General features: G+C 42.1%; 58 protein-coding genes and 1 riboswitch (2 of these 59 only partly in view). Of the genes, 18 read left to right on the forward strand and 40 right to left on the reverse strand.

The features are described from left to right. The 6 genes from DEHRE_RS09425 to DEHRE_RS09450 form a co-directional block, all read right to left on the reverse strand. A protein-coding gene (locus DEHRE_RS09425; protein WP_038603274.1) for a polysaccharide biosynthesis C-terminal domain-containing protein crosses the window boundary here: on the reverse strand, positions 1-154 show its beginning. It extends 959 nt beyond the left edge of the window; 154 of the gene's 1113 nt are visible here — the first part of the coding sequence; its start codon is at positions 152-154; its stop codon lies off the left edge, out of view. 6 nt (positions 155-160) lie between these two features. After that, a complete protein-coding gene (locus tag DEHRE_RS09430) occupies positions 161-1174 on the reverse strand; it encodes an SDR family NAD(P)-dependent oxidoreductase (protein ID WP_038603276.1) in 1014 nt (337 codons plus the stop codon). Then, entirely contained in the window at positions 1167-2381 is a 1215-nt protein-coding gene (locus tag DEHRE_RS09435; protein WP_025205874.1) for a glycosyltransferase family 4 protein, read from the reverse strand. The genes DEHRE_RS09430 and DEHRE_RS09435 overlap by 8 nt, the downstream gene beginning before the upstream one ends. Positions 2382-2426: 45 nt before the next feature. Continuing rightward, the gene (locus DEHRE_RS09440) at positions 2427-3824 is read right to left on the reverse strand and encodes a sugar transferase (RefSeq protein WP_025205875.1); all 1398 of its coding nucleotides are present in this window, start codon (positions 3822-3824) and stop codon (positions 2427-2429) included. 420 nt (positions 3825-4244) lie between these two features. After that, on the reverse strand, positions 4245-4427 hold the full coding sequence (locus tag DEHRE_RS09445) for a hypothetical protein (protein ID WP_025205876.1): 183 nt from the start codon (positions 4425-4427) through the stop codon (positions 4245-4247). A 393-nt stretch (positions 4428-4820) separates the two neighbouring features. After that, positions 4821-5915 carry a hypothetical protein gene (locus DEHRE_RS09450; protein ID WP_025205877.1) on the reverse strand — a complete coding sequence of 365 codons (1095 nt, stop codon included), beginning with the start codon at positions 5913-5915 and terminating at the stop codon, positions 4821-4823. 339 nt (positions 5916-6254) lie between these two features. On the opposite strand from DEHRE_RS09450, the gene DEHRE_RS14820 reads away from it, so the two are divergent. Together DEHRE_RS14820 and DEHRE_RS09455 are read left to right on the forward strand one after the other, a co-directional pair. Further along, the gene (locus tag DEHRE_RS14820) at positions 6255-6422 is read left to right on the forward strand and encodes a hypothetical protein (protein WP_158407246.1); all 168 of its coding nucleotides are present in this window, start codon (positions 6255-6257) and stop codon (positions 6420-6422) included. 82 nt (positions 6423-6504) lie between these two features. Further along, positions 6505-7371, forward strand: a complete 867-nt coding sequence (locus DEHRE_RS09455; RefSeq protein ID WP_025205878.1) for a hypothetical protein — start codon at positions 6505-6507, stop codon at positions 7369-7371. Here DEHRE_RS09455 and DEHRE_RS09460 read toward each other — a convergent pair. The 5 genes from DEHRE_RS09460 to DEHRE_RS09475 all read right to left on the reverse strand — a co-directional run bounded on the left by DEHRE_RS09460 (position 7343) and on the right by DEHRE_RS09475 (position 10392). Continuing rightward, positions 7343-7852: a S24/S26 family peptidase gene (locus DEHRE_RS09460; RefSeq protein ID WP_025205879.1), complete on the reverse strand. Its 510-nt coding sequence runs from the start codon at positions 7850-7852 to the stop codon at positions 7343-7345. The genes DEHRE_RS09455 and DEHRE_RS09460 overlap by 29 nt on opposite strands. Next, positions 7834-8697, reverse strand: coding sequence for a hypothetical protein (locus DEHRE_RS09465; RefSeq protein WP_242836928.1), 864 nt, complete (start codon positions 8695-8697; stop codon positions 7834-7836). Before DEHRE_RS09465 ends, DEHRE_RS09460 begins: the two co-directional genes overlap by 19 nt. A 54-nt stretch (positions 8698-8751) precedes the next feature. Continuing rightward, positions 8752-8928, reverse strand: coding sequence for a hypothetical protein (locus DEHRE_RS14825; RefSeq protein ID WP_158407247.1), 177 nt, complete (start codon positions 8926-8928; stop codon positions 8752-8754). 67 nt (positions 8929-8995) lie between these two features. Continuing rightward, on the reverse strand, positions 8996-10123 hold the full coding sequence (locus tag DEHRE_RS09470; protein ID WP_025205881.1) for a radical SAM protein: 1128 nt from the start codon (positions 10121-10123) through the stop codon (positions 8996-8998). Positions 10124-10125: 2 nt separating this feature from the next. Then, positions 10126-10392, reverse strand: a complete 267-nt coding sequence (locus DEHRE_RS09475; protein WP_015045202.1) for a PqqD family protein — start codon at positions 10390-10392, stop codon at positions 10126-10128. 177 nt (positions 10393-10569) lie between these two features. Between DEHRE_RS09475 and DEHRE_RS09480 the strand changes: the two genes are divergently transcribed. Continuing rightward, positions 10570-11661 carry a DUF4352 domain-containing protein gene (locus DEHRE_RS09480; RefSeq protein ID WP_025205882.1) on the forward strand — a complete coding sequence of 364 codons (1092 nt, stop codon included), beginning with the start codon at positions 10570-10572 and terminating at the stop codon, positions 11659-11661. Between the two features lie 207 nt (positions 11662-11868). On the opposite strand, the gene DEHRE_RS09485 is transcribed toward DEHRE_RS09480, so the two are convergent. Then, positions 11869-13290 (reverse strand): hypothetical protein, encoded by a 1422-nt coding sequence (locus tag DEHRE_RS09485; protein WP_025205883.1) that lies wholly within the window; start codon positions 13288-13290, stop codon positions 11869-11871. Positions 13291-13292: 2 nt separating this feature from the next. Continuing rightward, complete coding sequence (locus DEHRE_RS14135) at positions 13293-13856, reverse strand: hypothetical protein (protein ID WP_025205884.1); 564 nt, start codon at positions 13854-13856, stop codon at positions 13293-13295. Between the two features lie 194 nt (positions 13857-14050). On the opposite strand from DEHRE_RS14135, the gene DEHRE_RS14830 reads away from it, so the two are divergent. Further along, on the forward strand, positions 14051-14416 hold the full coding sequence (locus DEHRE_RS14830; RefSeq protein WP_015045206.1) for a hypothetical protein: 366 nt from the start codon (positions 14051-14053) through the stop codon (positions 14414-14416). Positions 14417-14516: 100 nt separating this feature from the next. On the opposite strand, the gene DEHRE_RS09500 is transcribed toward DEHRE_RS14830, so the two are convergent. From DEHRE_RS09500 to DEHRE_RS09510, 3 genes are all read right to left on the reverse strand, one after another. Continuing rightward, a complete protein-coding gene (locus DEHRE_RS09500; protein WP_015045207.1) occupies positions 14517-14858 on the reverse strand; it encodes a HepT-like ribonuclease domain-containing protein in 342 nt (113 codons plus the stop codon). Then, complete coding sequence (locus DEHRE_RS09505; RefSeq protein ID WP_015045208.1) at positions 14848-15132, reverse strand: nucleotidyltransferase family protein; 285 nt, start codon at positions 15130-15132, stop codon at positions 14848-14850. Before DEHRE_RS09505 ends, DEHRE_RS09500 begins: the two co-directional genes overlap by 11 nt. 161 nt (positions 15133-15293) lie before the next feature. Beyond that, complete coding sequence (locus DEHRE_RS09510) at positions 15294-16163, reverse strand: DUF3102 domain-containing protein (RefSeq protein ID WP_144020306.1); 870 nt, start codon at positions 16161-16163, stop codon at positions 15294-15296. 280 nt (positions 16164-16443) lie between these two features. Here DEHRE_RS09510 and DEHRE_RS09515 point away from each other — a divergent pair, with 280 nt between their 5' ends. The 5 genes from DEHRE_RS09515 to DEHRE_RS09535 all read left to right on the forward strand — a co-directional run bounded on the left by DEHRE_RS09515 (position 16444) and on the right by DEHRE_RS09535 (position 20858). Beyond that, positions 16444-16674, forward strand: a complete 231-nt coding sequence (locus DEHRE_RS09515) for a DUF1659 domain-containing protein (RefSeq protein WP_015045210.1) — start codon at positions 16444-16446, stop codon at positions 16672-16674. Between the two features lie 35 nt (positions 16675-16709). Next, on the forward strand, positions 16710-16946 hold the full coding sequence (locus tag DEHRE_RS09520; protein ID WP_015045211.1) for a DUF2922 domain-containing protein: 237 nt from the start codon (positions 16710-16712) through the stop codon (positions 16944-16946). 386 nt (positions 16947-17332) lie between these two features. Next, positions 17333-18757 carry an HD-GYP domain-containing protein gene (locus DEHRE_RS09525; protein ID WP_025205885.1) on the forward strand — a complete coding sequence of 475 codons (1425 nt, stop codon included), beginning with the start codon at positions 17333-17335 and terminating at the stop codon, positions 18755-18757. A gap of 41 nt (positions 18758-18798) precedes the next feature. After that, positions 18799-19650, forward strand: a complete 852-nt coding sequence (locus tag DEHRE_RS09530; RefSeq protein ID WP_242836929.1) for a PIG-L deacetylase family protein — start codon at positions 18799-18801, stop codon at positions 19648-19650. Between the two features lie 101 nt (positions 19651-19751). Continuing rightward, positions 19752-20858 carry a heparan-alpha-glucosaminide N-acetyltransferase domain-containing protein gene (locus tag DEHRE_RS09535; RefSeq protein WP_025205886.1) on the forward strand — a complete coding sequence of 369 codons (1107 nt, stop codon included), beginning with the start codon at positions 19752-19754 and terminating at the stop codon, positions 20856-20858. A 50-nt stretch (positions 20859-20908) separates the two neighbouring features. On the opposite strand, the gene DEHRE_RS09540 is transcribed toward DEHRE_RS09535, so the two are convergent. Then, the gene (locus DEHRE_RS09540; RefSeq protein ID WP_025205887.1) at positions 20909-21754 is read right to left on the reverse strand and encodes a Gmad2 immunoglobulin-like domain-containing protein; all 846 of its coding nucleotides are present in this window, start codon (positions 21752-21754) and stop codon (positions 20909-20911) included. A gap of 213 nt (positions 21755-21967) precedes the next feature. Between DEHRE_RS09540 and DEHRE_RS09545 the strand changes: the two genes are divergently transcribed. The 4 genes from DEHRE_RS09545 to DEHRE_RS09560 all read left to right on the forward strand — a co-directional run bounded on the left by DEHRE_RS09545 (position 21968) and on the right by DEHRE_RS09560 (position 25450). Next, complete coding sequence (locus DEHRE_RS09545; RefSeq protein ID WP_025205888.1) at positions 21968-22267, forward strand: phasin family protein; 300 nt, start codon at positions 21968-21970, stop codon at positions 22265-22267. Next, complete coding sequence (locus DEHRE_RS09550) at positions 22254-23852, forward strand: ABC1 kinase family protein (RefSeq protein WP_025205889.1); 1599 nt, start codon at positions 22254-22256, stop codon at positions 23850-23852. The genes DEHRE_RS09545 and DEHRE_RS09550 overlap by 14 nt, the downstream gene beginning before the upstream one ends. Positions 23853-24226: 374 nt before the next feature. After that, positions 24227-24883 carry a SurA N-terminal domain-containing protein gene (locus DEHRE_RS09555; protein WP_025205890.1) on the forward strand — a complete coding sequence of 219 codons (657 nt, stop codon included), beginning with the start codon at positions 24227-24229 and terminating at the stop codon, positions 24881-24883. Between the two features lie 165 nt (positions 24884-25048). Continuing rightward, positions 25049-25450, forward strand: a complete 402-nt coding sequence (locus DEHRE_RS09560; protein WP_144284046.1) for a hypothetical protein — start codon at positions 25049-25051, stop codon at positions 25448-25450. A gap of 262 nt (positions 25451-25712) precedes the next feature. Here the strand turns inward: DEHRE_RS09560 and hgcB are convergent, their stop codons facing one another. From hgcB to DEHRE_RS09575, 3 genes are all read right to left on the reverse strand, one after another. After that, a complete protein-coding gene (hgcB, locus tag DEHRE_RS09565) occupies positions 25713-26012 on the reverse strand; it encodes a mercury methylation ferredoxin HgcB (protein WP_025205892.1) in 300 nt (99 codons plus the stop codon). A 15-nt stretch (positions 26013-26027) separates the two neighbouring features. Further along, the gene (hgcA, locus tag DEHRE_RS09570) at positions 26028-27119 is read right to left on the reverse strand and encodes a mercury methylation corrinoid protein HgcA (RefSeq protein WP_345787674.1); all 1092 of its coding nucleotides are present in this window, start codon (positions 27117-27119) and stop codon (positions 26028-26030) included. Positions 27120-27624: 505 nt separating this feature from the next. Continuing rightward, positions 27625-28962 (reverse strand): hemolysin family protein, encoded by a 1338-nt coding sequence (locus DEHRE_RS09575; RefSeq protein WP_038603282.1) that lies wholly within the window; start codon positions 28960-28962, stop codon positions 27625-27627. 270 nt (positions 28963-29232) lie between these two features. Between DEHRE_RS09575 and DEHRE_RS09580 the strand changes: the two genes are divergently transcribed. Then, entirely contained in the window at positions 29233-30726 is a 1494-nt protein-coding gene (locus tag DEHRE_RS09580) for a B12-binding domain-containing radical SAM protein (RefSeq protein WP_015045220.1), read from the forward strand. A gap of 27 nt (positions 30727-30753) precedes the next feature. On the opposite strand, the gene DEHRE_RS09585 is transcribed toward DEHRE_RS09580, so the two are convergent. The 4 genes from DEHRE_RS09585 to DEHRE_RS09600 form a co-directional block, all read right to left on the reverse strand. After that, entirely contained in the window at positions 30754-31812 is a 1059-nt protein-coding gene (locus tag DEHRE_RS09585) for a GGDEF domain-containing protein (protein ID WP_242836930.1), read from the reverse strand. Between the two features lie 106 nt (positions 31813-31918). Beyond that, complete coding sequence (locus DEHRE_RS09590) at positions 31919-34453, reverse strand: AMP-binding protein (RefSeq protein ID WP_038603284.1); 2535 nt, start codon at positions 34451-34453, stop codon at positions 31919-31921. A gap of 585 nt (positions 34454-35038) precedes the next feature. Further along, the gene (locus tag DEHRE_RS09595; RefSeq protein ID WP_015043167.1) at positions 35039-35314 is read right to left on the reverse strand and encodes a GlsB/YeaQ/YmgE family stress response membrane protein; all 276 of its coding nucleotides are present in this window, start codon (positions 35312-35314) and stop codon (positions 35039-35041) included. Between the two features lie 135 nt (positions 35315-35449). Beyond that, positions 35450-36379 carry a YegS/Rv2252/BmrU family lipid kinase gene (locus DEHRE_RS09600; protein ID WP_015045223.1) on the reverse strand — a complete coding sequence of 310 codons (930 nt, stop codon included), beginning with the start codon at positions 36377-36379 and terminating at the stop codon, positions 35450-35452. Between the two features lie 194 nt (positions 36380-36573). On the opposite strand from DEHRE_RS09600, the gene lgt reads away from it, so the two are divergent. From lgt to hpt, 3 genes are all read left to right on the forward strand, one after another. Further along, the gene (gene lgt / locus DEHRE_RS09605) at positions 36574-37344 is read left to right on the forward strand and encodes a prolipoprotein diacylglyceryl transferase (protein WP_025205897.1); all 771 of its coding nucleotides are present in this window, start codon (positions 36574-36576) and stop codon (positions 37342-37344) included. An 82-nt stretch (positions 37345-37426) separates the two neighbouring features. Next, entirely contained in the window at positions 37427-38365 is a 939-nt protein-coding gene (locus DEHRE_RS09610) for a cytidylate kinase family protein (protein ID WP_242827268.1), read from the forward strand. Next, on the forward strand, positions 38362-38895 hold the full coding sequence (gene hpt, locus DEHRE_RS09615) for a hypoxanthine phosphoribosyltransferase (RefSeq protein WP_025205898.1): 534 nt from the start codon (positions 38362-38364) through the stop codon (positions 38893-38895). Before DEHRE_RS09610 ends, hpt begins: the two co-directional genes overlap by 4 nt. A 472-nt stretch (positions 38896-39367) precedes the next feature. Here hpt and DEHRE_RS09620 read toward each other — a convergent pair whose 3' ends face one another. The 3 genes from DEHRE_RS09620 to fdhD form a co-directional block, all read right to left on the reverse strand. Continuing rightward, entirely contained in the window at positions 39368-40525 is a 1158-nt protein-coding gene (locus DEHRE_RS09620; RefSeq protein WP_025205899.1) for a GGDEF domain-containing protein, read from the reverse strand. 222 nt (positions 40526-40747) lie between these two features. Further along, positions 40748-42310 (reverse strand): hydroxylamine reductase, encoded by a 1563-nt coding sequence (hcp, locus tag DEHRE_RS09625; protein WP_025205900.1) that lies wholly within the window; start codon positions 42308-42310, stop codon positions 40748-40750. A 414-nt stretch (positions 42311-42724) separates the two neighbouring features. Next, positions 42725-43555, reverse strand: coding sequence for a formate dehydrogenase accessory sulfurtransferase FdhD (gene fdhD / locus DEHRE_RS09630; protein WP_015045231.1), 831 nt, complete (start codon positions 43553-43555; stop codon positions 42725-42727). A 341-nt stretch (positions 43556-43896) separates the two neighbouring features. Between fdhD and DEHRE_RS09635 the strand changes: the two genes are divergently transcribed. After that, entirely contained in the window at positions 43897-44274 is a 378-nt protein-coding gene (locus DEHRE_RS09635) for a hypothetical protein (protein WP_015045232.1), read from the forward strand. Positions 44275-44305: 31 nt separating this feature from the next. Here the strand turns inward: DEHRE_RS09635 and DEHRE_RS09640 are convergent, their stop codons facing one another. The 13 genes from DEHRE_RS09640 to DEHRE_RS09700 all read right to left on the reverse strand — a co-directional run. Continuing rightward, complete coding sequence (locus DEHRE_RS09640; RefSeq protein WP_025205902.1) at positions 44306-45763, reverse strand: amino acid permease; 1458 nt, start codon at positions 45761-45763, stop codon at positions 44306-44308. Between the two features lie 108 nt (positions 45764-45871). Further along, complete coding sequence (locus tag DEHRE_RS09645; protein WP_015045234.1) at positions 45872-47152, reverse strand: DUF2284 domain-containing protein; 1281 nt, start codon at positions 47150-47152, stop codon at positions 45872-45874. A 14-nt stretch (positions 47153-47166) separates the two neighbouring features. After that, complete coding sequence (gene lpdD / locus DEHRE_RS09650; RefSeq protein WP_015045235.1) at positions 47167-47532, reverse strand: prenylated flavin chaperone LpdD; 366 nt, start codon at positions 47530-47532, stop codon at positions 47167-47169. Beyond that, positions 47529-48089: a UbiX family flavin prenyltransferase gene (locus DEHRE_RS09655; RefSeq protein WP_025205903.1), complete on the reverse strand. Its 561-nt coding sequence runs from the start codon at positions 48087-48089 to the stop codon at positions 47529-47531. The genes lpdD and DEHRE_RS09655 overlap by 4 nt, the downstream gene beginning before the upstream one ends. An 84-nt stretch (positions 48090-48173) precedes the next feature. Beyond that, the gene (locus DEHRE_RS09660) at positions 48174-49922 is read right to left on the reverse strand and encodes a hydantoinase B/oxoprolinase family protein (protein ID WP_015045237.1); all 1749 of its coding nucleotides are present in this window, start codon (positions 49920-49922) and stop codon (positions 48174-48176) included. Continuing rightward, on the reverse strand, positions 49919-51994 hold the full coding sequence (locus DEHRE_RS09665; RefSeq protein WP_025205904.1) for a hydantoinase/oxoprolinase family protein: 2076 nt from the start codon (positions 51992-51994) through the stop codon (positions 49919-49921). The genes DEHRE_RS09660 and DEHRE_RS09665 overlap by 4 nt, the downstream gene beginning before the upstream one ends. A gap of 40 nt (positions 51995-52034) precedes the next feature. Continuing rightward, on the reverse strand, positions 52035-53402 hold the full coding sequence (locus DEHRE_RS09670) for a UbiD family decarboxylase (RefSeq protein ID WP_015045239.1): 1368 nt from the start codon (positions 53400-53402) through the stop codon (positions 52035-52037). Positions 53403-53447: 45 nt separating this feature from the next. Beyond that, on the reverse strand, positions 53448-53984 hold the full coding sequence (locus tag DEHRE_RS09675; RefSeq protein ID WP_015045240.1) for a hypothetical protein: 537 nt from the start codon (positions 53982-53984) through the stop codon (positions 53448-53450). A gap of 102 nt (positions 53985-54086) precedes the next feature. Beyond that, the gene (locus tag DEHRE_RS09680; RefSeq protein WP_015045241.1) at positions 54087-54812 is read right to left on the reverse strand and encodes an energy-coupling factor transporter transmembrane component T family protein; all 726 of its coding nucleotides are present in this window, start codon (positions 54810-54812) and stop codon (positions 54087-54089) included. Further along, positions 54799-56295, reverse strand: a complete 1497-nt coding sequence (locus tag DEHRE_RS09685; RefSeq protein ID WP_015045242.1) for an ABC transporter ATP-binding protein — start codon at positions 56293-56295, stop codon at positions 54799-54801. The genes DEHRE_RS09680 and DEHRE_RS09685 overlap by 14 nt, the downstream gene beginning before the upstream one ends. A gap of 155 nt (positions 56296-56450) precedes the next feature. Next, positions 56451-56897 carry an IS200/IS605 family transposase gene (gene tnpA, locus DEHRE_RS09690; protein WP_025205743.1) on the reverse strand — a complete coding sequence of 149 codons (447 nt, stop codon included), beginning with the start codon at positions 56895-56897 and terminating at the stop codon, positions 56451-56453. A 210-nt stretch (positions 56898-57107) separates the two neighbouring features. After that, positions 57108-57287: riboswitch (cobalamin riboswitch) on the reverse strand. 57 nt (positions 57288-57344) lie between these two features. Beyond that, positions 57345-57545 carry an FmdB family zinc ribbon protein gene (locus DEHRE_RS14435; RefSeq protein WP_025205905.1) on the reverse strand — a complete coding sequence of 67 codons (201 nt, stop codon included), beginning with the start codon at positions 57543-57545 and terminating at the stop codon, positions 57345-57347. 66 nt (positions 57546-57611) lie between these two features. After that, on the reverse strand, positions 57612-57671 hold the 3' end of the coding sequence (locus tag DEHRE_RS09700; RefSeq protein ID WP_015045244.1) for a Crp/Fnr family transcriptional regulator. 606 nt of this gene lie beyond the right edge of the window; only the last 60 of its 666 coding nucleotides appear in the window; its start codon lies off the right edge, out of view; its stop codon occupies positions 57612-57614.

Consider the following 57671-nt stretch of genomic DNA (forward strand, 5'->3'; position numbering starts at 1 on the left):
GAAAAACAAAATCAGCCCTTCGGCAAAAGTCCTTCAGCTCATTCACCGAATTGTCGATGTCATACTTTAATATCTCCATATTTGTATCAAGTGTGGCAATTAAATTTTTGCCGATAAAACCGTTAGCACCGGTAACCAAAACTGTTCTCTTCATTGCTTCCTACCGCTCCTTTAATTCACCTTGGATATAGTCGAGACTAAGTAACAGTTCCTTTACACCAGTGATATCCAGCCGCCGAGTATTGTGAGAGTTATACTCCTCAGTGGTGCTAAGTCTTTCATCTCCTGATTCAAAGTATTGATCATAATTTAAGGTTCGAGTATCTGCCGGGACTCTGTAGTATTCTCCCAAATCTTCAGTCTTCGCCATTTCTTCACGGGAGAGTAGCGTTTCATAAAGCTTTTCCCCATGCCTTGTTCCGATTATCTTAACCGCATTTTCCGCCTGAAAAATTTCCTTTATTCCCTGGACAAGGTCGGCAATCGTTGAAGCTGGGGCTTTCTGGATAAAAAGATCACCCTGTTTAGCATTTTTAAAAGCAAAAAGAACAAGTTCCACCGCATCATCAATTGACATCAAGTAACGGGTCATATAGGGATCGGTAACCGTCAATGTCTGCCCTGATTTTATCTGCTGTATAAAAAGAGGAATGACAGAGCCCCGCGAAGCCATGACATTTCCGTAACGTGTACCGCAAATAATCGTCTTGGTAGGATCAACAGTCCGTGATTTAGCTACCATGATTTTTTCCATCATTGCCTTAGAAATACCCATTGCATTGATCGGATAAACTGCTTTATCCGTTGACAAACAGATAACTTTTTTGACACCAAAGGCGACCGCGGCATTTAAAACATTTTCCGTTCCGACTACATTTGTCTTCACAGCTTCCATTGGAAAAAACTCACAGGAAGGTACCTGTTTGAGAGCCGCCGCATGGAAAATATAATCTACTCCATGCATTGCAGCCGCAACACTCTGATAATCCCTGACATCCCCGATAAAGAACTTGACTTTATCATTTTTAAGCTCTTTTCTCATGTCGTCCTGTTTCTTTTCATCACGGGAAAAAATTCGAATTTCTTCAATATCTGTGTTTAAAAATCTTTTTAATACGGCGTTTCCAAACGAACCTGTTCCGCCAGTAATTAATAATATTTTGCCTTTAAACATGATTGTTCTCTCCTATAAAATGTTCTAAAATTGTGTCTCTGACTTTGTCAACAGAAAAATGCTTCACCGCAAACTCATAACCTGCCATACCTACCTTGTCCCTTAACTCTTTATCCTCGCATAATAAACTAAAATTCCGGTTATAGGCTTCTAGCTCACCGGTAACAGAACAGAATCCTCCTCCAGCCTCTTCCATCATGTCCATCAGGTCATTTCCAGAATTTACAGAAGCTAATACGGGCAATTTGGAACACCAATAGCCCATCAGTTTACCCGGAATATTTTGCACAGTTAAATTTCTGTTCAAGTTAATTAATCCAATATCACATTGCCTTACAAGGTCAGGATAATATTGGGGATCAATAAAGTCTTTGAATATTACATTTCCATAATTTTTATATGCTTCTTTCAGTCCCCGGCTTTCACTGCCTGAACCAACAATCAAAAACACAGCATCTTTTCTCTCTCGGTTTACTTTTATTAATTCAAATAGAAAGCTCAGTTCCTGATATTTGCCAATATTCCCTGCATAAAGGCATATTATTTTATCACCCAAACCAAACTCACTGCGAAAATCTCTTGCAATCTGTTTCCGATATGGAGAAAAGTCTATCCAGTTGTATAATAATTCAACTTTTTCGTTGTTCAAGCCTTGCATTTGGCAGACAGACATTAAATCGCTTTGGGATTGAACTCCAATAAAGTCGGATACTTGATATAATTGTTTTTCCATTCTTTCAAAATAACTAAAAACAAGACCTTGTTTTATTGCCCCTACATCTTTGGCGCACTGTGGAAATACATCCCTCAAAACCAGATAGACTTTTGATCCATATCTCTTTTTCATCCTCTTAACTGTTCTCTCGAGTGTTATCGGTGGAGAATAAGAAATGATGATATCCGGCTTAACACTCCTTAAATACTTACAATAACCGAAATACAGTAAATAGGGCAATAATACTTCACTTAGTCCTCTACGAATCATTCCAACATCTTTCTTCTTAAAATTCTTAACTCTAAGTACTTTAACTCCATCTTCTTCCCTAATTGGTAAATCATTCTTCATCAAATGCACATTTGATTCTTTCAATGTTAAGACAAACACATCAATATCTTTTTTTTTGAAACTTTGAGCTAAATCTCTTAACAAAACTGCAGATGAATTTGCATTGGGTATATAAACATCGGTTATTATTAAGATGTTCATCAATGACTCCTTGATTATTGAATTTATACAATAGGTAAAAATTGCTTAATACGCAGACTCTCTCCGAATAACAAGCAATACTGTTTTAAAAAGTATTGATATATCCAGCCATATAGACCATTTATCAATATACTGGGTATCCAGCGCGACGATTTGTTCAAAATCTGTGATACTACTTCGGCCATTTATCTGCCAATTCCCAGTAATTCCAGGCTTTATACTTATTCGGCGCCAGTGCTCTGTATCATATTGAGCGACCTCATCCAAAGTCGGAGGTCTAGTCCCTACGAGACTCATGTCCCCCTTAAGAACATTAAAGAACTGTGGTAATTCATCCAAGCTCGTCTTGCGCAAAAATGCACCAACCTTGGTAATCCTGGGATCTTCTTTAATCTTAAAAAACAGTCCGTTTTGATATTCATTTTTATCCCGAAGCTCTTTCTTCTTCTCCTCAGCATCCACACACATTGTTCTAAACTTATAACAATAAAATATCCGACCATAGCGTCCAACTCTTTTTTGTTTAAACAGAATTGGACCTGATGAATCCATTTTTATCGCAGGTACTATATAAATAGCAATTATCAGTGTCAGAATGATACCTACGATCGCACCCAAGATATCCATAATGCGCTTTATCGCTTTGGAAACAGGATTTAAAGTCACCGTATGGAAAGTAAGCAATGGCATTGGCCCCAGCATTGAGCTATGTACTCTGGCAAATTTTAAATTGTAATTAAGAATACTTTGAACCGTAATTCCCATGCTTAGACATGTAGATATATAAGGTTCTACTTCTTGAGTGTATTCATTAGGCAGTGCAAAAACGATTAAATCAACCATTTGCTTTTTGAGTATATCTTCAAAAGTATTTTTATCAATTTTCCCCAACGATTGAATATTATGATCAATGGTTCTATCATCAAATGATACGACACCGATAATATTATAACGTATATGGGTTTTATTGAGGTACTTATTAAACAATTCATAGGTTTCAGGTGAACAAACTAAAATCATTCTGTTTTGTTCATTATATTTACTTTTTCCAATTAGTGGACTAATAAAAAATCTATCCAAAAGCATAACTATCAGACACAGCAGAAGAAAACATCCAATAAATATTCTGCTTGTGCTTGTTTCTTTTATAAAGAAAAATATTGCGGCTAAGATTATTCCCGAAAAGAGAGTCGCTAAAAAAACATTTCGCAGAACACGGTCTGGATAATAAAAGGTTGTTTTGTCATACATACCGCGAAAGTTCATAGTAGCAATCCATAGAGGAATAAATACAATAATAATCCACAAATACTCAGTTATTACACGCAAATTAGTGACTCTTCCTGCAATAAAATAAGCCAAATTGTACGTTAAGAATAAAAAAATTACATCAATAAGAATTTGAACGATATTTGCATATGCGAGTCTGTTAGTCCTATCCATTCTTTTCTCCAAAAATTTAATAACTATAAAATTGCAATAATATGTCAATTTTACGGCTGATTGATCGACATTTCTACACTCTATCTATAATGTCTTTTACAAATATAGAATTGATATTCTGCAATATTCTCATATTACAGTTAACATATTTCCTACTGTGAAATTCAATAATATCAAAAAAATCATTAAAGACTGATTATGTTACTTAAAAAACTATAAGAACATCTTATCAGGATTATTAGCTTTTTATCATTTTCATTTTCTCAGGCCTTAATATATTTTTTTACATCTTAATTATCTGTAAAAAAATATATGTTGAGTTTTACAACAATTTTTATTTTCGACAGTAAAAAAAAAATCCTTCTTTTTTAAATTAAAGGACTTACAAGATAATGTAAATAGCCCTATATTTTATCATTATTACTTCAAAGAATTACAAATGTAATAGGAAGGATGTAAAAGCAGCCACAACTCTACAATGAATTGATAACCATGATTTCTGCATTCAATGGATTTCCCTTTTCGCATAATCGTCGTTACGTCAGCCAGCACATTTTCTTTCTCTATGGGACCTTTAATCCAGGTCTGGGCATCTCCGAGCATATAGTATGCACCTTTTTTTGCATGATAGATTCTGTGTAAGACATGTGCACCATTTTCTCTTCTGTAAAGAACAATGTCTCCTCGTTTTAGTTGTCTGAGCGAAACTGCCTCGATGATTTATCTTCGCGGTTCCTTCGGGTATCGGAAAAACGACGCATATACAGCTCTGGCAAGATCACTTCGATGTGCGGATCTTAGACAGAGATGTCAGTGCATACCGCATGATTAATGGATACTGCACAAGAACTATCAAACATCGTGGATATTTACCTTTTAAAATGCCGCCCGAACATTGAGGCTGTCAAAATTGTGCAAAAAACAATTTGAATACATCCTCTACCGATATCTGACGTTTGTACCTGAAGGTATTAATCATTATCAGCTTCAGCACGGTTAATATACTCTTTGTGCAACCTTCAGGATGTTTCCGGTATTAGGAGAAACATAGTCAGTATCGCATCCTAAGCCAAAATAAAAGTCCCCATTCAGTTCCTCAAATGATCTGGCAAAGGTATCGGTATTGAATCTAAATACCTCATTCCAATTTTCAAGATCACTCGATTTGTAAATGATATTGGTGTAATTTTTGGATGCGGTCTTGATAAAAGTTAAGACGTAAATTGAAGAATCTCTATTCAGAATATCTGCCGGAACCGCCGAAATCTCAGGGAAAATAATTTTTCTTGATTTATCCAACGAAATGGCAGCATACATCGAATTCGGCTTCCAATTCGAAGCGATCCTGTTTTGACAAATAAATACGAGCTGATTATGAAATACAATGTTCTTTTTGAGGTAGTAACCATACCGAAGGTCTATTCCAGGTGCAAAATATTTTGAGTAAAGTTGTATTTGCGTATTATCACCATCTATCTCCACAAATCTGGCGTAGTTCCCACTGTTTCCTGCAAGCTCCGCTGGAGATAAAAAAAGCATTCTTCCTCCGGCATAGAGCTTTCCACCCAATTCAAATAACGATATTCCCCAATTTCCTGTAAACAGCCAGCTTGATGCATTGCCCGGGACTTGGCTTTGCCATGAAACCCCCATATCTTCTGATACTAAGACCTCTCCCCAACATGTTCTTGTTGTACCTGTTACCGCATAAAGTTTACCATGATAATAAGCGATATCAAAAACATGAACTGCCTGAGGAACCGTTCTGTATTTTATCCAGCTATTATTACTTCCTATGGCATAAATATTTCCAAAATTCCAGTCGTCTCTGGCGTCTATCCCTGGAATGAATAGTTTACCGTTAAGCACTCTGAATACGTTTATTTCTTCTTCATCCACAGTAAAATGCGTCACAAATTTGCTTGTTGCAGGGTCAAAATAAATAACTGGAATTGGGCCTGAGCTTGTATTAAAATCTCCATGCCCCAGATATATATGCCCGTTAAAGACTTGCATATCCCAAATATTTTTTGCAAAGGTTGATTTTGTTAACGGACTGCCCAATATTTGGACATTACTCGTAACATCCATAGATAACCTTCCTTTTATATATTTTATTACATTATATGGTATAATTTCCAGCTTGTTCTACATTGAGATGACTAACAGAATGAAAGACAACTTATATTGCCTGAAGACTTCTTTCTTCCCTTTACTGCATTTTTTTAAAGGCAACTGCAAAGCTATGGCTAAGGGGTAGAAGAAAAATATTTTATGAAATTAGATAATCCCATCCTTGCCAAATTGAATCCCATGTATTATTTCCTATTATATTAAAATGTCTATTTTTACAATTACATAGTAATCATTTGTCATTAACAATTTGTTAACTTTCATTTAAGCTGTTTTTACTTAGAGAGGGTGATCCGAATGAAAAAAAACTATATCAAACCAGAAGGCTGGGTAACTTCATTAAGACCGGAAGAAAGATTTGCCGGAGGTTCCTTTTCCACGGAAGACTCAAAGAAATTAGCAGAAGATACTTTTGGTAAGATTTTATCTGCGATTGGTCTTGGCGACGGTATCAAAGGTTTTTAATATCCGTATTGTAAAGTAATATTTTAAGAGCCTGACAGAATGCCAGGCTCTTGTGTTATTTATAGGATCGGAGATTTGCTTGATGCGCTATGATATCGCGGGATTGATTATCGACTTTCAAACTGATTTAAAAAACATGCCCGAAGAATTTACGTCTTACGTATCTGAATCTGATGGAGCTGCGGACTGCGAGGTGGATTTCCTGCAATGTTCCGAGGTGTCCCCTCCTCAGGGAAGGTTTCTATATGAAGACGGTTTAAAATGGTATACTCACGATGAAAATGAAGATGGATTTTCCGTTTATCTTTCCACCCCGCTCTACCCTTTCGGGCCTGTCTGCAAATTAACGGCTGCAGAGGACTGGCGGCAGGTATCTATCGAATACATCAAGGATCTCTCCGACCAGCAGCTTGCAGTTTTTAAGTTTTTCAGCAATATTGTGATCCGCAATCTGATTCTACTCCATCAAGGGATTATTCTCCATGCTTCCGCGATCAAGTGGCAGGATAAAGGAATTGCATTTACCGCTCCGTCCGGAACCGGAAAATCGACCCAAGCTCAGCTGTGGGAAGCCTATAGGGGGGCTGCTGTCATCAATGATGACACCCCGATATTGAAACGATCTGCGGAAAAAATCACCATCCACGGAACTCCCTGGTGTGGTTCGAGTCATAAACACCTGAATACAAGCGCCCCGCTAAATACTATCATTGTCCTAGAGCAAAGTAATAAAAATAGTCTGCATCGACTCCAGGAACCGGAATTATCATCCTGCCTGCTGCCCCGTTTTCTTTTGCCTTACCATGATCAGCGTTTAATGGATCTGGCGCTCGGTCACATCGCCCGCATCATTGCTTCCACCCCTATTTACCTTTTACAATGCCGGCCGGATCAAGAAGCCGTCGAACTTGTGCATAAAGTTATTTTGAATGAATTGGACGCAGGATAATATTCAATATTTTAACAATAATCGGTATACGATCAATGATTTTTAGGATCAAGGGTCTAGCAGGACGCATTACCATCCATATCTGGGATATAAACCGATATCCAAACGAATTGCATTCAATTGTTTTTCCCTTTCTGATCACTGAAATAGCAACTCCCAGAACATTATCTTGATTTATTGGACCTTCAATCCATGTCTGAGCATCACCAAACATATAGTAATTATTTAGGTTAACATGATGGATCCGATGCAAGACATGGGTCCCATCTTGTCGGACATATAGGACAATATCACCTCGTCGAAGTTTCTTACCTGTGACATCCGCCAGAAGCACTTCGTCCCTTCTCCCTACAAGCAAAGGATACATACTTAACCCTTCAATAGGCAATCTCAGCAGATGCCCTTCAGCTAAAATAGGCAGCAACGCATTTGACCATACAATAGCCGGAATAAAATTTCGGTTTATTGTTTTTTCAGGCATTCCTTCACCAACTCTACTGATTCTTGGTTTGGCAGACAATTCAATAGATAACAACTAACTTTTCCTACAATTCTTTGAATCGTATCTAAGTATTGATCCATCAATCTTTGGTTCCAAGGCAAAAGAAAACATCTTGCGGTAAGCCGCAGAAATGCTTCCTGAAAATCAAGCTTTATAATACTGTTCTCTTGAGACTGCTGAAGAAATACGATTGCCCCAAGAGGGACGCTGGCATTGATAAATTGACCCGATGTACCGCACCATGGAAGGCCATAGACTACCGGAGTATCATTATTAATCCTACAGGCAGTAACATCCCCATCCAAAACCGGTGTTTGATACATTTGCTGCCATAAGAGGGTATGTGTAGTTTTTCCGGTATCTGAAGGCGCAGGGAATACAATCCCCTTATCCTGCCAGATAATAGTGCTGGAATGAATAATTAAACCATTTTTTTGTGCCAATGCTCCAACTAGTAAATCGCGTAAAGATGCTAAAATTCCATTTTTAACTTTTTGAATAATCTCTTCATTATTTGGATTATTATACTCCGAATTAATATATATTTTATACGTTGACCAATCCTTAGATGTTATGCTGTAAGCTTTTCTATCTCCGCTAATATTTAAGATATTTCCGTTTATTTCATATATTTTATTCTTAGGTGTTTCCATGATCAATTGAGCCCCTTCAACAGAAATATCCTGATGTTCCTGAAAAATAACCTGGCATTCGATATCAGGTTCTCCCTCTTTAGTCGTAAATAATTTAAAGTTTTCATGTATTGCCCAATCAGGAGCCAATATATTTATTATTAAATCTCCAATAGAGAACTTTGGCATCATTTATCCCCTTGTAATTAAAAAAGACACACAATGTGTGCCTTTTTTGTTATTGATTTATTTTGGTCCTTTTTGTTCACCAAATGCAGCATAAGATGAACCAGTTGGAGTCCAATCCGTAACATTGTCAATGCAGCCTACACCAGCATTTCCCTTGTTACAATCAGCAAATACACTTTCAAACTGAGCATACTCCTTGGCATCAAGCATTGGCTTAGTATATTCTTTTTTCATAGAAAACACCTCACAAAAAACATATAACTAAATTCAAACTATCATATAATCCAAATTCTGTCTAGTCCTATTTTAATTTTTTACGTCGTTTCGACCGCTCTTGTGCAATTTCACAAATGTATGATGAAATTTTGTAAAAAGAACCTGACTCTGATTGAAGAATTGCTGGACAGTTGGAGCATTGTCCATTTACATATTCACACTTCATACATTCCTGTGGGAGTTTTATCTTCTCAAACAAAGTTGGCAACCGGTCCCAAGCAGATTGAAACCCCTCTTTAAAAGGTAATGTGTAAGGACTGGTGAACGAACCACATGGAAGCATTTTCCCATCCCAGGTAATCCAGTACATTGATTTTGCTGCAAGACAAGTAAGAATTTGAGGAGGAAGATGAGAATGCTCTAGTGCATGAATATAATTATCAGTATCCATATTTTTTTCCAAAGCAAATTCTGTTTCACTATTTAGAGATCGATAATATTCCCCGTTCTCTTCAGCTAAATCAAATAACTGAGCTGGTGTTAGTCTGCAGTTTTCTGCATCGGAACAAGCTCCACGCACAGCCTTATTCACTTTTGTATTAATAGCAAAGCGTCTGGTGTAACGGTTAGCTATCTTACGAAGGGCATTTAATTCATGCCGATTGTCCTTAATAAAAGTTGTACGAACTTCGAGAACCGTTGGGATATCTGCTAACATTTCCAGACCGCTTATTGTATTGTAAAATGCTTCCCGGTTGCCGCAAATAGACTGATATGTTTCGGGAGTAGCCCCGTACAATGTTACATTTGTCGCAGTAGGTGGATATTTCTTAAAAAGTTTAAGTATTTCACTATTGATAAGTGTTGCATTGGTATTTAACGTAATAATAAATCCCATCATGGTCAACGCTGAATATATCTCTGCAAAATCAGGGCGCAATAGTGGTTCCCCGCCGGTAATCAATAGGTTTAGTGTTCCAGCTTGAATGGCTTCTTTTCCAAGGGTAATCCACTCATCAGCGGTCTTTTCCCTGCCGATAAGATCTATCTGCGCTTTATCCAAGCGTATATAGCACATTTTACACTTTAGATTACATCGAGCCGTTAATTCAAAAGTCCCACCCAAAGGTACATGTCTTTGGGCAGCATATCCTGCCAGGGTCATTTCCGAGCTTTCCCACTTCCGGGCAATCTCGTTATTATTATTCTCCATATTTATTCCTCCAGCACTCCGCTTTCACGGGCACTCTGAATAAAATCATCCAGGTCCGCTTTGGCTGTGACCTCATCGATTTCATATTCATCCAAAATAGAAGTCAACAATTGATTGTAAGATATATCTTCGGTCAGACACCGCCAAATAAAATTCCCTGTATCGTTAAGCGTCATAATCCCCTTGAATTCAATAACACGTTCCCCGACTGGAACGACAATATAACAATCGGCAATTTCTCTGACCAAATACCCTTCTTTGATTTTCATAATGCTTATCCTCTTCCCTATCATTTAATAGTAAAATTTCTTTATTTATATTTTCTATAATTTATTGTATTATAACATAAGAATTATATCTGGAAATAGTTATTTAAAACAATGTCATAATGGTTCATCAAGACCTGAAAACGATATATCTTGAAAGGTAAAAAAGGGGAGGAAAAAATGAAAAAACTAACAGGCCTCTTATTAATCATCGGAATGTTTTTTATTGCCGGTTGTGCCAATATTCCCAGCCCGGAATCAACGGTAACCTCCTTTATTGAGGCCGGCAAGAAGTTTGACTTACCCCAAATGGCTTCGATAGTGGATCCAACAGACTCAAACAGTAAAACAAAAATTTTAGATCTCATGAGGGATGGCGAAGACGGTAAAAGCCAGTCTCAAAAATATTTTTTGGACTATTTCCAAGAAAACGCGGCGAAAATTACATACACTGTAAAGGAGCCGAAAATAGAAAATGATCAAGCTACCCTCACTGTTGATATAAAGTATATGAACGGCGAACCCCTTCTTAAGGCAGTGCTGCAGGATGTATTTACTGAAGCTTTTACTTCAGCCATCACAGGTTCTGAGATAAAGGACGAAGAAATAGAACAAATGCTGATGTCTGCCATGCAAAAACACAAGGCGACTATTCAAGAATCTTATGTGGAAAAATCTATCAATGTTCAATTAATCAAAGTTAATCGCCACTGGTATATCTCCCAACCAAGTGATGAGCTCTTAGATGTTTTTCTGTCTAATTTCATTTTGGTTACCAAGGAATTAAACAAGAATATCAATTCATCTTCTGATGGTGCCGGTCAGGGAACAAACAGCTTCATGGAACAAGCTAAAAAAGAGAACTTGACTATTATCCCCAAAGCTGTTGGCGATGAAATCATCCTTACCTCGATTAAACTCAGAGTGAATCATGTAGAAGAAAAACAAACAATCAGCTCAAAATATAGTTATGACAGAGCCGCCAAAGATGGCGCGAAGTTCGTGATCATTAATGCCGACGTCACCAACATGACTAACAAAGCATTCACCTTTCCGCCTGATTTAATCGTGGTCGATCATAAAAACCGCGAGTATAAGACCTATGCCGACAGCACGAATACCATTGACAATTATCTGGATTACCGGGAACTTTCTCCGGGCATCACAGAAAATGGGAATTGGGTATACGAATTGCCAGCAGACGCTGAAAGTTATAAGCTTTACGTTAAAAAATCAGGAACCAGAGAGCTTTATGAGATTTTATTGAAATAAGGTTGAATCAAGCCAAATTCTGACTTTAGCAAAATGTGATTGCTTTTCTCTGGTATATACGATTTCTTAAGTTTTTTAGAGGCCCTCAGAAGGGCCTCATTTTTCTTTTTGGCTATACTGCATTTACGCCATACATACAGGTTGCTGAACGAGCCAGTTATCTGTCAGCCCATTAAACTTGGTTCGTAAACTGGGTTTCTAGCGAAGTTACATTGCTACAGTTCTTCCAGTTTCAACCCAGTTTGTTCCATCGGTACAGACGAAATTAACCACAAAAACTTTCGATGTGGTTGCACCAGTTGCTAATGTTCCCGTTGTCTTGAAGTTTGTCCCCCAGGTTAAGGTATATGATGTTGTCCCGCTAGTGGTAATAATAAAGCTGCATCTTTTCCCGGCGTAGCCACCTGATGCATTAAAGGTACACGTGCCGCCAGGAGTTATTGTGAAAACCTCGGAATCGGTCATTGTTACAGCAATTGTTCCGGAAGTTGCTAGAGCTATCGGGCTATTGCCTTTGTATTGGCTAAAATAAACAGAATTATTAAGTTTCTTCAGTACGGGGTTTCCTTGTGTGTTTACCTGGAAATAATCGCTTCCAATAAATAAATCTGAGCTATAGAAATCGACATAAATTCCTGCGCCAGCAATTTGAGTACTAGCACCATAGAATCGCCTAAGCGTAGGCGATCCTGTTTTAGTATTGTTTCGCATTAGTACTGATTTGATAAATATTTTGGCATCGGTATCAATTTTAATAAAACTGTAATCGGAAAAATTTGAGATATCAAAGGTATTAAATACAGCAGTTATAACATCGAAACAGATTGTGCCGCCACCTACATAGATCATTCCGTTATAATCAACATTAGCAACATAACCTTCAAAATGGAGGCTGTTAAATTTTAGATTGTCGCAGACTACAGTTACCAATCCTTGGTCATAATAACCATGTTCTATATTAAGCTGACCTATGATACCATCAGTATACCCCCTAAGATAAACACCACAATCAGCAGATAGTTTTGTTCCAGCGTTGTAATCGTCCCAGTTTACCAGATACACATTTGAAATATAGCAACCGGTATTTCCAAGACCTCCAAGCCATAATCCTGAATGATTAAATCTGGTTATTCTAAGATCACGGATTGTCGTACTAAAAACATTGTAGTTGTTACTATCACTGTTAAATATTCCGTCTGAGTTATTTTCAAGGTAGAGCCGTTCGATTACTGAACCATCCTGAACAGTTGATCCAACTTCAAGACCAGTAGCTAAAGGTGATGATGGTAGACTACTATGTCCAATATATAAATCAGCAATATGGCAAACGCCGCCGATATAAACAACTGGTTTTGTTAAAGTATCTTGAATAATTTTAGAAGTCAACCTGTCTGCGCCAAGTACGGTTTTTCCTTCAAAATTTAAAGTATCTGTAATTTTAAAAGTTGTGTTAGCTGGCATAAATAGACAATCGTAATTTGTAAGTATTGTAGCTAGTACAGCATAATCATCTGTTACGCCATCGCCGATTGCCGCAGTTAAGGGAGATGGTGGATATAAAGGGTTGATGCCACGACTATTTGAAATAGATGATGCCTCGTTTGCCTTTGCAAGCGAAATAATATTCATTTTTATGCCACCACCCTTCCTTTAGCGGTTACATTTCCACCTGCTACAGCCTGTAAATCCACGAAGACGGAGGATAAACCAGTAATATCAAACTGCCAGATTTCGCCCGTTCCTGTCGTACTAGAACCAGTGGACAGATCAGATAATCTTACACCCATAATCGCCCTGTCTGTTCCGCTTGGGCCTCTTCCGATGAAGGCAATGGTTCTGGATGTTGATGTGCCGTATATCTCAACCGTTAAAGTCTTGTATCCACCGACCGTTAGAATTGTTCCGTCTGCCGCTACTATTGCAGCATTGTGGAAGGTTACATCGTTCGCTAAACTCCCAATTATCGAAACCCCATTATTTCCAGAGTCTATTCCGACTTTCCCAATTATATTTGACCCCGTTGGAAGTGAATCAGTTACCATAACTGGCATAGGATTAAGGTACCAAGATGAACCGTCAAAAATGAATACTTTCTTTGTATCAAGTTCGATAAATTTCGAGCCTGTTGTAACGTTAGTAGGTTTTGTGTCAGAAGATAATCCTAGAAATTCCCTGGTAATCTGTGTGATTGACATTTGAATTTACGCCTCTCTTTCTTTTTTAAAGTTAGAAAATGATACTTTTTTTAATTTGAACTTCCAATAAGATAATCCCCCCCTTGTTTTTTGGTGACGACTATAGGTTAAGTATAATTTCTTCAGCCTTAAATAATCGGCAAAAACTCGGCAAAAATTCGGAAATATTTAAGCCCCCTAATGATAGAGGGCATTTGGATGCAAACTGGGTTTTTGCTGGTTTTCTAATGATCATAGGAATTATGAAGCAAATAATACAGGTAATAGAACTTTTTCCCTTCATCAGACCGGTGCTTCCGGAGATCAATCCGAAAATTTCTATGCTGGTGTCTGCCATGCAAAAATACCAGAAAACAATTCAGGAATCTTATGTGGAAAAATCAATCGATGTTCAATTGATTAAAGTTGACCGCCAATGGTATATTATCTGGATTACCGGGAACTTTCTCCGGGTATCACAGAAAATGGGAATTGGGTATACGAATTGCCAGCAGACGCTGAAAGTTATAAGCTTTACGTTAAAAAATCAGGAACCAAGGAGCTTTATGAGATACGATTAAAATAAAACATTCTCATAAGGACAAGCTGAACCAGGGTGACGTTACCTCAAAAAAATTAAAACGCAGCTGTGTGTATTTCAGGCTGCGTCCCTACTTGTTGTTATTCAAATCTATTCAGCAGATCTTCAAGCTGTCTCATTAAATCCGGAATTTCTTTTTGCGATAAATTCCAAATAAGCTCCATTCTTAATTCACCATATCCATGTGCTACGATGTTTCTAAGATCAATAATCTTTCTCCACTGAATATCCTTGTACTCCGTCCACAACTCTCTTGTCAGGGCATTAGCATGCTCACCTATATTAAGAAGCGACATTGCCGTTGCCTTCTGGAAAATATCGCTTTTGAGAAACCCTTTTTCACCGATTTCATTTGTATACCGTATAACATCTTTGCATTCGGATATGATTTTTTTCAGTAGTTGAATATCCCTATGCTTCATAGATTCTTACCTTTTTGTCAATAGTGATGTAGCTATTCTCTTTAAGAGGTCCGGCAACTACATCCACTTTGGTGTTCAATATATCCTGAATATCGAGCTTAAGTCCTGACACATCAAATAAACTTGCAACTTTTTCATCAAAGTATACAAGCAGGTCTACGTCCGAATCGTCTGTAGCCTCATCATTTGCATATGAGCCAAATAAATCAATATAAAGTACCGGATATGCAGATGCAACCTGACTAACTACCTCTTTTATATCTGTAATAGTCACGCTCATCACCTCTGTATTTTATGGTAATGCTTTCTTTGATTCAATTATATCCTAATAATTGCCAACAGTCAAAAAGTCCATAATTAAGGCCATTGATGACAATCAATATCAGGAATTAATAAACCAGTTAAATAATTTGCTCACTTTCCCACCAGAATAAATTAATAATTTTTATTCCACAACGTATCCCTCGTCCACTGAATCAGAGACTCATAGACATTGTTCTTATAAGCGACAAAGGTATCCGGATCGTCCGCACCGATCTGCTCCAGCTCCCACTTCAGTTCCTTAATGGTTCTTTCCAGGTTCTCGTAAAGAAAAGCGATTTTATTGGACTTCACCTTGACAGAAGCGCTGTCGAGGTCCTTTCTCAGCCGGTCGACGAAGCCGTAAGATGTGCTTTTTTTGAGCGAATCCAGCTCATTCTGCTGCTTACCGCTCTTTTTCTCGAGCTCGATATTGGCATTATACAACGCTTGCGCATTCTTGCTCAGATTGGTGTTCGCCTTGGTCAGCCGTTCGTTCTTCTCCTTTTCGTCATCCAGGGCTTGCCGGAGTTCCGCTTTCTGCTCCAAGGCCTTATTCTTTTCCTGCTCTGCCTGGGTCCGTTCATCAACCGCCTTTTGCAATTCACGGGTAGACATGTCTACGATATCAATTTCTGCGATGAACGCTTTCCGTTCCTCCTCCGGGACGCCTAAGAGGATGTATGCCTGCGTATAGCTTAGATTCGGAATTTCCTGCGATTGTTCGCCGGCGCTCTGGGCAAGGGGCTGCTTGTCGCCGTAAGCTTGGTAGAGACGCATCATTTTTTCGGCCGTGCTCTGGGAGTAGTTGACCGACTCCTTCAGCCATTTGCCCCATCCCCCATAGGGGATCAGCTTCTTGGCCTCCGTCAGCCGCCGCCCAATCTCGATGGTATTGGTAAGCACGATATGATTGGTCTGGTATTTGATCAGGTTAATCTCAGCCGCGATTAAATGCGGCGTACGTTCTATCATCACATCGTTCATGTCTATCAAATGGCTCATGACAGCTTCAGGTCCTCGCTTTCAATTTCTCCTCACTTACAGAATATGAGGACAGGCTTACAAATGTGAAAAACCTCCTATAACAGGGTTGTCCAAGAATCTGAGGCGCCTCAGATTCTTGGACAACTCCGGCCGGCGGCTGATATTAAGGTTAGAGCAGAAGTGTCACTTTTTTAATATATGCCTCCGGGGGTAACCGCCGGATATACTTCACCATAAACTATATTAGACAAGCCGTACAAGCCCGGCCTGTCAATCCTGAGGAAAGGAGCTGAGGGCAATGGCAGCGATAGCGGTCTCTCTAAATTCGATACTTGCTGCGCGCTACCAGACCGGGGGGACTACACCCGCCGGCGACCCGGAGATCAAAAAGAAAAGCATCAATTATGTGAAGCCTGATGCCGCGGTGCAGGACCTCTTCGATGTGATAACAGCCTTATACGGTCTGAGCCAGAATCCGGTATCGAATGTGCTGCTGCAGAAGAATTACGAATTGATTGACGAAGAATAAACACGCGCAAAATCTGCGGGAAAGGAGGTGAAAGCATGGCTATTGTAAACAATAAATTTGTCAGATTAACCTTCCTGACCGCCGGTGGTAAAACGTTTGCCATCACGGTGCCCAATCCAAGGGCAGATATGACCAAGGCTGAGGCTGAGGCCGTGATGGATATGATCATTGCCCGCAATATTTTTAATACGCCCAGCGGTGAGCTTAGCTTAAAGCGAGATATCAGGGCGTTTGATAACACCACCAACGATCTTTTCGATCCGGTGGTTTAAGCGCTAAAATAGGAGCTATCAAAAATACTGAAAACCGGTGAGCCAAAACGAAGTGAATTCTAACTGCGACAAGCGAAGGGCTGGGGATACCACCAGCCCTTCCTCATCAAACTTATCCCGACTTTTGATTTTCCCTCAAGCGGCTGTTGTGAGAATCATGTAAGTTAAAATCATACTAATTGTAAAACTTTTGAAATTCAAAAAATCATTCTGCATTTTTTTTATACACTGCATGCACTTCCAGGTCAATCGAAGCGAACTTGGTACCATTATGGAGTTTAAAATGATCCGACCAAAAAAATTACTAAATATTTGAAAAAATATTACGATATATTAGTTACAGCTTGTTTTTTCGTTTTAAACAGTTTTTATAGGAGATTAGGAGTATGAAACCAGATCAGGAATGGTTAAAAACGACGTTAGAATCGATCAGTGACGCTGTTATCTTGACGGATATTGAAGGCAATATACGATTATTAAGCCAGAAGGCCGAATTGCTTACCGGCTGGACGAGCGAAGAAGCACTTCACAAACCGCTGACTGAGGTATTTCAGCTTTTGAACGCAGACACCCATGAAGTGCTTGGCGGCAGCATGCTGAGTGTGCTTAAAACAGGCAAAAATGTTGTATTTGACAAAAATGCTGTCTTGCTCTCTAAAACGGGTGAAAAACGTCCGGTCAAGAGTAAGTCCAAACCGGTGAAGGACAAAGACAACTGCATCCAAGGTATCGTACTTGTATTTAAAGAACTGGCCAGGAAAAACAAAAAACTTGCCAAAGCTGAATTCTTAAGCTTTCACGATCCGCTTACGGGCTTATACAACCGTAAGTTTTTTGAGGAAGAATTTAAAAGACTGAATACGGAAAGAAATTTGCCGATCTCTCTGGCCATCATTGACATTGATTACCTGGACGAGGTAAAGAAATCCTTCGGCAATGCCGAAGGAGACAACCTAATCAAAAGAGTCGCTGAAATAATTAAACAGGAATGCCGTGTTGACGATATCGTTGCCAGAGTCAGTGAAAATGAATTTATGATCTTGCTGCCAAAGACTAACTCCAAACAGGCCGATATTCTTGTGAACCGGATTAATGACTTGGTTGATAAGGAAAAATTAGGCGCCCTGAACCTTCCTTTATCTTTCGGCTGTGAACCAACAAAGAAGAAAGAAAATGAAATTGCCCTCATCTATAAAGAAGCTGCAGAAAAAACTCCTCCGCTTAAGAGCACAGCCAAAAACCTACCGACCAATGTTTTGATCGAAATCATCATGGAAACTCTGTACCATAAGAACGATATGGAAGAAAAAGAATCCGCCCAAGTAAGTAAGTTTTGTGCCGAAATCGGTCAAACCCTGGAATTGAGCGAGAAAAACATTGAAAATCTTGAGATGTTCGGACTCATCAGAAACATTGGCAAGGTCAGCCTTGACAGCAGGATTCTTCACAAACCGGACAAGCTGACTGATTCCGAGATGGCGGAAATTAAGCGTCATCCGGAGCTCGGCCATGAAATCCTCAGCACAATGAATGAGTATGCGCATCTCTCGGATTACGTCCTGGCCCATCATGAACGATGGGACGGGAAGGGATATCCCAAGGGACTGAAAGGTGAGGAAATCCCATTGGAAGCCCGGATTGTTGCGATTGCTGATGCTTACAATGCGATGACCAGCAGCCGTCCATACCGAAAAGCCTTAGACGAGGAAACCGCTGCTGAAGAAATCCTAAAAAATGCTGGAACCCAGTTTGATCCTCATCTGGCCAAAGTATTTGTCGAGAAGGTGCTTGGGAAAGAACATATAAAATAGGTATCTGAATATCTATCTGATACAGGATGGGTTTGGGATCGATGAAAAAAAAACATTGGATACCGTTATTGATCATCTTTGTATTTATCACTCTTGCCGGGGTGAAGTGGACCCTGATAAACAGTGAAGCTAACCAAAATAATCCGTTGCCGAAGGCACCGGATTATTCTGGTGTTATTTCCGACAATCCTTCGACCCCGTCCGAGCCTTCAGCCGATACGTCGGTTTCTGATCAGGCGACTATCTTTTATGTCCCGCATCCGGATGATGAGGTTTTAAACATGGGAGCTACTGTCCTGGAAGCACAAAACCACTACCAGCCCATCGTCCTAGTGCTTTTGACCAAAGGTGCCGCAAGTGGCGCTTTTAAAGAAGTAAACGACCGGCTCGCGGCATATACCCTTCCACCTATCACGCTTGCTGAATTCACAGAAGCGCGCGTCCGGGATTTCTATGAATCAGCCAGATACCTCGGCATCCAGACGGATAATATTTATGTCTATGACCTTCCAGACGGTCAGGTGACTCCGGCCTCGGTCCGCGAGATTATCCTGACCTTTGAAGCCAAGTATCCACAAGCACTTCATCAAGCAATGTCCCCAAGCGATACCCACCCGGATCATGCCGCCTCGGGAACCGCACTTCATGAGCTTCAGAATGAGAACCTCGTATCCTCGTGCCGCTATATTATTTCCCGGCCGCTCTGGGACCTCAATCCAGCGGCAAATATAACGAGATCCGTCTCCCAGGAAAACATGATCCGATATCAGAACGCCCTGAATGCTTATTACGTCTGGAACCCGGATGCCGGACGCTACAGTACCGGTATCCTATCAACGAGCTACAATTTCGGCCTGGCCCAGAAAATTTTAGAAACCCACTGGACTCGGTAGCCAGTAATATCATTGACATGTAAATATATAATAGAAATATATAATTAAATATATAATAAAAATGTATTAAAAATTACTCATTTTGATTAAAGGATAACGCTATGAAAAGAATAACGAACCGGATTAAAGCCCTTGATTTTGCGCGGGCTCTGTCCGTACTGCTTTTGTTCCTGACCTTTGTTCCGGAAGGGCCTCTCTACGGGGCCTATATTACGCATGCTCCGTGGTTTGGTTATACCGCCATTGACTTTGCTTTTCCGGCCTTTGTGACACTTTCCGGAACCAGTATGGCGATTGTGTACCGCAAGCATGTGCCCTGGGTACGATTAATCAGAAGGTTTTTTGTGCTGCTTATCATTGGCCTGATTTTTAATTCCCTGGTATCCTGGGAATTTCAGCTTTCCGAGCTTCGCTTTACCGGAGTGCTTCAGGTTCTGGCTTTTACCGGAATTATGACAGCCCTGATCACCAGGGTATCTGGGAAATGGTTCTGGCCGTTCACTGCCGGACTACTTATTCTGGCTGCCTATCTTGGCATTCTCTTATATACAAGTCAATCTTTTCCGGGCAGTTTGCCCTCGCCGGACCATAATTTATCCGGAATGACTGATCCGTTTATTTTCACAAAGAGCCATCTTTATGTTCACGGCGATGCCGGATATGATCCGGAAGGAATATGTACACTTTTTTCCGCAATTGCCAGCACGCTTTTCGGTTATACGGCAGGTTTGTTTTTGAACAATAAAAACATTGGCCGAAATTTCTTGAAAATCCTGGCTCTGGCTGCTGTTCTTCTGCTACTTACCCCGCTGCTGTCCAACTTTATCCCAATAGGTAAACGACTCTGGACGCCGTCCTTTGTGACGCTGTCATCCGGTGCCACCATTCTTGTTTTGGCCTTTGCCCACTTGATCTGGGACCCGCAGATCCCGGTTATTAGGAAGCTCATGGCACCTTTCTACTGGCTGTTTGAGGCGATCGGCCGCAATGCGATCCTCCTGTATTTTGGTTCTTCGATGGTATTCTCCGCTATACATCATATGATCCTGAAAATGAATGGGAATACTCTCTCGGTTTTTGAATTTTCTTATAACTGGGTGAAATTCTGGAGTAGCAACCCTCAGCTTGGCTTTATTGCGATTTATACTGGACTCTGGGTCCTGCTAGCTGCCTTGCTGCACTGGCGTAAGCTTTATCTTACGGTGTGACTAATCCCTGCTTAACCGGTTTTGTATTTTAATAAGAAAACTTAATCCGATCACCATTTGACAGGAATAATGACCTTATTCAGATCGCTTCCGTCCTTCATGCTGGCCTCGAATACTTCGAGCTGACCGCTTCCTGCTGCCGACGGCGTAAATGTCAGCGAGGCTTCAAAATCGCCTCGTCCTGGTGCCCCTGCTGCCGCCATTGTGTTACCTTCTGCCAGAATATTACCTTGTACATCCCTTAAGCGGTAGCTTACGACAGCTTCAAAGACCCGGGCATTGCCGGTGATCTTTAACGGGCTCGCTATGGTTTGTCCGTCCACAGGAGCCGTAACCCAGATCGCCGGTTCATAAACTGAGCTGAGATCCCTGGCAAAGGGTTGATTATAAAGACCAACGTGGCCCCACCAGTCCATGCCGTTTTCAGCCTTGCCGTTTACGGTGAACTGAACTTTTTTAATAGTCGGAAACTCCGTCAGTGTATTGACAATGCTGGCAATTCCAAGTGTTTCGCCGCTGGCACCAACGTTCGCATGCAGCACCTCTTCGGAAAAATCAATGGTTGCCAAACCGTTCTTGATATTAACTTCCAAAATTTTCGTGTCGGCGGGAAGTACCTTAAATGCGCCTGTCGTTACAGGGGTACCGTTAATTAGCTCCTCGAGAGCTGCCCGGGCAACACCTGTACTTTTCGGAATCTCATGCACCTCTCTAACCAGGTACATTTCATTATTACTATCCTTCAGATAATAGACCGCTACTTTCATCGTTTCAACAGCAGGGGGTTCAGGCTCCGGCGAAGGCTCCGGAGTTGGTCCTGTCTGGGACTGACACCCTGACAGGCTCACTAAAGCCAAAAACATGAATGAAACGAAAAGATTCCTGATCACTTTCATCGCGTATTTGCCTCCTTGTCGTTATTCTCGAGTAGCTTGCGGTTACTGAGGGTTGAAATATGGCTTTAGTCATATCTTAACACAAAATCCCAGAGCAATGAATATCTGAAAATCAATTAATCCAAAGATTAGGCATAAGTAAACATTTTACATTTTCTATATATTTTATACCTATTTTTAGATATACTAAAAGCATAAAGGGGGTTGTTAAAGTTGAATGCAAGCGATGAAATGAAAAAAGTCTTTCTTGCGGGAATTGGAGCGATAGCGACAACGGCCGAAAAAGCCAAGGAAGTCATTGACTCGTTCATTGAAAAAGGTGAGCTTACCGTCGAACAAGGCAAAGTCATCAATGAGGAATTAAAACGCAACCTTTCTGAAAATCTGCATCATCATTCTTCCGCCCGTCACATGGAGGATCTTCTGCAAAAGGTTAACACGCTGAATGAAGAAGAGCTCTCTGTGCTCAAACAAAAGCTCGCAGAGATGGAGAAAAAGAATGACCCAAACTGAGGTCAAACTATCATCCGCAGCCCGCTTGAAGGAAATGGTCACTGCGCTGAAACGCCATGGAATCATCCACGGCGTTTCTCCAGTCAAGCTAAAATTCATCCTTGAAGACCTCGGCCCGACGTATGTCAAGCTCGGTCAGATTATGTCTATGCGCACAGATATGCTCCCGAAGAGTTACTGCGATGAACTGGCCGAGCTGCGAACCGATGTGAAACCGATGATTTATGAAGAAGTGCTTCAGGTCATCGCCTCGGAATACGGTTTCTCCGCAGAGGAAGCTTTTCAGGAAATTGACCCTGTGTGCATCGGCTCGGCATCGATTGCGCAGGTGCATAAAGCCGTGCTGAAAGACGGCAAAATCGTCGTGCTCAAGGTACAACGCCCCGGAATTTATCAAACGATGGAACGGGATATCCAACTGCTGAAAAAAGCAATCTCGCTGATCAAAGTCTTAAACATCAATGTCGGAGATATCGACTTTAGAATGTTTATCGATGAAATGTGGGCGACTGCCCAGCAGGAAATGAACTTTATTGCCGAAGCAAACTACATCAAAGAATTTACCGACCTGAATGCAAGCGTGAATTATATCTCTTTTCCGCTGATCGAACGTCAGCTGTGCACCCCAAGAGTACTTGTTATGGAATACATCGACGGTGTTCAAATCGATGATCTTGATAAACTTCATGCACTTGGCTACGATCTAAATGAGATCGGGATAAAACTCGCCGAAAACTATGTCAAACAGATTGTCGATGACGGCTTGTTTCATGCGGATCCGCATCCGGGAAATATCTTTATCCGAGACGGGAAAATCGTCTGGCTCGATTTAGGGATGGTTGGAAAAATCAATAATCATGACCGGCTGCTGTTGAAAAAAATCATCCTGGCTATCGTCCAACATGATATTGAAGGATTAAAAGAAGTATTTCTATTACTCGATACGATCAAAGGTAAGGTAAACCACACCAGGCTCTATGAAGACATTGAAAGCCTGTTGGAGCGCTATGGTGATTTGGATCTGTCTGAGCTGCATTTTGGCCAGATCATGGAAGAAGTCAAGAAAGTTCTGGATTTCCATCAGATATCCCTGCCGACAGGCTTCACGATACTCGGGCGCGGAGTCCTTACGATCGAGGGAGTACTCGCCGTATGCTGCCCGAAAGTCAACTTCATTCAAATTATGGCCAACCACGTTTCCGGAAAACTCCTAAGTGAGTTGGATGCAAGACAGGAATTGGTTTCTGCGGGGCTTTCTCTGTACGGTTTTACCAAAAACAGTCTTGAATTGCCGGTTCAGTTCGCCAACATCCTCAAAATGGCAATGAGAGGACAGGCCAAGATCAATATTGATCTGTCCAGCGCCGATGAACCCGTACGTCAGGCCGACATGATTATGGACAAGCTCGTCTTGAGCATTCTCAGTGCGGCCTTCCTGATCGGGGCCAGTCTGGTCTGTATGACGAGCATCACGCCCCGGCTACTTGGGATTCCGGTCATCAGCCTGATTGGCTATCTGATCGCACTTCTGATGGCAGGATGGCTGACCACCAAGATCATTCGCAACAGACAAAAGAGAAGATAAGCTTAATTTTTATAGCAAGGACAGTTACTCATATTTTAAAGAGCATAAGTAAAACGTTATCGTTTGGCGTTTTACTTTTTGTTCACTAAATGGGTCTTTCGCGAAGGTTAAACTTTACAATGGTTTATTATTACTTTTTCAACTTACAAACCATTATATCGAAAATTAGACCTAAATGAGTTATCGTCAATCACAGTAGCCAATTATTTCAAATTAAATACATTATTTTATTTTTTAAGCATATATAACCTATTATTTTCCATATTATTACATATTTTGATAAAGGGATCTAATTATTAATGTGGAATTTATTGTATAAGATCAGTGGCCACTGACTAAACAATTAAAAAACACAAAATTATTGGAGGTCAAAAATGACTATAAGTAAATTCAAAAAGATTGTATCACTACTTCTGGTAGTAACCTTCTTAATTACCACATCATCTACTGTATTTGCCGCATCAAATATTGATGTATCTTCTGTTAAATCTACAAATATATCGAAAGCTGATTATGACAAGGCTATTAATACCATTGAAACCAAATATTTAATCGTAAATGAAGATGGTACTTTCTCAATTGATCCAGCAGCGAAAAAAGTTATAGACAATCAAATATTGAATGATTTGATAAGCGGTATGAATGGTATCAATACAATGATAGAAAAAGGAGACCTTTATACTGATAAATCATCTTCTGATCCAGTGGTAAAAAGAACAAAAAATAAGATGTCAATAATGACGGCAACGGTAACTTATATCTACCATTGGTATGGTTTTGATGCTATTGAAAATGCAGAAATGGCAGCAAGACAACAGTTAGTATTTGAACAAGCAGCAAATAATGCAGCTCTTCTTGCCATTCCACTTGGAATGGCCTGGACACCATCTTTGCTTGCATCAGGTTTACAAATTTGGATTATATCTACTTGGGCAAATACATGTGCTCAAGGTGCTCTTGCTAATGGTGTCATTGTGTTCTGTTTTGGTTCTCCATCAGCTCCCTTAATTTATTCAGTTCAACTAAGATAAGAAGCAAATTATGGTTTTTTAACATTAGCAATCACAGGTAAAATCCTGTGATTGCTAATTGATATATTCTTCTAGAAAGGGTGTTTTAAGTTGAATTATAGTATAATAGCATTTTTAATATTATTAAATATTGGAATTATTGTTTTTTTCTGCGTTAGAAAGAGAATGGTCGGTAATATTTTGGAGAAAACGTCTTCATCAAAAAACAGATTTCTTTACTTGATGGCAGGATTATTTTTTGTTTTTGCGTTAGGAATTAGACAATTATATTTTTATATTTCTCTAAAAGGAAATCTATCTAATTTAGAGACAGAATTAGTCATAACCTTTATGTCAACTGGGGTATTTTTCATAATTATGTTTTTTACTTCAAAAGTTTATTTTGGTTCAAAGGGTGTCTTTGTTCCTACGATACCTTTTTTTATACCGAGATATCAAATTACTAATTACTCCGTATCTTCAAGTACTCTCATTATAGAAAGAAAAGAGAAAAAAACCTTTAGGCTTAAAATTGAACCTAAGGATGTTAATAAAATTGAATCTGCTATAGCTTTATTAAATAATTGATTATCTCTACCGAAGTTGTGACGAATAAACGTCATCAGACTGGTGAGAATGACAGATAGACGCTGCCCATCGCACAGCCAATACGCTGCAACAGAAACTCCTTGAACCCGCGCTAGAAGCTCCTCTTCGGACATTACAGCTAATTAAATTACACTGCCTGTGATGGCCTGGTCGGTCAGCAGAATTCCGAGCTCACGCCACGATCGCAGAGGCTGTGACGGCATGATCACCTATAATCAAAATCCTCTTCCCCTCTTGTCAATCAGCAGCATCCCCCGCTGCTGCCTCCGGAACAGTCGCAGCTTGGTTCTGTCCCTGTAAGCCACCCTGTGATAACGGCTGAAGCGCAGCCCACACCGGACTTCACATCGATCGCCTCAAACGGACAATTGCGGGCGCAAGCGCCGCATTCCATGCAGAGATCTATATCCAGTATCTCTGCTTTTTTGCATTTTAAACCCAGGACCTGATGCGGACAGACCTCGAGACATCTTCCGCAGCCGGTGCATTTTTCCGTCTTAAGCGTAAGCGTCGAAACATTTTTCAAATAGCGGTGCTTCATATATCGGCCTCCCCCTCACATCCTGAATAAGGCGTTCAGTAAAATGAGCGTAACTCCAACGCCGATGGTAACCACAATAGTCGGAACAGCGGTTTTCATCTCCTTCATAACGCCGGAAAATGAAGTATACGTTGATGCTCCTGTAAAATTCATGGCATAGAATGCAGAAATTGACGGAAGAACGAGCAGATACCCTAATGCCCTCAGCCAGCTGTAGGAAAGCTCTCCCGGCCAGCCGTTCAGCACATTCACTGCTGCCGCCCAAAGCAAACCCAGGAGCCATCCCTTCCAGGCAAACGCTTTTCCAGGAATCCACGGCAACAAAACCGGGGTCAGGACACAGCCCACAATCAGCGCCCCGGCATAGGCATAAAAGTCGGTGATTCCAAAAGCTCCTGGCCGGATCAGATTCAAGATAAATAAAATGCCTAAAATCATCAAGGACATCTTAAATGTACCGGTAAGTTCCATCGGCGTAAGTACCAACCGGTCATACGCTGTAAACTTCACGGTTCGCATTTCGGCTGTCGCTTTCCTTCCGGAAGCGACAAATTCACGGATATCCCAAGCTCTGACCGGACCATACACGACGTTGAAACCGGTTTGTTTGTGGACTTGATGCGCACTTACCCCAGGAGCGCCGAGCTGCGGCAGAAGCAATGTCCTGTGGGACACAATCTGGGAAAGTCTGGTCTTCCCGATCCGACTGCTGAGCTCTGCCGTTCCGAATGTCCCTTTGCCTGCCGCGCACCAGACATTAATGCCTTTGGTGTCAAGCACCAGGATCCAGGCCTGGAGTCCGGCCAGCTCCTTACGAAGGGCATCAAAGGTCATTTTGTAATTAGCCGTTACCAGAACCTCGGAATGTTCATCCGGATTGCCGACAGCATAAAGTCCGGGATTGATTTTATAATTCATCCGGTTGATGCCCCAACGGGCTTTCCATCCGCCCAGGATATCCAAAGCTGTTAAGTTCGTCGAAATCTGAGGCACCAGCCCTGCTGGTGTTTTTATTTCACCTGTAATCCAGCCGCATTCCGTGTCATAAACGGTTACAGACCCTGCTAAACTGTCATCCCCGCAGCAGCATGACTGCGGGTCAAATATCTTAAGCTCTGCCTTGTTATTAGCATTTTGATTATTCTGATTCGGATCAAAACTTATTTCTCCCAAATATAACACCTCCAAAAGGTTTGGCAGGATAAAAGAAGCCAATTCCTAACAAGCATATGATTCGTATAGCGTTCAATTCTCTGCTCAAATAATTCATGCAAGGTTGATTACCCCAAATTAGGTCTGGGGGTCACAATTCCAGCGTTAAGCGGAGCATGGAGGCGGAGCGCGGCTGTTTGCGTCAAGGAGGACGCAACAGCCGAAAGCGGAATTGTGGCACACAGACCAACCAGGGAGTCTAAGGCAAATTTCAAGAATGTTTTATTAGTCTGCGTGTCACAGTTCCGCGACAAGCGGAGCCTGGATGGCGAAGCGCGGCCTTTTGCGTCAAGGAGGACGCAACGGCCGAAAGTGGTACTGTGGCACGCAGACCGACCCGTAATTATTTATCCTCCGGTTTTTTCTAACATTACAAAACGCGGTACTATGAACCTAAGCGTTATAGCCTGCACACCTTCACTTTGGCAATCCTTTTTTCATCCACTTCCTCAACCTTAAACATCAAACTGTTGAATTCTAAGGAAGACTTATCATCTCTTCCGGGGATTCTTCCGAGCTGTCCAACCAGAAAACCGCTTAGGGTCTCATATTCTTCAATCGGCAGTTCTACGTCGAGATAATCTTGGACCGCATCAAGGCTCGTCGCCCCGTTAATCATATAGGTATTTTCATCGATTTTTTCAAATTCCAGTTCGATTTCATCATCCTCGTCAAAGATGTTGCCGACAATTTCCTCAATAAGATCCTCCAGCGTCACAATACCAGCCGTCCCGCCATATTCGTCTATGATAACAGCCAAATGTGTCTTGTTCTGCTGAAGTTCTTTGAATAATTCATCAGTACGTTTCGAATCCGGTACATAATAGGGTTTCCGGACAACGTCCCGCAGATGAAATGTCTCCGAATTGCTGTTGTTCGTTAAATACTGGAAAAGGTATTTGGATTGCAGCACCCCGACAATATTGTCGATATTCTCTTCATAGACGGGTATCCTGGAATACTTCTCATGATTGATAAAGGCAATGACTTCACTTAAGCTTGCTTCAATCGGCAGCGCCGCAATATCCGTGCGATGTGTCATGACTTCGGAAACCGTTTTATTGTTAAATTCAAAAATATTGTTAATCATCAGTTTTTCTGTTTCATGGATGGCACCTTTTTCCTCACCGACATCAACCATCATGCGGATTTCTTCTTCCGTGACCTGCTCGTTCTCCGCATTGGGATCTACCCCGAAAAGCCTTACAAACACGTTCATTGATGCCGTAAGCATTTTAACGAACGGTGAGGCAATTTTCGACAGGATATACAGCGGGTTTGCGGCAAACCAAGCAATCTTTTCAGCTTTATTCATCGCAATTCTTTTCGGCACGAGCTCTCCGAGCACCAGCGTGAAGTAGGATAAAATAATGGTAATTAGAATAACGGCTATAGTCTTCAGCAAGGATGCTGAAACGGGGGCCCCGAGCTTAATCAGCAGTGAAACCAGCGGATCGGAAAAATTTTCTGAAGCAAACGCACTGGCCAGAAAGCCTGCCAGCGTTATCCCAATCTGGATCGTCGCAAGAAATTTGCTCGGCTCACCCAGCAAATTGGTTAAAATTCTGGCCTTCTTGTCGCCATCTTCCGCCATCATTCTGATTTTATTGTCATTCAGGGAGATCAAAGCAATCTCCGAGGCAGCGAAAAAGGCATTGAGCGCAATCAGCACGACTAAAAACAAAATCCCGGTAATCAATGATTGTTCCTCCTGATAATAATAAAAAGGCAGAATCATTCCTTATACAGGATTGTCAAAGCCTTTTACCAAATCCTATTAATAAGTCATTTGAAATAATACTACTTCGTATATCTCCGGCATTTTCCTCCATATCTTACTCTCTCCCTTTCTTGATTCTACATCTATTTTAATTTACCCGATGATAAATTGCAATGTCCTGTGTTGTTCTGCAGAAATCAGCGAATAAACCAGAAACGAATTGAGCAAGTAAAAAATGGATATGCTAGAATTGGCTGTGCCAGTCAATAGAACAGGAAGGGCAAATCTATGAAAATTTTACTTGTTTACCCGCAAATACCGCTGACTTATTGGAGTTTCCAGTACGCGTTAAAGTTCATATCCAAGAAAGCTGGATCTCCGCCCCTGGGGCTACTTTCCGTAGCTGCTATGCTGCCGGAGCATTATGATAAGCGTCTTGTGGATATGAATGTAACGAAACTCAAGGATCGGGATATTTTATGGGCCGATTATGTCTGGATCAGCGCGATGGTCGTCCAGAAAGAATCTGTCAGGGAAGTTATTAACCGCTGTCATGCCCTCGGAGTCAAAACGACTGCAGGCGGTCCCCTCTTTACTTCCGAACCTGAGGAGTATGATGATGTAGATTATCTCGTCCTGAATGAAGGGGAGAACACTGTACCTGCCTTTGTGCGTGACCTTGAGAACGGATCGGCAGCGCACATTTACACAACGGAAGAATGGGCGGATATCAGAAATACCCCTGTGCCTTTGTGGGACCTTATCGATATGAAACACTACGCAACAATGAATATTCAATATTCACGCGGATGCCCATTCCATTGCGATTTCTGCAACATTACATCTTTATACGGTCACGAGCCCCGTACCAAGACCTCTCCGCAGCTCCTGTCAGAATTGGATTCCCTTTATCGGGCCGGATGGCGCGGAGGCATCTTCCTGGTCGATGATAATTTTATCGGCAACAAAAAAAAATTAAAGGATGATATCCTGCCTGCGTTGATCAGCTGGATGAAACAAAGAAATTATCCGTTTACGTTTATCACAGAGGCCTCAATCAATCTGGCTGATGATGACAGCCTTATGAATCTGATGGTCAAGGCGGGGTTTATGACTGTATTTATCGGAATTGAAACCATGGATGAAGACAGCCTGGTTGAGTGCAATAAAATTCAGAATAAAAACCGCGATCTGATTGCGTGTGTCAAAAAAATTCAGAAATTCGGCCTTCAGGTTCAGGGCGGCTTTATTGTCGGGTTCGACAACGACAATGCCTCTATTTTTGACAAACTGGTAACCTTTATTCAGGAAAGCGGGATCGTTACCGCGATGGTCGGGCTGCTGAATGCGCCGAAAGGAACGAAACTATATCAGCGTCTGGCAGCGGAAGGCCGACTGTTAAAAAGCATCAGCGGCGACAACACCGACTTTTCGATGAACTTCATACCAAAAATGGAAAGCCGCCTGTTGATCAAAGGCTATCAAAGAATTGTCGATACGATCTACTCGCCAAGAAAATATTATGAGCGGGTCCTGACATTTTTAGAGCAGTACGAACCTGCTGGATTTACGGCTCAGCGGATCGACCGTTGTCAGGTGCTCGCGTTTATCAGATCGGTATTCCGTTTGGGAATTATCGGCCAGGAAAGACGATACTACTGGAAACTGATCATTTGGTCTCTGCGGAAACGCCGTAATGTATTTCCGCTGGCAGTAACCCTGTCCATATACGGTTTTCATTTCCGAAAAGTATTCCGCCGGACTGAGGAAATATTAAAATAATTCTACTTGGGTGGAGGATTTTGATCTTTAAGCTTCTTTATGGAAAAGATCAACGCCGAAACGGCTGCCTGAGATGACCCTGTTCTTCCCTGCTGTTTTGGCAGCGTAAAGTGCTTTATCCGCAATCTCAATATTTTCGGTCAGCGAGCAGCCTTTTTGATAGAGACAGACACCGGCACTCACGGTCAGTGGCTTATCAAAATAACTGTTAAGTGCAAATTCTTCCCTGATTTTATCCGCTTTCAGGCAGGCGTCCTCCAGGCCGCAGCCATAAAGAATAATTAGAAACTCCTCACCGCCGTAACGGCAGATGAAATCAGTGGCCCTGGCATTTGTTTTTAAAACACGGGCTAAAACCAGCAAAACCTTGTCGCCAAAGACATGTCCCTTCTGATCATTTATCTTTTTAAAATTATCAATATCAAAAATGGCAATGCAAAAAGGCTGCCCTGTCCTCTGATAATTGGATACAGCCTTCTGAAAACTCTTTTCCAACAGCAGGCGGTTCGGAAGCCCCGTCAGCGGATCTCTGGCCGCCTGATTTTTGGCCTTTCTGAACTGATATTGGCTGATATTCAGCAAACTGTTGACTTCAAATACAATGATAAAACCGAAGGCTAGGAGCAGAAGGCTGAACAGATAGATATTCACGGATACAAACAGATCCGAGATTTTGAATGACGTAATGAATAAAGAGGCTACGCTTTCGGCAGCAGCAATGATCAAACCCGGAATCCCATAACGCATGCCGTGAAAAGAAACAAAGAAGAAATAGGAAAAAAAGAGCATATTCAGTAATCCAACATTTCCTGCCATCAACAGGGTACAAACAGGAATATCAAGCACTAAGCAGAGTCGCATCATTTTCTCGGCCCGGGTGTCCTTGCTGAAGACACAAACGGAAATAAATGCATTATATAGAAGGGCGATAAAGAAACCAACAAAAAACACGCCCGTGAAAGAGCCCTGAAAACGGATCAGCTCAGCCAGGGCAACAATAAGCAGTCCCCACCTAAAGAGCAGGAATTTTCGTTCCAGCGGTTTATATTTGATCAAATCAAACTTTCTGACCAACTGTTTCACCACATTTTGCGAATTACGTAAATATTATACCATAATTTTCTATTCATCCAAAGAAAATTTTTGCCATTTTTGCCATTTGATAAACACAATAAGGTTTCCTAGAAGTACCTTAGGCAGTTTCAATACTGTTGTCGGCCTGAAGGTTTAACTTTTCGACCGCGTTTTCGCGCATTTTATATTTCATAATTTTGCCTGCGGCATTCATCGGGAATTCTGCGACAAAGTCAATATAACGCGGTGTTTTGTGCTTGGCCATGTGGGTGCGGACAAAATCCTTCAGCTCATCAGCGGTCAGTTCGACACCGTCCTTCAGTATGACACAGGCCATAATCTCTTCCCCATATTGTTTGTCAGGGACACCAATAACCTGAACGTCCTTGACCTTTGGATGGGTATAAATAAAATCTTCGATTTCTTTCGGATAGATGTTTTCCCCGCCGCGAATGATCATGTCCTTGATACGTCCGGTAATTTTATAGTATCCGTTCTCATCGCGTCTGGCCAGGTCGCCGGTGTGCAGCCAGCCGTTCTCATCAATCGCCGCAGCGGTGGCTTCGGGCATTTTATAATAGCCTTTCATGATATTGTAGCCCCTGGCAACAAATTCGCCGTCCTCATTATCCGGAAGATCTTCCCCGGTCTTCGGATCCACGATCTTGCACTCAACTCCTGGCAAAGCACGGCCCACAGTGGCAACCCGCAGTTCGACGGAATCGTCGACACGGCTCTGGGTGCAGCCGGGTGAAGATTCGGTCTGTCCGAAGACAATGGTGATTTCATTCATATTCATCTTCTCGACGACATCCTGCATGACCTTCACAGGACACGGGCTTCCTGCCATGATTCCGGTCCGCATGTAGGAAAAGTCTGTTTTCGGAAAATCTTCATGCTCGAGCATCGCAATAAACATGGTCGGAACACCGTGGAAGGCGGTGATTTTTTCCCTGTTGATGCAATCCAGCGATATCTTCGGCGAAAACGCCGGTATCGGGGACATGGTCACCCCATGGGTCATGGACGCAGTCATCGCCAGCACCATCCCGAAGCAATGGAACATCGGGACATGAATCATCATGCGGTCGGCTGTGGAAAGATCCATGCAGTCGCCAATATTTTTACCGTTATTCACGACATTATAGTGTGTCAGCATAACGCCTTTCGGGAACCCTGTGGTTCCTGAGGTATACTGCATGTTGCAGACATCATGACGGTTAAGGGAAAGCGCACGGCGGTATACTTCCTCAACGGGGACTTTGTCAGCCAGGGTAATCGCATCTTCCCAGGTCAGACAGCCGTTCTGCCTGGAATCAACCGTGACAATATTGCGTAAGAAAGGCAGCCGTTTGATATGCAGCGGCTTTCCGGCCTCGGCAGTCTCCAACTCGGGGCAAAGCTCCTTGATAATGCCGACATAATCGGAGTCCTTATATCCGTCGATCATGACCAGCGTATGTGTATCCGACTGGCGCAGCAGATATTCTGCCTCATAAATCTTATACGCGGTGTTTACGGTTACCAGCACAGCGCCAATCTTGGTCGCCGCCCAAAAGGTAATGTACCACTGCGGAACGTTGGTGGCCCAGGTCGCAACATGGTCCCCGGGTCTGACACCCATCGCGATCAGAGCGCGTGCAAATGTGTCAACATCGTCCCGGAATTCTTTATACGTACGGGTATAATCCATGGTCGTATAACGGAAAGCATACTGATCCGGGAACTCATCCACCATCCGGTCAAGCACCTGGGGGAAGGTCAGATCAATCAGCGTGTCTTTTTGCCAGATATATTTTCCGGTCTTGGCATTGTTATCGTACAAATGACCTTTCACCGATGTTTTTTCCGTGTAACGGCTCATATATTCTGCAAAATTCGGGAAAACAACGCCGGCATCATCCAGGTCCGCCGCCCAGCGTTTGACCCATTCCAGGGAAACATAACCTTCATAGTTAATCGAATGCAGGGCCCGCATCATCTCATCGATGGGTAAATCTCCTTCTCCCATCATGCGGTACCGGGTGGTGCCGTTCTCTACAACGGAATCCTTGATATGTACATATTTAATGTAGGCACCAAGGTTCTGAACAGTCTTTCCAGGTGTCTCATCTGCAAAACGGTAAGGGTGATGCATATCCCACAAGGCACCAACATTGTCACTTGCAACATCATTTAACAGCCGACATAAACGGGAAGTATCTGCATAGACGCCATTCGTTTCGACCAGGAGGGTGACGCCTTTTTCTTCCGCCAGAGGTACCAGACGGTTTAACGCAGCAAGCACCACCTCGTCATCGACTTCACCAGCCAGCTGCGGTGCAATATCGGCAAGGATACGGATATACGGGGTTCCTAGCTTGGAGGCTAATTCAATATACTGAACGATCTCCTGATGATTCTGTTCCGCTTTCTCAGCATACTTTAGACAACAGCCGGAAGACAGACAAGGAATTTGAATACGGAGTTCGGATAACTTTTTTATGGTTTGCGGCAACTGAGACTCAGTAAAAGGCTGGGCCTGCACTGCAAATATCTCACTGCCCAGACCGCGGATTTCAATGCCGTCAAAACCAAAGTCCTTGGCCATGGAATAGATATCGGTCCAGCTGAAATCCGGGCAACCCAGGGTTGAAAACGCAAGTTTCAACATAATCTCCTCCTAGCATTTTATATCTTATAAACTATAGAAAACTTTACTGGTGCCATGTCTCTAGTACCTTGTCAACCTTAAAACTGTAATATAATGGGGAGCAGATTTCTTTTAAGACAAGGCGGAGGATTGAGGCATACCGAGCGTATGGTGATTGAAGTCCACGGATGGACAAATGTCGCGGATGCCATGGATGGCATAGGAGCGACAAGACAACGCAGTATTAACAGAAATCTGCCGCCAGGATATATAGATTTAGGGTTGACATGGTACTAGCTGCACCTAGAGATATCAGAAAGTGCTTAGACTTTTTCTGATATACCAAAAAAGCCTTCACCCCTTAGCATTTCTGTTAAAGACGAATGCTTTATACTGTCATGGTACAGCCTTTAAATATAAAACTGTATGATATAATTTTAGGTAATGCTATCAAATTTTCGAATATTTGTCAAGTGTTGTGGATCAGTATGCACTGAGACAGAACTGTGCTAAGTCAGTTGTGCTGGGTTGATTTGGCTGCTAAATAAAAAACGGCTGGAGATTTACTCCGCCGTTTCTGGCATCCATCAAAATCCGGGATAACGTTTACGACTGATACTGATTGTGATGTTTCCTGCCCGTTAAGGCATTGACGATGGACAACAGGATCACCGCACCGAGTAGAGCAACCAAGAAACTCCAGATATTAAATCCATTGATCCCTATTCCTCCGAAAATGTTGACGATCCATCCACCGATGAACGCCCCGATGATCCCGACAACAATATTCATTCCAACGCCCATTTTGGCATCACGGCCTGTAATCATGCTGGCAATCCACCCCGCAAGGCCGCCTAAAATAATCCAGCCGATAACACTCAAGACAATTCCTCCTTTTCATCAAATATTTTAAAGCAATTTGTTTTCATCATTAATCTGCCCAAAATAAAAATATTTACCCGAACCTGTCTTCAATACGAATGTTTTCATTAACGTTTGCATTGAAAATTTTTACATCTAAATTAAGAAGCCAAAACCGGTTTTATCCAGATAGCCTTCCTCTTGATTCTCTCTGGTAATGACTTTAAGTTTGGCGGGCTCAACAGTGACTCTTAACGGAAAATCAAACCCTTTTTCTCCGTCTAAATCCGTACCAATCGATTCCCGACAGTTGATTGTCAGCTCTGCCGTCTGGAAGTAGTCTACATATGGGCTCTCCGCATGTTCACCGTTCGCCACTTTGATAACCAGCGGGATCAGTTCGAGAACTGGACATGGTTTAAAAATATACACATCAAGCAGACCATCGCTAATAGAAGCCAACGGCGCTATCCTCTTAAAACCGCCTGCCGATTTGCCATTCATAATCAAGATGAAATACACTTCATCGTCGCGGTTGGCTTCCCGGCTCCGAATACTAACTTTCACCGGCTTCATATTGGCGAATTCTTCAACACCCTTTAAATAATAGGCGAGAGCCCCAAAACTTTGTTTGATTCTTTTGGGAGTTTTTTGGCTGACATCGATCAGAAAACCCAGACTGGCCACATTTAAAAAATAGCGGCCATTGGCGACCCCGATATCGCAAACTGTAAAATGATCCTGAAGCAGAATCTCCGTCATTTCATTGACCCGCTCCGGAAAATGAAAATAACGGGCAAAGTCATTGGCAGTTCCTACCGGATATATTCCAACCGGGATCTGGCAATCATAACAAAAAAGAACATTGATGACCTGGTGGATCGTCCCGTCGCCCCCGGCAATCCAGATCCTGTTGAAACTGTTGATATCCGCTGAGGAGACCATTTTTTCCAGGGCTTCCGTAGTGCTGACCCTGTAAGGGACCAAATAATAGCCTTTATCTTGGACAGCTTCAATAATGCTGTCCAAGTGATTATTAAAGCTGCCGTTTCCGGCAAGCGGATTATAGATTAATAATATTTGCATTGTCTACCCCCTGAAAACAATTCATAGCAAAGAATCATGGAATAACCTTAAACTTACCTGATAACACCACAATACTACGGTATCGGTCTTTTCGCAAATATCCACTACACTATTCCTGGGAAGACTTCAATCGGGCATTTTTGCTGGACAATTCCGGAAAGATAGTGTATTCATTAATACGGGAGTTGATATTCTTGAACCCTATTGCATTTGAAATGGGTCCTTTTTCTGTTCATTGGTACGGTATACTGATCGCTCTGGCGTTTTGCGCCGGACTCATTCTCGCAAACTATCATACGAACTATCGCAGGCTGGACCCGGACAAATTTTTTAATCTGCTGATTGTTATGATTCCCGCTGCTCTGATCGGCGCCAGACTGTATTATGTCCTGTTCAATTTGCATTATTACATCGCTTATCCGGCGGAAATCGTGGCTGTCTGGCATGGCGGATTAGCCATTCACGGTGGAATTATCGGCGGTTTTCTGGCGGTCTTAGTGGTTACCCGCAGAGATCCGGATTTAAAATTCTGGTCTGTGGCCGATGTTATCGCGCCAAGTCTGGTTATCGGCCAGGCGATTGGCAGATGGGGCAACTTTCTTAATCAGGAAGCACATGGCGGCCCGGTTAGTGAATCCTTTATCAGTGAATTCCCGCATTTTATTCAGCAAGGCATGTATATTGACGGCCAATATTACCATCCGACTTTTTTATATGAGTCTTTATGGGATACTTTGATCTTTTTGTTCTTGTTCTGGCTGATCAGGAAGAAATCAACACCTGACGGCATCATTTTCTTGCTTTATTTATTGCTGTACTCGGCAGGCCGTTTTATTATTGAAAGTCTCAGAACCGATAGTCTGATGCTTGGTTCATTTAAAATAGCCCAAGTCATCAGTATTGCAGCAATTTTGCTTTCGGTCGTTCTTCTCTTTGTAAAACTTAGAAAAAAGAAACCAATTTAGTCATTTCCAGCGTTCCGACGCTAATTGGCCTGGTATGGTATAATAATCTGAGGACTGAACCGGTATCATTACTGCTGTGGGGGTGACTGATTTGGTATTTCTTACGATTTCCAGACAAACAGGAAGCCTGGGGAAAGAAATATCTGGGCTCCTCGCCAAGAAATTGGATCTGCCTCTGATTACACACGATTTTGTTATGAACCAATGGCTGCCGGAGATTGCCGACAAGCATGAGCTACATATGCTGAAAGAAAGCCCTGGCTTTTATTTGAATCTGTCCTCTCAAGGCCTTACCTTTGCCGAGCATATTGAAAACAGATTAAAAAGTTATATTTCTGAACAGCCTGCTATCATCTTCGGTCTCGGCGCTCAGATTATTTTCTCCCGCCATCCTGAAGCGATCCATGTCAGAATCATAGCTTCAGATGAAGTTCGAACCGGCCGGGTCATGCATAATCTCCATCTGGACCGCTCCAATGCCGAAAGATTCCTGGAGCTGACCGACCGCAAGCACAAACGGTATATTTCCACCATTTATCATAGAGACTGGTCTGATCCTTCTCTTTACGGTATTACGCTGAACACAGATTTTTTCGGCATCGAAGAAGGTGCTGCGCTTCTGGAGTACTATGCCAGAAACAAGCAACTCTACTCCCCTGCAGCTGAATATCCTTCTCAGGACGGTAAAAAACCGGTCACTTTCAAGCATCCATCCGAAGAGGAATTTGCCGGAATCCTGGATATGTACCACCTTGACTGGGAGTACGAGCCCCGTACGTTCCCGATTCAATGGGATGAAGAGGGCAATGTTACCATGGCGTTTTCACCTGATTTTTACCTACCTAGATTTAATACGTTCATTGAACTGACCACGATGAACCAAAAATATGCTTCAGAAAAAAAGAAAAAGGTTGAGCTGCTCAAACGGCTCTATCCTGGCACCAACATTAACATTGTCTTTAAAAATGATTTTTATTCCCTTTTGGAGAGATTCGGCATTAAGAAAGGATCTGCACAATGAATGCTAATGCTGTTGGGAAGATCATTTTCACTGCAGAGGAGATTCAACGGAAAGTCGCCGAAACCGGGCGAATCATTGATACCGACTATCAGGGCAAGGAGCTGGTTGTGATCAGCGTCCTAAAAGGATCGTTTTACTTTTTGGCTGACCTGACCCGGCACCTGACGATACCCTTAAGCCTTGATTTTCTGTCGATCAGGGCCTTCCCTGATGAAACGAATAAAACTGGCATTGTAAGATTTGCGAAAGATCTTGACCTTTCGATCACCGGCAAACATGTTCTTTTAGTAGAAGATGTGGTCGGAACCGGACTTACGCTTGCTTATATCTGCCAGCACCTCGAAGCTGCGAAGCCCGCTAGTCTAAAAATATGCACCCTGCTGGACAATCCCTCGGAAAGGCTCCTCACCATTAACATCGATTATTGCTGTTTTCTTATGCCGGACCAATTTGTAGTCGGGTATGGCCTCGATTACCAGGAAAAGTACCGAAACCTTCCGTATATCGCAGCCTACAAGCGCGAAAAATAGAAAACGAGCTCCAACGAACCTTTATCAATGTATCCCCAGTATTACCCTCAATTTCGTTTCCCGCTATCCATCTTCCTAAAAAGACCTTCGTCTACAGATATTCCGTTTACTCATTACCCACTTCAGTCTGATTTCATTTCAGAATTTGCCTCTTAAAAATTCTTTTTACAGATTTTCTTGAACCAAACCTTCATTTCTATCAATCCCGTTGCAGACTCTTTTCTTCGAAACTCTCCAGATATAGTGAACCTTTTCGTTCACCGACCTAATCATCCAATGATAACGTTTTGTTCCCATTTTGGGCTTCACTGGTATTCCATCTTAGGAATTCCTTGGAGCTTGTTATTATCATACACAAAATACAGGCTTTCGGTCAACCTGCAAATATCGTGATTTAGGGTGAAATTAATAAAATGTTACGAATTTTCAGTCTATTATAACGGTTTTTCTTTAGCTCAAAAAGAATTACTTGCTAAAAGGAATCAAATCCCACGGATCCTCCCAAATCCGCTTTTTTATTCTTTTTTTGGCTGTACATCAGATTGTCAACATGGTTGAGAAATTGCTCAATGCTGGCATATCTCATATCAAAGATGTCAGTCCCAAAGCTTCCTTCCAGCCTGTAACGCTTTCCGGAAGTTTTATTATACGCTTCAAAAGACACATTGATTCTCTCAATTGTTTTCTCCAGAGCTTCTTTGCTGTCACATTCCATAATTACCGCGAATTCATCGCCACCCATCCTGGCAATAATGTCTGTTTTTCTTAGGACACTTCTTATTAGCCCAACAGCAGTCTGGATCGCTTTGTCCCCTTCGGAATGCCCATATTGGTCATTAATTTGTTTCAGTCCGTCAAGGTCGGCATAAATAAGCCCAAATTTATCATCGGCCTTATGGTGGATCCTTCGGGAAATGTAATAGTCAAAAGATCCTCTCGTCCATACGCCGGTCAAGTTATCCAGATGAGCCATTCTTTGCTGCAGAAAATAATAAATAATCACGAGGGAAAATGCCGTACAGCTCCACATCAGAAGCACACCATAAAACATCGACTGAAGAATCCCTCCGATAATCGGCAGTATTCCAAATGCTATTAAAGGAATCCATTCCTGCTTAATGATTTTCCCTTTTCTTTTAAATATCTGTATCAGACTGATTATCAGATAAAAATAGGTAATTACAGCTGAAACGAGAAAAAGTGATCCCCGGTGGTAGACATTCGCACTGTCTATATCGAAGATAAAACCATAAATAGGCGATAAAACGGTCAGTACCGTATTGATGACAATCGGAATGAAATACAGGATTTTCCTGGTTTTAAAAATTGTGCTGTCTGGTTCAGTCCAGCTATAATTAAATTTGTACCACGAATAGGTTAACAGCGGCGCCGTAATAAACAAACATATGTGCATCAGCTCCGACACCGGGATCAACCATAACTCAGGGCGTCTGTTGATCATGCAGGTCAGCGTTTCAAAAACAAGCTCCAGCATAATGACTAAAGACGTAGTCAGAAATTTTTTATTGATACTATCCTGCCGGTCAAGACTCTGGTAAGCAATCAAAAATACTACCCCTAACAACACCAGGGCAGCAAGATTAATATCAATCCGTAAAAATACCTGCATACTTTTTACCAGCCTTTATGTCTAAGATCAACGCATGAAAACATTATAGCATAATTTTGTGGAATAATTCACGTAACGTAACGTGATCTAGCAGTCCAAGTGAACATGGATGTGAAACGCAGCTAGGTCATGCTAAATGTGCAAAAAAAAGGGGCTATTAACACCCAAAATGAAATGCTGCCAACATAGTGTCAGCAGCATTCGGATTGACGGTGATCCCTTTTATTTAGCCAGAATGGCTGTTAAATCATTCTCTGGTGTAGAGATCGGTGTGATATTGAATTTTTCAACCAAAACGTTGCGTACATTGGAAGAGAAAAAAGCTGGAATGGATGGTCCGATATAGATATTCTTTATGCCCAGGGCCAAAAGGGTCAACAGAATGCAGACCGCTTTTTGTTCATACCAGGAGAGCACCAGTGTTAATGGCAGATCGTTTACGCCGCATTCAAAGGCCTGGGCCAGCGCAACAGCAACCTGGATAGCGGAATAAGCATCGTTGCATTGTCCCATATCCATCAGCCGCGGCAGTCCCCCAATTTCTCCAATGTTCAGATCATTAAAGCGGTATTTTCCGCAGGCAAGTGTCAGTACGACCGTATCCATAGGCGTCTGCTTCACAAACTCGGTATAGTAGTTTCTGCCGGGCTTTGCACCATCACAGCCACCAACCAGGAAGAAATGCTTGATTGCTCCGCCCTTGACGGCATCGATCACTTTATCCGCAACTCCGAGAACAGTATTCCGGGCAAAACCTGTCATCAGCTCATTTCCGCCGTTGATCCCTGTCCTGTATTGATCTTCGCTGTAGCCGCCAAGTTCAAGCGCCTGCTTAATCAGGGGCGAGAAGTCCTTGACTTTGGCATCCGGGATATGCTTCATTTCCGGATAACCGACGACGGATGTCGTATAAACCCTGTCAGCGTAACTGGCTTTGGGTGGCATCAGACAGTTCGTCGTAAAAAAGATCGGAGCCGGAATATTGTCAAATTCCTTTTGCTGGTTCTGCCAAGCCGTTCCGAAATTGCCCTTCAGATGCACATATTTTTTAAATTCAGGATAGGCGTGAGCTGGGAGCATTTCACCATGGGTATAAATATTGATTCCTTTTCCTTCTGTCTGTTCCAGCAATTGTTTCAGATCGAGCAGGTCATGGCCGGTGATCACAATGAATGGGCCTTTTTCTATGATTGTTGTAACTTTGGTTGGCACCGGATGACCATAAGCCGAAGTATTCGCTTCATCGAGTAGCGCCATGCAGGCAAGATTGGTTTTGCCGAATTCCATCAGCAACTCCAGCCATTCATCGACGGAATGATCTTCCCCGATAGCTTTCAATCCTTTATAAAAGCAGGCGGTGACTTGAGGATCCTGCTTGCCTAGAACATACGCATGCCAGGCATATGCTGCCATTCCGCGTATCCCTAACAGCAAGGTCGAACGCAGCGAGACGATGTCCGGATCGCCATGGAACAAAGCTTCAGGTGCAAAATCTTCCGCCCCGCCAAGTTTGTTTTTCTCTTCATTTACCTTTTGTATGAAGGCATCAAAATCTTGAGGATCAAAATTAACATTGGTCACTGTGGCAAACAGGCTCTGCATCACCAAAGCATCTGTTTCCGGTGTAGTTTTCTGACCGGATGCCGCTCTGGCCAATCCAATCAGGGTACAAGTAAGCTCATCATGCTTATTAGCCACTTCCGGTTTCTTTCCGCAGACCCCTGCGTTCGTGCATCCTTTTCCGCCGGCAGTTTGTTCACATTGAAAACAGAACATTTGAGACATACAAATTTACCTCCTCTATATTTTTTTTTTAATCGTGGTCTTATCTTTTTAATCATACGTAAAAAACTGCCAGAAATCGGTATCCAAGGTTACAAAAATCAGATGCCATTTTCTTAATATTCTGATAATATTTAATCCGCATATCCGCAGTTATATTCTCTCTTTGAATCATGGAATCATCGTTGAAATTGATAGCAAATTAATTGTGGATAATTGTGTGAATATTGTGAATTATATATACGCAATACGCTTGTTTATTTCATGGAATCAATGGCAATATGTTCGGAGGATCGTGGGTATTGCTAAGAGGGTTTAATAATTTAAACATTCTGTCATTTTAAAGGATTTGTATACTATTTCTAGATAAGTTAAGAAATTCCTACCATTCGACAAATTTTTCAAAATATGCGGGCATTAGATTTGGCTGTCGGAGGTGCCAACCAGCCTTTCCGGGCAGGCATAAACAGTGCCTTTGCCTCCTCTGACATAGCCGAGAAGTGTAATGTTATATTCTCGGGCAAGCCTGATGGTCGCTGTTGTGGGCGTCGATTTGGAAACTACCACGGGTGCTCCAAGCCTGATCATTTTCATGAGCATTTCCGAAGTAAGTCTGCCGCTGATAAAAACCATGCCATTTGCAGCTAGTTCCATCTTGTTTGCCTTCATCAGTATTCCTGTCATTTTATCGAAACAGTTGTGCCGGCCAATGTCTTCATTTAGCACTTCAAATCCTTCAGTGTGAAATAAGACACTGTGGACGCCTCCAATCGTATGAAATATCTCAGACTGTTCAATGAACTTATCCATGATTGTCAAGATATTTCCTGCGGAAAAAGTGGATTTGTTCGTGCTGACGGCGTACTGCGTCTTTTTCAGCGGATTAATGTAGGTATAACACTTGCCACAGCCGGAAGTGATGCTTCTCAGACTTTCGCGTCTGTCAATAACGACTCCTTCTCTAAGTTCAATCAGCACTGCCAGCATTTTCTCATTGTATTCGATGCTTTCAATATCTTCATAAGAACCAATAACACCCTCATTATATAGAAAACCCAGGGCCAACTCCTCGTGATGCCGGTTCAGACAGAGAACGGAAACAAGCTCCTGTCCATTGACTATCATTTTAAGGGACACTTCGGCGATAACCTTTCTCACCGCTTCTTTCATCACAATGGCATCATTTTCTCTTTGGATTTCTACTACCTCAAATTCTTCGTAGATGATTCCTTCGTCAGCAGCATTCATTATTTACCCTCCAAGCAGCAATATTGCATTTGTATCCTCCAACAGTATCGGAGTTGGTCTTTCTTACCTGCAGCGATCTCCTGGCTGAAAGCCCCACCCTATTTTACCACTAAAATAAGATTTACTGAAATTAATAGGGCATGATTCATGATCAATCCGAATAGATTTCAGTATATTTGCAAGGCATTTTATCAATAATAGAATAGACTGAAAGACTTCTTTCAGTACAAGCATCAAGACATTGAGTCAGTCAGGTGGTGGAATAAAATCTGGATACTGACGGAATCATCGCAAAGCTCAACTGGTTTTACAGCCTGGAACTGAACCAGGTTGATCTTTATATGGCGCAAAGTAAATTGGTCGAAGATATCTATATCAGCAAAGTATTGGAACGGTCATCTTATATTGAACAGCAGCATGTCGATAACATTGCCGCCCAAATACGGAAATACAATAGGGAACCGACCATTTTGGGGGATATTGTTTCCCCGCTTCTGGGAAAGACCGCCGGGAATATTACGGCTGCGTTTGGAATAGTCCCCCTGCTAAAAGCTGATATTCTTCTGGAGAAAAAAGCAATGAGTGATTATAAAGACTTGATTTTGAAAATCGGAAAAGATCATACGTTGTTTTCTGTCCTGTGGGCCAATCTAATTGACGAAGATCTGCACACGGCCTGGTTTTCAAATAAAGTTCAGGAACTAGAGGCTTGCCGCTAAATTTTTTATTTTTAGGCAGGATTGACCAAGATCATTCTGGCTTTTTGTCTGCCTGAGAATCCGCTTTTTCTATTAAATCTCTGGAGAATTCTACGGACAATTTCGTTTTACAAGTATTATGGTTTAATCGTTTATTATTGGCTCTATTAGCGTCATTTGTTTGTAATTTATTGATCCGGGTTAGAAACATATAGAGGACATAAAACACAGCAATCATGATGATCCCTGCAATAAGACCTGTTCCCTGCCCGGAGATAAATGGCATACTTAGGATAATCATGATCAGACTCAGAAAAACAATCCAGGTAGAATAGGGGTATAAAGGCATCTGACACTTGCCTGATGGCGGACACCCATATTTCTTTCGAAAGCGTAAGTGAGTCGCCATAATTACTGCATACGTAAATAACAAAGCAAACCCACCGGAGCTTATCAAAAACAAGTATACACTTGGGAGCAAAAGACCAATGCCCAATCCTGCAAGCATGGCTAAACCAGAAATCAGTATTCCCCGATACGGGACATTTCCTTGATCCTTTAACCAACTGGGTGCCTGACCTTCTTCGGCAAGAGACCGCATCATTCTGCCCAGACCAAACATCGCTGCCAGCATGGTAGAAAGTATCGCTGTTATGAGTACAAAATTAATGGCGTTGCCCGCCCAGCCAATTCCCCATCTATCAAGCGCAGCTACCATGGGACTGAATTTTTCACTTAGACTGGAGGTGGGGATTAACGGAAGCAGCACAGCAATAGAGACAATATAAAATCCTATCAGAATTAATACTGTATGGGAAATTGCTTTGGGAATCGTTTTTGTTGGATTGTCGGCTTCCGAAGCAGCCAGTCCAATAATTTCAAAACCTGCATAGGAAAATATGACGATAAGCATACTCCCTGCTATCCCTTTAATCCCCGCCGGCATCAAAGGTTCCCTGACTAATTCTCCGGCACCTATTTGGGAGACAGTCGGAAATAATCCCAGGATTAAAAGTAAGGCGATGATGATAAATGAAGCCAGGGCTAACAGCTTGACGGCAGCCAGACCACTCTCGAGCTTACTTAATTTATCAGCTCCCAATAAATTTAGCAGCGTGACACTTACAATAATTAAGCTTCCCAATCCGGCTATGGAACTATTGGGAACCCATTCACGCATCAGGATCGATACAGCGGTAGCCTCACTGGACATAGCCAAAACCATCCCAGCCCAGTATACCCAACCAACTACAAAACCGGTTCCTTTGCCAAAGGTTTGGGCTGCAAAAGTACGAAAGGAACCAACATCAGGATTCGCAACCGTCATTTCGGACAAGGCAAAAAGGATAAAATAAACGATGACTCCGCCAAGAATAAAGGAAACGATAATCGAAGGTCCTGCAGCATTAATAGCTACCGATGAGCCCAGAAAAAAGGAACCCCCGATTACTGTTCCCAAAGCCATCATTGTAAGCTGCCAAACTGATAATCCCTTATGTTTTTTCTTCATCATTGTATTCTCCATATTCAGGTTTGTGATTTCCATTATTGTTTCTCAAAATCACAAAACCATTCTGTTTGGAGATAACAATTCAATCCATCTAAAGAAACCTATCATTTACTCCAGAAGCAACAACCCAAAGTATTTAACGAATTCCTGTTTATCTTTTAAGGTTCGCATTGTAAAGCCTTGCTTAGAAACGGTAGCAAAAACATCAATGCCGGCGCTTTCCATAGAGGGACGGGTCACTGTACACTTTTTGGGCGGTGCTGGCGGTTTGCACTCGCTGCAAATATGGCATGGTCCTGCCCAAAAAGAGAACGCTTTATAAAAACCTTGTTTAAAAACCATTTTTTCCGCATTCAGCATCAGTTTTTGAAAATCCCTTGTCGGCGGTTGGCCTTCAATCAGAAAAGCTTTGGTATAGCCGTCTAATTTCACCCTCGTTTCCTCATAGGAGGGGCTATTTGGCGGACAGCACTTTTCCCCATAGCTGGAGCATCCATAGCGGCAATGATCTTTTGTCCAGTGGGCCATAACCACATCCTGAGGATTGATCATCGTGATGGACTGAATAGGCAGTCTTTTTAATCTTGCGTAAATTTGCGCTTCTTTTGTTATGTCCAGCTCTTCTAATTTATGCCTATTCTTGGATGCAAAAATCACTGAGATATCACCTGTAAGGGGTAATAAAGGCGTTTGATGCATATGCCTCTTCTCAAAAAATCCAGAGACATCTTTAGCAGAAAAGATGTTCGCCGAAAGCACGGAACTGTCTTTTTGAAGAAGGTAATTTTCATATAGGTTAATAGCCGTATATAAAGAATATTCTTCAGAATACCGACCCATGACAGCAATTACTGCGTCATCGTTAATGGTTTCCGCGTGTTTTTCATAATTTGCGCCTGTGATGATCAGATCATAGGGCAATTGATCATTAAAAGAAATCCCCCTACATTGCTTCATCATAAACTTTTGAATTGATAGAGAAAAAACATCAGGAGAAATCCTATCAAGGAAGACATTCCCCCTAAAATATTCTAACATGGACGTAAGTCTTTCAGCGATAAAGATATGGCTGATTTCACCGTTTTTTAAAGCGTCCAGGCTAAAAAAAGGACTAGTTGCCGAAAGATATTTGGCGCTGACAGGGGCATTGCACAGATAGCCTTCTTTCCTAATGATTAAACCCATTTTGTCTAAAACGTCGAGGAAAAGAAACGTTCCTTTCTCATCGAGATGAAGGCAATTGGTCAGATCACCGAAAGATTTTCCTTCTTCAATCGCGGTAAAAATATCGCATGCCATCGCCTTCTGAAGAATCGCTGCTGTTTGCTGTTCCGCTTTGACTTGCAATAAAAAGTCATAGTCATTGTTTTGATAATCAATTTTGTTCATGCCGGTCTCATCCTTTAATTTGTTTTGCTATCAGTTCTCTTTGCATAGTTCTCTTTCAAATACGCGACGACTTTTCGGATCCCTTGTCGATGATTTTGCAGTACAATTTCAATTTCTTCTTTAGCAAGGTTGTCTTGATGAAATCCTGCAGATACCAAGCAAATACAGTTAAAAAGCTTGGAAACTTCCTGTGCCAGAGGTTCGGCCAGGGCGTCATCACGGTGGCCTTCTACGGTATACTGTGTAACCGTACCGCAGTTTCCGACCGCTATGCTGCCGATATGCTGTTTCCCTCCGGTAACGATAATTACAATGTCGTGTCCAATTATCGATATGTCGTAGGACAGGGCGAGCTTGTCTTGTCCGATATCTATGTTCATTGGTCACTTCTCCATCTTTCAAAGAGATTGTGCGGAATCTTCAGCAAATCCAACACCTTGCCAACACTTTGATTCACAATATCGTCAATGGTTTTGGGCCGGTGGTAGAAGGCAGGCATGGGAGGGATGAGTATTCCGCCTGCTTCCGTTACGGTCGTCATATTTTTCAGATGAATTGAAGAGAGCGGTGTCTCTCTTACCATCAAAAAGAGAGGACGACGCTCTTTTAAGGCCACGTCGGAAGCGCGCACAATGAGGTTATCGCTATAACCGTTGGCAATTGCCGACAGCGTTTTCATGCTGCAAGGTGCGACAATGGTTGCGTCTATCCCGTAAGAACCGCTGGCAACAGCCGCGGCCAAGTCATTATTGTCGTATACGGTATCTGCTAAAGACTGAATGTAATCTACCGAATAGTCTGTTTCAAGCGAGAGAGTTTCTTTAGCCCACCCGCTCATGATCAGCGAAACGCGATGTTCTGTTTCTTTCAGAACCTCCAATAAACGTACACCGTAGATCACCCCGGTTGCCCCTGTCATGGCTAAAAGAATTTTCATTTTTTCATTCCTTATTTCATTCGTCATTCTTTATTACCGTATTCTGTATTACCTAATTCTCTATAACCGTATTTTGATTACACATTAATTCTTACACAATTTTTTACCGTTTCTCAATTTATTCGTTTTATCGTAATCAATTCCTTCTTCTGTGATAACAACACCATAAATATCTACAGCCGTTTTGATTGTGATGATCTCATCCAAGACATCATCGTACACTTTTTCGGCAGGGCGGTCTAAGGGATTACCCCATCCGCCGCCACCGCTGGAGTTCAGAATAACCTGATCGCCTTTGGCAACACGTCTAGGAGCTTCTTTACTCTCCATGATAACTGGTTTTTCCGTATGAAGAAAGACACCTTTGTTTAAGCTCCCTTGATGTCCTCCGTTTAAACCATAGGGAGCAAATTTCATCCCATCACCAAAATTCACGATATGGCTGCCTTCATCGTATAGTTCAAACGCGTACCGCATCCCTGCGCCACCCCGGTATTCGCCGGCGCCTGCAGTATCCGTTTCCATTTCATGATAACGTGTGATGTGGGGATATTGGATTTCGTTGGATTCAATATTAGGCGTTCTAACCCCTCCGAAATTGGACATGGCAGACATATAGGATTTTCCGTCACTTCCTTTCATGGCGCCGCCGCTCCCGGTCGAACAGAAAGAAAATCCCACATAATAGCGGTTATTTCTGGGATCCTTACCGTAATAGGAAGGTCCTGCATAGCGCGCATATCCTGCAGGAACCTTACCGGGGCCTGCTTGACCCAAGGCTTGAAAAATGGTGCCGATAATTTCGCTGGCCGGAGTCAAGGTACAAAGCGTTACAGGCGCCGGTTCATAAGGGTTTACCAAAGAACCTTTGGGCAAATTGACATCGATGCAGCGGAATGCTCCACCGTTTCTTGGAATATCAGAGCCTAAAAACCAAAGAACAGCAATGCCCGAAGCCGTCGTCGCTGTGACAACAGAAGTATTGATAAAACCTTTAACCTGCTTATCTGTACCTTCGAAATCGACCAAGAGACGGTCTCCTTCTACCTTTACGGCAATTTCAATTTTGACGGGTTCTTCTTGATAACCATCATCATCGATATATTCGGTCGCCCGGTAAATGCCATCGGGCACCTCTCTGATCCGCTTTCTCGTCAGCATTTCAGTTTGTTCCAAGGTTTCAGCAATAGCTTTGTTCACGACAGCGGGCGTATAAGCTTCCACCATCTCCAGGATACGCTTAACGGCAACTTTATTGGCGCCGATTTGGGCTAGAAGGTCGCTTTTCAGCATTTTCGGATTCCGAGTATTGATGAGAATCATATCTAAAACTTCAATAATAAATTCGTTGTTGCTCATCAATTTTGTTGGGGGAATGCGGATCCCTTCCTGGAATATCTCAGTCGCTTTGGGGTTATAGCTCCCGGCGGTAGAACCGCCGATATCCCCGTGATGGGCGCGGCTGACACAGAAGAACATCAAACTTTCCTCAAAAAAAACAGGTGTAATAATCCCGATGTCCGGCAGGTGATTCCCTCCGTCATAGGGGTCGTTGATGATAAAAACATCCCCGTTTTTGATGTTATCCTTATATTTTCTTAAAACAGATTGGACGCTGAAGGAACCTGCCGTTGCCAGAATCGGAATACCGCTTAACTGAGAAACCAGCTCGCCGTCTTTGTCACAGATGCAGCAGGCAAAGTCGCAGGCTTCTGCGAAAATGGGGGAATGGGCGGAATGCTCCAAAGCAAGCCCCATTTCTTTAGTGATACTGTCGAGACGATTGGCAATAACGGTGCGATTAATAAGTTCTTCCGTATTTGTCCTTGTCATACTTGCGTACCTTCTTTTGTTAATGTCAGAACACCATTTTTGACCGCTTTGCCTACAAAGCCAGCGGGAATTAAAACCGTGGTGTATTCAAAATCAATCAAAGCGGGACCAGTGATATTTTTTGTACCATCACCAATGAAATCACCGGCGTGATAAACGGGGACAGAAATTTCACCTGCTTGTCCAAACGGTTCTCCTGCCACTGTTCTTTCTGTTAAGGGAAGCTTGTTTTCAGCAAACGGAAAGAGCGTGTTTTCCTTTTCTGTTTCCATACAAGCCAGATGGATATTGATGATTTCCCATTCCCTGTCTCTTTCTGCATATTCATAGATGCTTTCGTGGGTATGATTAAAGGCTATGTCTAAAGCATCCCTGCTCTCACGCGTAAAAGTTCCTTGCCAGGGTACGGATATCTCATGGTGCTGTCCAATATAGCGCATTTCAAGAGTAAGGCGGAAATCCTGCTCATTTTCCGGTACACCTAAATGAATGAGCTCTGCTTTTCCTTCTTCTTTCATATCCTTGATCGCAGCATTGATTTTTGCGGGATTCCATTGTCCCCTTTCCATAAAGAAACTTCTGATGAAATCGCTGCGGCGAGATGCTCCTAACATGCCCCAGGCGCAGAATACCGGTCCGGTAACGGGAAACAAAACTTCGTTCATATGGAGAGTGTCCATCATATTGGCTGCAAACAGAGGGAATGCTCCTCCCGCACTTATCAACCTGTATTTTCTGGGGTCATTGCCTTTTTGTACCGTGACAAGGCGAACAGCATCCGCCATCATCTCTGTCGCAATACGGTAGATGATCGTCGCTCCTTCCGTCACCGGGACATTTAACGCTTTCGCAACTTTATCGTCAATCGCTTTTTCAGCCAGTATTTTATTTAAGCGCATGCTGCCGCCCAGGAAGTTTTCTTCATCAATCAAACCGAGAACAACCAAAGCATCTGTAACGGTGGGTTCCGTTCCTCCTAAACCATAGCAAGCGGGACCTGGAACTGATCCGGCAGAGTCCGGACCCACCAGAATTCTTCCGCTTTCATCCACCTGGGCAATACTGCCGCCACCGGCACCAATGGAAGTGATATCAATGGTCGGAATCGCTAGGGGGTATCCTGCTATTTCAGATTGGGGAATAAGCCGATTTTCGTTGCCCGCCACATGCACATCAAAACTGGTTCCACCCATATCAGCCAACACAGTATAGGGATTTTTCATCATTTTTCCCATGGCTTCGTTACCGCAGGCACCCCCGGCCGGTCCTGAAAGAAGGGTTTTAACGGCGAAACGTGCCATGGCATCCGTATCGCTTAAACCGCCGCTGTTCATCATCATATTAATGGGTTTATCCCAACCATATTGCCCAAGTTCTTTTTTTATGATTTTGAGATAATTTGTTAGAACCGGTGTCAGATAAGCATTAAGTACGGTGGTAGACGTTCTTTCATATTCCCTGATTTTTGGCGCTACTTCCGAAGACAGGGATACGAATACATCGGGAAGTTCTTCCTGAATGATTTCAGCCGTTCTTTTTTCATGTTCCGGATTCAGAAATGAAAAAAGGTAGCAGACAGCAATACTCTGCACACCGTACTCTTTACATTTCCGGCAAGCAGATCTTACAGTGTTTTCATCCAATTCTTTGATGGTATCACCTTGATAGTCCATTCTCTGCGTTATTCCTAACCGCAGTCTGCGGGGGACCAATAATTCCGGCATTTCCGCTGTTAGATCCCATTGATTTTCCAATTGAGAACGTCGTATTTCCAGCGCGTCACGGAATCCCTCCGTGGTGAAAAGCGCGGTAACCGAACCTTTTTTCTCTAAAATGGCGTTCAAAGCTAAGGTGGTACCGTGAATGATTTGTTCCGTTTCCGCAAGGAGTGGTTCTAAATCCGTATGCCAGGCAGCTGCCAATTTTTCCAAGCCAGCGATCATCCCCTGGGCAGGATTCTTATGATTGGTAGGATTTTTTACAAAGATCGTTTTGGTTTCACTGTTTTGAAACGTCCCTACCGCGGTGTAGTCGGTGAAAGTACCTCCTGTATCAATGGCAATTTTAATCATACGCTCATCCCTTAATCGGTATATTTAGAACACACAACCCTTATTTGGCATATTTAAGAAGCCGTTGCACTGCTTCTCTTACTTCATCGTCCAATTGGATTTTAGGGGCGAAACCGCTTAAGGGCTTTGTGGCATCAATCCCCATTTTGGACGTACGGCTTAATTCATCCGTTGAGGGGTCAAGGGTCACACCCATTCCCAGGTGCTGCGGTAAAATGGAAACCCCTTTGTCCGCCTGTAATCTTGTGGCAAGTGCCCATAGGACTTCCTCTTCGTTAAAGACATCAACATCTTCATCCACCACAATGACCATCTTGATATTGTGGTCGACTGCAAAAGCGGCGTAAATGGCTTGCATAGGCTGCCCTTCGGCAATTTTTTTCATAGAAATATAGCAATGAAACAATCCGCAGGCCGAAAAAGGTGCATGAACTGCTTTGATATTCGGCAAAGTCTGATGCAACGCATTTATGACGTCGCCCTCTCTCTGAATGGCTACAACCGTGATATGTTCACTGCTCATCCCAGGTGTCAAGTCATGATAAAAAGCATTTTGCCGGTAGCGGATGGCTTTGACTTTGAAGACATTTTCCGTACTTCGATAGCAGGCATAATTCGTAAATTCAGCGAAAGGACCTTCCTTTTCCCGCACATCAGCCAGTATTTCACCTTCCAGGACAATTTCCGCATAGGCCGGAACCTGTAAATTCACAGTAGCGCAGGGCGCAACTTCCAAAGGCTCACCAAAAAGCCCTGCAATTGCCCCATATTTGCCCTGGTCATACGGGACAAGGGCCATAGATCCCAGGGCAATATTGGGATGAACGCCAATCACGATGGCGGCTTCCAAGCTTTGCCCTTTTTCTTCGCTTCTTCGAAAATATTCCCAGAGTCTTTGACGGGAATGGAGTGAAATCCCTAAGGTATTCTTGTTTTTTAACTGCATGCGGTGGAAACCTAAGGTTTCCACACCGCTTACAGGGTCTTTGGCAACACACAGTCCAGAGGTTACATAGGGCCCGGCGTCAATCGGAAAATGAATTGGGATTGGAAGCTTATAGAGATCGATGTCATCGCCAGTGATACAATGTTCGGCAAAAGGAGGGTTCTTAATAACTTTGACCTCTTCGATCCGTTTTTTGATACGTTCGGCATAGGTTTCAGAAACTTTAGACGCTTCGACACCCAGTCCTTTGCCAAACCGTTCTCTGGTGCTTAAGATACTGGTCACCACAGGAAACGCACTGTTCTCTACCTTATCGAAAACCATGACGGGATAACGGTGCTCTTTTTCCAGTTCCATAATGAGGGTACTGATTTCATACGCTCTTTTAACTTCTTCTGTGACATGCTTCACTTCACCCTCTCGCTCCAGCCGCTTCAGAAAATCTCTCAAGTCCTGGCTCATATCCTAACCTCTTTTCTTAATTGCATTGTCTAACTCAAATTTTTCTTATCTGACTAAACCTGATTTTTTGATGCTATCATATATTAATTTTGTGATCACCGTGGAAAGAGGCCAACAGATAGCGATGGTAATCAATGCTTCAATTACGGCAACCTTGATGGGTAACTGGTAAATATTGATTAATCCAATACAAACAACAGCATTCCCTAAAACATTGCAGAGAAATTGGGCGAGAATGTGGTGCCACCATTTTTCCATGGAGCACTTGGCTGCGACGAATGATACGGCAAGTGACCCGATGGCATTCGCGAAGATAAAAGCAATCCACAGCGGGCTGTACCACATGGAAATTAATGCTTCGACTTCCCCTGCAATCATTCCGGCAGGCTGTTTATAAAGCAGGACGATGAGTGCCGTAAAGGAAGCCCAGACCGTACCGTTAATTAAGTACATGCCTGCTTTGCCTGTGGGAAGAAGATTGTCAATAAATCCTGTAGCTTGACAGGCTATGACAAAGACAATACCTAAAAGAATGGATCCTACGAGTGCTTTGGTGTCGGTTCTGAAAAATTTGTTGTTCATAATGTCCTCCTAAAATAAAATATTTTTTATATTTTAGTACCAGGTCAACCCTAAATCTACTTGTTCCCTCTCGTTAAATTGTTTACATGTGTTTTGGAGTTATCAAGGTACTAAGTTAACTGTAATGAAAAATAAGACAAGAACCATCATGTTGATCATTTCCCAGCTTTTTAAATGCAATTGTTTGCTAAAAGTTCGCTGCTTGCTTCGGCCATAGCCTTTTAATTCCATCGAAAGAGCAATATCTGAAGTATGCCGGACTGTACGATATAGCAACGGCATAAACGTTAACGGAAGATTTTTTATTCTATTTTTAATCCCTTCAGAGGGATAACCCCGAACAGATTGACTCTCTGAAATTGCCAGATATTCCTTTTGCATCAGAGGGAAAAACCGCTTTGTCATAACGACCAACATGGCATAGCGATAAGGAACATGCCATGATATGAGCATTAAAGCAGCATCTGTGGCAGAAGTCCAGGTCATAAACTGAACAGCAGCAAAGGTCACGGCAGCAGTGCGGGAAATACCTAAAGCAGCAGCCGGAATAGCGCCAGTATAAACAGATACGATTCCCCACTGCCAAAGAAGTTCTCCATCCCGGCAGAACAAAAGCTGTATGACAATAATTTGCGAGGCAACTAAAAGCATTACAGGTACTAGTATTTTATATTTTTTTAAATGGTTAGAAAAAATACAATCCGTAATCATTACCAATGCAATCATCCCAATTTCCTGGATCAGATTCTGCGAAAGTAAAGCTGTAAGGATCAGTGTTAAACACCATACCAATTTCGTGCGCGGATCAATTTTTTCAATGAAGGCCATTAGCAATGCCCTCCTTCTGAAAATCTAACCCGATGTCCTTCAATGTTTTTTCAAAAGAACCAATTTCTTGGGTCGGAATATCCAATACCAGACGGTGCTTATGCATCGCCACAATACGATTGGTATATTGTTTTGCCAAACCCAGGTCATGGGTAACGAGAATAACCGTTTTACCTTGTTGCTGAAATGCAGAAAGCAGCTCCATAATCAGGGCACTTTGTTCTTCATCTAAGCCTGAGGTCGGTTCATCAGCTATGATAATCTCAGGATCTCCTACTAAAACAGAGGCAATTGCCAGTTTCTGACGCTGGCAGCGGCTGAGCCTGTGAGGATGGATATCGGCGTATGCTAACAGCCCGACTTCAGCTAGAATTCCATTTACCTTCTCTTCAATTTCCCCTTCCGGCAGTTTTCTTTTTCTTAAAATAAATGCTACCTCGTCTTTTACTGTGTTTGCAAAGATTTGAAGATCAGGGTTTTGAAACAGAAAACCTATTTGACTGCGTATGGTTGCTAAATTTCTTTTGGTTAGGGGTTTGCCAAATATTTGAATCGCACCCGCATCCGGGACAAGCAAACCTTCTATTAACTTTAAGAGCGTCGTTTTCCCTGAACCATTGAGTCCAATCAACCCAATAAAATCACCGTGATTAATCGCCAAATCAATTTTTTCACATCCCTTAAAATCCCCTTTATAGGTAAAGGTTAGATCCTTCACTTCAATTATTGTTTCATCTGTTGCTGTAATATTTTTTGCTGGGCTGATTTTTTTATTTAACCGTTCTAGATAGTCATCAGGGCTGCATTCTTCTTGAATGGCTCCTTCAGCCATGATAAGAATACGATTGGTATAAGGGAGAATATCGCAGGCCCGGTCCATCACCATAATCACGGTAACTCCTTTTTCTCTGTTTAAATAAGCGATATGAGAATAGAGGTCTTGTTTTCCCTTTCCGTCTAATTCTGCGGTGGGCTGATCTAAAACAAGAATGGGAGTTTCCATCGCTAGAACACTTGCCAATACCACTCTTTGGGCTTGGCCGCCGGACAGTCCATCCGTATTTCTTTGTTCAAAACCCTCCAGTCCAACGAATTGTAAAGTTTTTTTGACTCTATGCTTAATTTCCTCCCAAGGAAGTTCCATATTGGCAATACCGAAAGCAACTTCTTCTTCTACCGTGATACTGACAATCTGATTTTGCGGCTCCTGCATCATATAGCCGATGTGATCGCACATTTTTGCTAAGGGGATTTCATTAATGTTTTTCCCCATCACCTTAATGGTGCCGTTTAACTGTCCATTGAAAAATTGAGGCGCTGCTCCGGTGATGCTATGGAGCAACATCGATTTGCCCGATGCAGCTTCCCCTGTAATGGCAATGAAATCTCCTTTATTAATGGTTAAGTCGATATCTTTTAATACTTTTTTTGTTTCCGGTGGAAAAGTAAGAGCTTCTATTTTAAGCTGTACCACAGGTTCCATAGGATGAAAACCTCCATATTAAATGCAATAAATACAAAGTCATGACCACCCGTAAAACGGGTGGCATGCTCTAGCCCTATAAGGGCTTATTGCAAGCCTGCACCTAAAAGTGCTGGCTTGCACTTCGTTCAAGCCATTCAGCATTTATTACCTGGCTAACCCCTGAAGGGGTCTTCTAACTCTTTGACACTTACCTTATCATTTATCTGATCATGCAGTTCCTGTTCTCTTACATATTTTGCTATGGTCGCTTCATTTAGTCCCACAGTACTGACATAGTACCCGGTTGCCCAGAAATGGCGATTGCCAAACTTATATTTCAAATTGGCATGCCGATCAAATATCATCATTGCGCTTTTTCCCTTCAAATACCCCATGAAACTTGATACGCTCATCTTCGGTGGAATTGATACAAGCAGGTGGATATGATCGGGCATTGCATGCCCTTCGATTATCTCTACACCTTTATATTTACAAAGCTCCTTTATTATCTGCGTTATATCTGACTTGATCTGCTTATATATTACCTGCCTCCTATACTTTGGTGTAAATACTATGTGGTATTTACACATCCATTTTGTGTGTGCTAAACTTTTATCCATAGAAATTCCCCTTCCTTTTTGCTTTTTGATGGCTTGAACATTCATCATTATAGCGGAAGGTGAATTTCTTTTTTATAATTCTTTGTCTCCACCCGTGTAACGGGTGGTTTTGTGTTCAAAACGTATACGTTTTGAACTTGCTGAAGCATTAATAAAAAAGTTTCAGTTTGAGGGACTCTAATCCCTCAAACTGAAACTTTACCGTCGCTTCATTACGTATCTTTATTGGCAGGTCTTCTGACTCATAGTTTTAACCGACTTCTGTGCCTTCCCAATTTCTCAGTGGCATTGTACAGTCATCACAACTATTTACAGCGGTGGGTCCGTCCAGGATTTGCACCTGATTCCCTATTCTTCTCCATAAGAGACACCAAAAAGAATATATGATTATTACGTATTATTCTAAATGAAATTGGAGAAAAGTCAAGAGAAAAGATGGTGCAGATTTTAACATTTGCAGCCAGGACTACATTTCCCAGATGAACAGGCTTTACCACCTTTGACTCCATAGGCATTAACCGTTGTAAACCGCTGAGTTATATTATCATCAGTGCACTGCGGACATATTTGTTTGTCTCTTGAACTTACACTACAAAAAATTGAAAACTTGTGACCACACTTTTCGCAAATAAAGTCATAAGTTGGCATTTAATAACCTCCTAAAATATCATTTCTTCATCAATAATAAATTCATTTAGTCTAAATTGTAGATCTTTAAATATGTTTCTGCCAGTTTTTTAGGCGGCTATAATCCTGTATAATGATCCCTCCATA

Origin of the sequence: Dehalobacter restrictus DSM 9455, from assembly GCF_000512895.1 — a bacterium.
Classification (GTDB): Bacteria; Bacillota; Desulfitobacteriia; order Desulfitobacteriales; family Syntrophobotulaceae; genus Dehalobacter; species Dehalobacter restrictus.

Coding starts and splice junctions, on each gene's coding strand:
- DEHRE_RS09685 (WP_015045242.1), bottom strand. CDS start 56,295: ATGGAACCTGTGGTACAGCTTAAAATAGAAGCTCTTACTTTTCCACCG.
- DEHRE_RS14435 (WP_025205905.1), bottom strand. CDS start 57,545: ATGCCAACTTATGACTTTATTTGCGAAAAGTGTGGTCACAAGTTTTCA.
- DEHRE_RS09475 (WP_015045202.1), bottom strand. CDS start 10,392: ATGAAAATCAAAGAAGGGTATTTGGTCAGAGAAATTGCCGATTGTTAT.
- DEHRE_RS09530 (WP_242836929.1), top strand. CDS start 18,799: ATGAAAAAAAAACATTGGATACCGTTATTGATCATCTTTGTATTTATC.
- DEHRE_RS09480 (WP_025205882.1), top strand. CDS start 10,570: ATGAAAAAACTAACAGGCCTCTTATTAATCATCGGAATGTTTTTTATT.
- DEHRE_RS09435 (WP_025205874.1), bottom strand. CDS start 2,381: ATGAACATCTTAATAATAACCGATGTTTATATACCCAATGCAAATTCA.
- DEHRE_RS09550 (WP_025205889.1), top strand. CDS start 22,254: ATGACCCAAACTGAGGTCAAACTATCATCCGCAGCCCGCTTGAAGGAA.
- DEHRE_RS09465 (WP_242836928.1), bottom strand. CDS start 8,697: ATGATGCCAAAGTTCTCTATTGGAGATTTAATAATAAATATATTGGCT.
- fdhD (WP_015045231.1), bottom strand. CDS start 43,555: ATGAATGCTGCTGACGAAGGAATCATCTACGAAGAATTTGAGGTAGTA.
- DEHRE_RS09515 (WP_015045210.1), top strand. CDS start 16,444: ATGGCAGCGATAGCGGTCTCTCTAAATTCGATACTTGCTGCGCGCTAC.
- DEHRE_RS09680 (WP_015045241.1), bottom strand. CDS start 54,812: ATGGCCTTCATTGAAAAAATTGATCCGCGCACGAAATTGGTATGGTGT.
- DEHRE_RS09600 (WP_015045223.1), bottom strand. CDS start 36,379: ATGCAAATATTATTAATCTATAATCCGCTTGCCGGAAACGGCAGCTTT.
- DEHRE_RS09470 (WP_025205881.1), bottom strand. CDS start 10,123: ATGGAGAATAATAATAACGAGATTGCCCGGAAGTGGGAAAGCTCGGAA.
- DEHRE_RS09665 (WP_025205904.1), bottom strand. CDS start 51,994: ATGATTAAAATTGCCATTGATACAGGAGGTACTTTCACCGACTACACC.
- DEHRE_RS09485 (WP_025205883.1), bottom strand. CDS start 13,290: ATGAATATTATTTCGCTTGCAAAGGCAAACGAGGCATCATCTATTTCA.
- hgcB (WP_025205892.1), bottom strand. CDS start 26,012: ATGAAGCACCGCTATTTGAAAAATGTTTCGACGCTTACGCTTAAGACG.
- DEHRE_RS09655 (WP_025205903.1), bottom strand. CDS start 48,089: ATGAAAATTCTTTTAGCCATGACAGGGGCAACCGGGGTGATCTACGGT.
- lpdD (WP_015045235.1), bottom strand. CDS start 47,532: ATGAACATAGATATCGGACAAGACAAGCTCGCCCTGTCCTACGACATA.
- DEHRE_RS09430 (WP_038603276.1), bottom strand. CDS start 1,174: ATGTTTAAAGGCAAAATATTATTAATTACTGGCGGAACAGGTTCGTTT.
- DEHRE_RS09675 (WP_015045240.1), bottom strand. CDS start 53,984: ATGAACAACAAATTTTTCAGAACCGACACCAAAGCACTCGTAGGATCC.
- DEHRE_RS14820 (WP_158407246.1), top strand. CDS start 6,255: ATGAAAAAAAACTATATCAAACCAGAAGGCTGGGTAACTTCATTAAGA.
- DEHRE_RS09645 (WP_015045234.1), bottom strand. CDS start 47,152: ATGAACAAAATTGATTATCAAAACAATGACTATGACTTTTTATTGCAA.
- DEHRE_RS09660 (WP_015045237.1), bottom strand. CDS start 49,922: ATGACAAGGACAAATACGGAAGAACTTATTAATCGCACCGTTATTGCC.
- DEHRE_RS09555 (WP_025205890.1), top strand. CDS start 24,227: ATGACTATAAGTAAATTCAAAAAGATTGTATCACTACTTCTGGTAGTA.
- hpt (WP_025205898.1), top strand. CDS start 38,362: ATGAATGCTAATGCTGTTGGGAAGATCATTTTCACTGCAGAGGAGATT.
- DEHRE_RS14825 (WP_158407247.1), bottom strand. CDS start 8,928: ATGAAAAAAGAATATACTAAGCCAATGCTTGATGCCAAGGAGTATGCT.
- DEHRE_RS09670 (WP_015045239.1), bottom strand. CDS start 53,402: ATGAGCCAGGACTTGAGAGATTTTCTGAAGCGGCTGGAGCGAGAGGGT.
- DEHRE_RS09525 (WP_025205885.1), top strand. CDS start 17,333: ATGAAACCAGATCAGGAATGGTTAAAAACGACGTTAGAATCGATCAGT.
- DEHRE_RS09535 (WP_025205886.1), top strand. CDS start 19,752: ATGAAAAGAATAACGAACCGGATTAAAGCCCTTGATTTTGCGCGGGCT.
- DEHRE_RS09510 (WP_144020306.1), bottom strand. CDS start 16,163: ATGAGCCATTTGATAGACATGAACGATGTGATGATAGAACGTACGCCG.
- hcp (WP_025205900.1), bottom strand. CDS start 42,310: ATGTCTCAAATGTTCTGTTTTCAATGTGAACAAACTGCCGGCGGAAAA.
- DEHRE_RS09520 (WP_015045211.1), top strand. CDS start 16,710: ATGGCTATTGTAAACAATAAATTTGTCAGATTAACCTTCCTGACCGCC.
- DEHRE_RS09460 (WP_025205879.1), bottom strand. CDS start 7,852: ATGCCTGAAAAAACAATAAACCGAAATTTTATTCCGGCTATTGTATGG.
- DEHRE_RS09500 (WP_015045207.1), bottom strand. CDS start 14,858: ATGAAGCATAGGGATATTCAACTACTGAAAAAAATCATATCCGAATGC.
- DEHRE_RS09440 (WP_025205875.1), bottom strand. CDS start 3,824: ATGGATAGGACTAACAGACTCGCATATGCAAATATCGTTCAAATTCTT.
- DEHRE_RS09540 (WP_025205887.1), bottom strand. CDS start 21,754: ATGAAAGTGATCAGGAATCTTTTCGTTTCATTCATGTTTTTGGCTTTA.
- DEHRE_RS09450 (WP_025205877.1), bottom strand. CDS start 5,915: ATGGATGTTACGAGTAATGTCCAAATATTGGGCAGTCCGTTAACAAAA.
- tnpA (WP_025205743.1), bottom strand. CDS start 56,897: ATGGATAAAAGTTTAGCACACACAAAATGGATGTGTAAATACCACATA.
- DEHRE_RS09575 (WP_038603282.1), bottom strand. CDS start 28,962: ATGATTCTGCCTTTTTATTATTATCAGGAGGAACAATCATTGATTACC.
- DEHRE_RS09620 (WP_025205899.1), bottom strand. CDS start 40,525: ATGCAGGTATTTTTACGGATTGATATTAATCTTGCTGCCCTGGTGTTG.
- DEHRE_RS09445 (WP_025205876.1), bottom strand. CDS start 4,427: ATGCTCGGAGATGCCCAGACCTGGATTAAAGGTCCCATAGAGAAAGAA.
- DEHRE_RS09640 (WP_025205902.1), bottom strand. CDS start 45,763: ATGAAGAAAAAACATAAGGGATTATCAGTTTGGCAGCTTACAATGATG.
- DEHRE_RS14135 (WP_025205884.1), bottom strand. CDS start 13,856: ATGTCAATCACACAGATTACCAGGGAATTTCTAGGATTATCTTCTGAC.
- DEHRE_RS09580 (WP_015045220.1), top strand. CDS start 29,233: ATGAAAATTTTACTTGTTTACCCGCAAATACCGCTGACTTATTGGAGT.
- DEHRE_RS09455 (WP_025205878.1), top strand. CDS start 6,505: ATGCGCTATGATATCGCGGGATTGATTATCGACTTTCAAACTGATTTA.
- DEHRE_RS09590 (WP_038603284.1), bottom strand. CDS start 34,453: ATGTTGAAACTTGCGTTTTCAACCCTGGGTTGCCCGGATTTCAGCTGG.
- DEHRE_RS09560 (WP_144284046.1), top strand. CDS start 25,049: ATGGTCGGTAATATTTTGGAGAAAACGTCTTCATCAAAAAACAGATTT.
- DEHRE_RS09635 (WP_015045232.1), top strand. CDS start 43,897: ATGGCGCAAAGTAAATTGGTCGAAGATATCTATATCAGCAAAGTATTG.